This window comes from Priestia sp. P5 (assembly GCF_029522155.1).
Classification (GTDB): domain Bacteria; phylum Bacillota; class Bacilli; order Bacillales; family Bacillaceae_H; genus Priestia; species Priestia megaterium_E.
In genome coordinates, this window is record NZ_JAKWFJ010000004.1 from 57,672 (window position 1) to 115,342 (window position 57,671).

The following is a 57,671-nucleotide window of genomic DNA, read 5'->3' on the forward strand; positions in this document are numbered from 1 at the left end:
ATCTACATGTCCAGAGTAAGCATTTATCATTACTTTAGCTTCTCTTGTTTTAGACTGATCAATTTCGACTTCGTAGAAGGTTTGGCCTTCTTCCTCTTCTATTTCAACTGAAGAAAACGTTCCTTTTACTTTTTGTAAAGCAATATCTCTTGCTTGTTCCATTGAAATGAGAGGCTCGTCGGATGTAGGAGAAACTGGTGGCTGCTCGCTCTTTTTTTGTTCTTCTTCTGTATCATTTTTAGTTTGAGTAGACGTTTGTTTCTCTACTTTTTGTTTGATTAATGACTGGACTTCTCCATTTTTTCCATTTACTGTGATGTGGTATGGCATATCATCTTTAAGCAAAGTTATTTGATAAATCGGTTCATCATCTTTTTGAGAAAAGCTTGCATTTTCAATAGTGCCGCCATATTTTTGCTGGATGATACTGCTGACGTCCGATTCGGATAAAAGTGTATCAGGCCGATTCACTGCTTTTGCTATTCCGTAAAAGCAAGCTGAACCAACGGCAAGAAAAATAAGTATAAAAAGCACCGTTTTCTTCATACATTCACCTCCAGTATCTTAAAAAGTAGTATAGCAGGCAATTCTTAAAAATCTCTAAGAAAAGGCGAGAAATCAAAGAGGAAAGCAAACCGTCACGGATGTCCCTTTTCCTTCTTGGCTGCTAATCTCAATACGCCCGCTATGAGCTTCTACAATCTTTCGAGCAATGGATAATCCAAGTCCAGAACCACCGGTTTCTCGATTTCTTGCTTTATCTACGCGAAAAAAGCGTTCATACACGTTTGATAAGTCTTCTTTTGGGATACCAATTCCTTGATCCGTGACCGTAATCATAAAGCTTTCGCTTCTTGTTATAGTTACTTCCACTGCTTTTTCACTATATTTAATGGCATTATCTAAGAGGATGTACAGCAGCTGCTTTAAGCGTTTTTCATCGGCTGTTACGACGGGCTGATCGGTTTTTACGTTTAAATAAATGGTTCGTTCAAAGGCTTGTTCTAGATGTTTGATTGTTTGTCTGCAGACGGCCGCTGCATCTACGTGTTCCATGTGAAGCTTCCACTGCGACTCATCTTTCGCAAGCACCAGCATTTGAGACGTAAGCTGTTTCATGCGTAAAGACTCAGAGTGAATGGCTTCAATGGCTTCTTCTAAAATATCTGGACGCTTCATTCCCCATCGTTTTAGCATATTGGCATAGCTTTCTACAACGGTCAGGGGTGTTTTTAATTCATGAGAAGCATCGGATACGAACTGCTCTTGTTTTTTATAGTTTTCCTCTAATAAATCCATCATATTATTGAAGGTGTTGGCCATTTGATCTAACTCATCTTTAGAAGGAGAAGAGAGGTCAATTTTTTTGAATGTGCGAGACACTTGAATTTCTTCCATAGTATGAATAAGAGATTTGATAGGCCGCAAAATAATTTTACTTAAAAGCCGTCCAGCAAATATAGTTGGAATTAATATAACGAGAGAGGCAATGAGCAAGATAAATTTTAATGTCTGCAGAGATTGTTCCACATCTGCCAGCTGTTCTGTGACTTCCAAAGAAACAACTTCACCGTTCGTCCAAATGACAGGGGTGTGTGAAATCGCGTATAGATGGCCGTCATCTTCTTTGATGCTTGATTGTTCATTTGAATAATAGGAATAAGGTAAGTCCTGAAGCTCTTTCGTTTGATCCGTAACGGATACAACTAAAGGACTGCCGGATTTAGGTAAAATACGAATCATTCCGTTAGGAGGCAAATAGGCACGAAGCAAATTGGCTTGTTTAACCGTCGCACTCGTTTGCTTTAGCCCATTTGTTACATTGCTTGTTTCTGCTTGCAAACGTTCAATTGCGTTGTCTTCCATGGTCTTCTTGAAAATGAAGTAAATCGAACTGTTTGCAATTACTAGTAAAATAAAAAGCAGTGCAGTTGATGTAAGAATAATCTTTGTTTGCAGTTTCATAAGCTACTCCTTCAGCATGTAGCCAACGCCGCGCACTGTTTGAATGTAAGGAGTTGAAAATGAAGCATCAATCTTTTTACGTAAATAACGAATGTATACGTATACAATATTTGTGTCTCCGTAATAATCAAATCCCCAAACGTTTGTAAGAAGCTGTTCAAAGCTCAGCACTTGATTTTTGTTTTGAAGCATATAGACAAGCAAATCATATTCTTTAGGAGTCAGCTCAATAGCTTCATTTTCACGTGTAACTTCTCGCGTTTTTTCGTTAACGACTAAATTGCCTAGTTGAAGAGTGGCCGTTTCTTGTTCAGCAGACGATGTTGATGCAGGATGGCGAAGCCATACGCGAATGCGTGCAAAAAGCTCTTCAATTTGAAAAGGCTTTGTAATGTAGTCGTTCGCTCCTAAATCTAGTCCGCTTACCTTATCAGGAAGGGCGTCTCGAGCTGTTAATAAGATAACGGGCGTTTGGTCATCATTTGCTCGAATGCGACGAAGTACTTCGAGTCCGCTCAGTTCAGGAAGCATCACATCTAAAAGCAGCAAATCCCAATCGTGTTCTTGAAACTCTGCCAATCCTTCTGTTCCCGTGTAAGCCATGCCCGTTTCGTACCCTTCATGTTCAAGCTCGAGCTGAATTAAACGAGCAATTTTGCGCTCATCTTCTACTATTAAAATTCTGCCTTTACTCAACAAAAATTCCCCCTTGTGTCTATGTATAGTTGCGTACATTATAGCACGGAGAGATTGTAGGTGTATAAAAACAGCCGGAGGAGGTTAGTCCGGCTGTTGATTTGCTGAAAGAGGGAGGTGCAAGATAATGGCAGTGCCTTCGTGAAGAGTAGATCTTACCTCGATATGGCCTTTATGAAGTTCACAAATAGCTTTTGCGATGCTCATACCAAGTCCAGCGCCTTCTGTTTTTTCGGTTGTATTTGTGCCGCGGTAATAGCGGTCAAATAAATTTTTCTGCGTTTCTTCATCCATTCCAATTCCATCATCTTGAATCGTAATCAAGACGTGATCACTTTTTATTGCGGTCGAAATCGTAATGGTAGTGTTCTTAGGGTTATGTTTAATAGCATTAAAAATTAAATTATCAAGCATTCGTTCAAACCAGCGCGGATCAGCTTGAGTAAAAGGTTGAAGGTGAGCTGGCACATAAGAGAAGTGAACATTTTTAATGGTTCTATCGTTAACGAATTTTAAAACAATATGCTGAAGTAATTGATGAATATCCACTTTTTTTGTTTCTAAAACAACTACGTTATTTTTAAGCTTAAAGGCCAATGAAAAATCCTCTACAAGCTCCACCATGTATTCACTTTTATCACGCAGCGTTTGGCCAATTTCTTTTAACTCTTCTTCGTTCCAATTGTAATGGCCGCTTTCAAGCATATGGCCATATCCTTGAATTGTTGAAAGAGGTGTCCGCAAATCATGTGATATTCCCGTCATCCATTCTTCGCGAGTAGTTTCTAAATGCTTTCTTTCTTTTTCAGCTAAGCTAAGCTGCTCCGCCATCTCATAAAAAGCTGTGATTACTTCTGAATACAAACGATATTGTAAGCGTACCTTTCCATTCTTTCGAAAGACGCGCTTCCGCTCTTTTTCTGTTAGCACTTCTGAATAGTTTCCGCTTCCCATGCGCCCGAGCCAGCTGGTGAAGAGAAGTAAGGGGCCACCGTAGCGAAAAGCGTTCCAGATGGAGAAAGTGATAGTGGCTATAAGAACAGAAACAGCTACGATAATGGAGATCATCCAAGCTGTTCGAATAATAGATTCATCGGTTATACTGTGGTAATTATTGGGAGTGTAAAAAATCCATGAAATTTTCTTCTTCGAGTCATGAAATACAGTAGCTGTTGAATCATATTTATCTTGTTCAATTTTTCGGGAAATAATTTCTAAAGGATCGTAGCGTTTTTTTTCTTTAGGCATTCTAATGGAAGCTAAGATATCACCTTTATCATTTAAAATTTGAAGCGAAGCATTTTTTTCTTTTAACGCTTTTTTGATAAGAGGTATATCACTTTTTGGAGGCACGCCTTCTTTATTATAGTTAGCATACATAGCATATAGCTGGTTTTTTAAATCACTTTTATAGCCCAAAATATAATAAGTAGGTGTAGTCAAAAAGGTATCAAGTTCTGTTACTACACTATAGCCTCTAAATTTCTTGGTTTTATCCATTTCTAATAATTCGGAAAGACCGTATTGGTGGGGCAAGTCTTTTGGTGAGTTAATTTCTCCAATTACTTTTCCTTGTTTGTTCAGCACTTGATACCATAGTCCTTCTTGTTTAAGCTGTTTCGCTAAATCTTCTGAAACGTTCGCTTTCCCGTTTTTAACCGTTGTGTCCGTAGTTAATACGCTAAGTGACCCAGAGGGCAAGTCTCTTTTGATATCTTGTTTTGTAAGGTAATAGCCTAGAAATATTAAAGCGCAAAAAAGAATGCAGCAAACACATGCAATAACTGTAATAAACTGAAATGAAAAATGAAAGGTCAACCTTCTTTTAATTGATTTCATAGCGCTTTTCCGTTCACTAATTTATACCCAAGCCCTCGTACCGTAACTAAATGTTTTGGGTTGCTAGGATTATCTTCAATTCGTTCTCTAATTCTTCGAATATGCACGGTTACTGTATTATCGTCTACAAACTGATTATATCCCCAGACGGCTTCAAGAAGCTGTGATTTAGAAAGAACAATATTCATATTTTTACAAAAGTGAAGAAGCAATAAAAACACTTGTGCGGGGCAAGAAACCGTTTGACCGTCCACAATGAGTTCTCCTGCCGATTCATCTATAGTAAAACGATCAAACTCATAGCGATTTGACGATTGTGGTTCTGTTCTTATAGAAGTTCCTTCAGTCAGCGCTTGCTTTCTGCGCAGTCGTGCTTTAATTCGTGCCGCAATTTCTAAAGGATTAAACGGCTTAGTTACGTAGTCGTCTCCTCCCATGGCGAAACCCGTTAGTACGTCCAGATCGGATACTTTGGCTGTTATGAATAAAATATACGCGTTTGAGAGCTCACGAATTTTAGGACAGATATCAAATCCGCTTTGATCCGGAAGCATTACGTCCAACAAAATAATATCAATTGTTTGATTATGTAAAACATCCAGCGCTTCTTGAGCGGTGTGAGCTTTATAAATTTGGTTGAATCCTTCTTTTTTTAATACTGTCTCCAGCATTTTGACGATGGCAATTTCATCATCAACTAGCAATATAGACGCATCTTCCAACGTAAATCACCTCTGTTTCATTTCATACGTATTCGATTTTAGCATAAGAACATTACGAAAAGATTAACAAAAATGGAAAATGTTAAGGAAAAGATAATCTCCTGGTTATTTTCTTGAAAACTTCATTTCATATACTAAATGCACAGACACATAGTAAAGGAGTTAAAAGGATGAGTAATGATTTTAGGCGGGTTAAAGTAATTGATAGTATGAGAGGATTCAGCTTGTTTGGTATTTTACTAGCGAATATGCTGATTTTTCAATATGGCATTTACGGAAAGGATATGATTCATCTCTTCTCGCTATCACCAAGTGATTCAGCAGCCTATGTCTTTTTAAAAGTCGCGGTAGAGGAAAGTTTTATGCCGATTTTCACCTTTTTATTCGGCTATTCAATGGTGAAGATGAAAGAAAGCTTAGAAAAAAGGAAGCTAGGCGTAAAAAGGCATTTCTTTCGCCGTTTTCTTCTACTTCTAGGGTTTGGCTTACTGCATGGAGTGTTTTTATGGGAAGGAGATATTCTTACGTTTTACGGAATGATGGGAGTATTTTTACTACTTTTCTTTTTAAACCGTAAAGCCAAAACGCTATTGGTGTGGGCATCGATTTTGCTGGTCCTTACAGGAGCAGCTGGATACGGTTCATTAAACGATAATATGTACCTTCTTAGCGATAAACAAACGCTTACGACATATGTAAAAGATACGATTCATGTGTACGGAAGCGGAACTTATGAACAAATTAAAGACCACCGTAACAATGTTGATCCGATGAATATGGCAGGATATAAATTTGCTTTTGTCTTCTTGTTTACACCATTTATAATGGGCGCTTTGTTTTTATTTGGTATGTATGCAGGAAAGAAAAAGTGGTTTTACGACGTTTCAGCTAATCAAAAACAGTATGGCCGTTGGGCGGCTGCGCTGATTCCGCTTGGCTTGCTGTTAAAAGGAACTATGTACCTGTGGCCGGATGCTAATTGGGCTGGTTCTACACATATGTTAGGTGGGAGTCTTCTATCTCTTGGTTATATTGCAGGCTTTGCTTGGCTATATGCGAAATACGAGAAGTCATTTTTGATAAAGGCTTTTGAAAGTGTAGGCAGGATATCGCTTAGTAATTATTTAATGCAAACGGTCATATGCACGACGATTTTTTACGGTTATGGATTAGGTTATTTCGAAAAGCTCGGCATGATTGCAGGGATTTTTGTCTGCATAGGTATTTACGGAATTCAGCTTATCGGCAGCTATATGTACGTGCAAAAATTTCAAACTGGACCGGTGGAAAAGCTACTGCGTATATGGACAAATTTTTCTTGGAGTGGAAAGCCCAAAGAAAAAAAAGCTTTACCGGCGGAAGTAAATCATCCTTTTGTTGGATGATAGCAGTCAAACTTATTTAAAAGGAGATTTTGGAAATGTGGGCTATTAGTGTAAAAGAGTTTCAAAGCTTATTTAAAAGTATTAAATCAATTATCGTTATTTTAATCGTATGCGGTGCTTCCTATGGAATAGCCCATATAGTTAGTCAACTTGGAGGTCAACTGACGAGTGCACAGATTCAAGATGGAGCCAACGGGGGAATTTTGGTGATGCTTCTCGGGTTTGGACCTTTATTTATTTCAAGTCTTTCTCATAATGTTATTAATCAAGAAATTAAAACAAGAACAGCAAGGTTTTTAGTTACCAAAACATCAAGAGAGCGCATTGTACTAGGAAAATTCTTAGGTGTTTGCTGTTTCTGGCTTGTTTGTATCTCTATTTCATTTCTACTGATTGCGTTTATTTCGCATCATTTTTCTTTTTATATATTTTTAGAGTGCCTGCTATTCACCGTTTGTATCATTTCATTTGTTTTAATGCTTTCAGCTTTAATGCCAAGCCCAACTCATACTATGTTTTTATCAATTATGTTATCGCTTGTTCTACCGGTACTGAGCGTGTGGAGCATATTTTCATCAAAAGCGTACATTGCATGGTTTAAGTATGTGACACCTTACTACTATTTAAAGCTGGAGAAAGGGTATCTAACAGTTCTTCTTGTTTTTGCAGCACTTTGTTTATGCACGGCACTTTGGAGTTTTAAAAGGAGAGAAGTATAATATGTATGCCATTGAAACAAGTAAATTAACTAAAAAATATGGATCTAAAACAGTTGTTAACGGTATTAATTTACAGGTACCACAAGGAGAAATTTACGGGTTTTTAGGAAGAAACGGAGCAGGGGAGTCTACCTTTATTAATATGCTTACCGGCGTTTCATTTCCTTCAGCAGGAGAATTTACGCTGCTGGGACAGAGTGATATTGATTTAGAGCTTCAGCAGAAAATAGGCGTTCTTCCTGACTATGCTAACTTTTATGATGAGATGACAGCGCTCAATCATTTGCGCTATTTTTTAAAGATAAACGGCCATCGTTTTTCGAAAGAACACTGTAGTAATGTACTGAAGAAAGTAGGATTAGAAGGACATGAGCATCAGAAAGTTGGAAAGTTTTCATTTGGAATGAAAAAGAAGTTAGGAATTGCTCAAGCAATTGTGACAGACCCAGATCTTATCTTTTTAGATGAACCAACTTCTGGAGTAGATATTGAATCTGCTCTCCACATTCATGAACTAATAAGAGAACTCCAAAATCAAGGCAAGACAATTTTTATGACGTCTCATAATTTAAATGAAGTTGAGAAGATTTGTACACGTGTAGCGATTATGAAAAATGGGGTCATTTTAACAGAAGGTACAATGGAAGAGCTGCGCTTTCAATATCAAGCGAAAAAAACGGTGATGATCAAACATGATCCTTATCCAAACAGTCGCAAAGAATACATTCAACAGTTTTTCCGTACGTTGAGTCCCGAAGTTGAATACCATCACATGTACACAAAAGTGATGCTTCAAAAAGAAAGAAATATTCCTCTTATTATTCGTGAATTGATTCAATGCGGCATCGACATTTATCAAGTTCACGTCGAAGAACCTTCTTTAGAAGAAATCTTTTTGCAAAAAAATATTGTGGATCACTCACAGGTGAGTTAATGAGCGACAGTCTGTTGATTTACTACTCAGCCTGACTACATTATCTATAAATACCAGTTAGGAAGCTTCTGACAAAAACATGTTCATTTTCCCAAGAAACTGATAAGATAGCTAATGACATTTAAAAATAAGAAAGGATTTCGATTATGTTATCAGCTATTAATTCAGTAGACTATACCATTTTCCATGCGGTGAATCAGTACGCCTCGCATGTGAAGTTTGTAGATTCGCTGATGGTATTCTTTGCAGATTATGCCCAGTATGTACTTATTGTTTTACTCGGCTTGTTTTTACTTATTAATAAAAACGGCAGCCGTGTTGTAGCATTTCAAGCTTTATGTGCTTGTGCCACAGGAGTCATTATCAATAAAGTGATTAGTTTATTTGCTTATCGAGATCGTCCGTTTATCTCTCACCACGTGAATCAGCTTATTGATCACGCCGCAAATTCTTCATTTCCAAGCGATCATGCTACATCTGCATTAGTTATCACTTTTACCATTTGGCTGCATTTCAAACGTTCAGGGCGCATGTGGGTTGTCATGGGCGTACTCATTGCCTTTTCACGCGTATGGGTTGGCGTTCATTATCCATTTGATGTGTTAACAGGAGCCGTTTTAGGCTGCGTGCTGGCGCTGTTTATTCATTATGTTATTTTTAATACGAAACTGATGAGGGCTATTACCAACTTGTCTATTTTTCGAAAATCAGCTTATGACGAACAGTCTCAATATTATTAAGAAAAAGTCGCAAATACGCGGCTTTTTTTATTGGGAAATTTTTAATGTATTCAATACTTGTTTTTTAAAATTAAATTGTGTACAATTAAATTACAGAAACGATAAATAAAAATTTTTAATAAAGTTAATGAAAAAGAGGAGAGGTTTATACATGAAAGCTTTATATGAAACAACAGTCGTTAACACAGGTGGAAGAACAGGAGAAGTTCACTCTTTAGATAACATCTTTAACTTAGACGTTGCAACACCTCCAGCGCTTGGTGGAGAAGCAACAACAGCAACAAACCCAGAGCAGCTATTTGCAGCTGGATACAGTGCTTGTTTCAACAGCGCGTTAGAATTTATGTTGAAAAAACATAACGTAGAAATCAAAAGCAGTGAAGTAAAAGCTACTGTTCAGCTGCTTCCTGATAAAGCTGATCAAGGAGTGAAAATTGGAGTAGCGCTTGAAGCTCATATCGAAGGCTTAGATTTAGAAACAGCTAAAAAATATGTAGACCTAGCCCATTCATACTGCCCGTATTCAAAAGCAATCAGCGGCAACGTAGACGTAACGGTAGAAGTAGTTTAATTGCTTTAAAAAGCCCTGCTAAGCATGTAAAGCTTAGCAGGGCTTTTTTATTTGAATTTTCTCTATTCATTTGTAAGAAGTACTAGTATAATGAGGAAGAAAATGAATCATTCGCACAGTTTAGGTGCTCTTACATAGCGTAAGAGGTAACAGGGAATCGAGTGCAAATCTCGAGCGGTCCAGCCACTGTAAGCAGGGAGTTTTCTATCTTATCGTCACTCAAAACGGGGAAGGCGGTAGAAAATGATGATCTCAAGCCAGGAGACCTACCTATTCTGTACACTTGACTCTTCTAGGAAAGAGGCGGTGTATCAAGGTACGCAGTGAGCAATTGCTGTTTATTTTCATATGCCGACACATCCTCAATTTCTATAGAATTGAGGCTTTTTTACGTTTTATTTTAAAAAAAGGAGTGTAGGAAATGGAAGGTTTATCAGTTTTTTTACTTGTCTTTTTATTAGGAATCAGGCACGGATTGGATGCAGATCACTTAGCTTTTATTGACGGCCAGACTCGATATAATTGGCGAATGGGCAGCCGTTTTGCCCCTTGGGTCGGAACGCTGTTTTCACTAGGTCACGGAGGAATGGTGGCCGTCACGGCCGGAGTGCTGGGCGTGGTGATGAAAAATTTTACGTTTCCATCATATTTCGATCATTTTGCATCTTGGGTATCCATTATCTCTCTATTTCTGATTGGGACATTAAACACATATCATTTGCTTCGAACTAAAAATAAAGAAGAAGATTTTCAGCTGAGCGGATTAAAAGGGAAGTTTATTCCGAAAATCGCAAAAGGAACAACGAATCCTTTTTTAATTATTCTTGTAGGGGCATTGTTCGCTTTAGCAGCCGAAACGGTCAGTCAAACGGCGGTGTGGTCTCTAGCCGTAGGGAACGCAGGCAAGTATACGCCGCTTTTGTTGGGACTAGTATTTATGTTTGGTATGATGCTCACAGATACAATCGATTCGATGATTGTACATAAAATGGTGAATGAATCGAGCAAATTTGGACAATCTGCTTCCCGCTTGATGGGCTGGGTTATTGTTGTCCTCGCGTATGGTGTGTCGTTCTATTTAGCATTCACTTTCTTTAACCCATGGGCCGAAGTAAACTTTGAAATGGTTGGCGTTATTCTGTTTATTTTTTTAGTGTCTATGTTTGTTTTTGTGAGTGTGAAGTCAAAAGGGAAAAATATTAAAATAAATGTCAATTAGTCAAACGAAAGCTTTAATCTGTTGAAGATTGAAGCTTTTTTGTATGAATTTGTTGAAGTTTATGGCTATTTTCGGTCGGTTATGAATAAGTTAAAGTATTATCTGTATTTAAAGGATGGAAAATTGTCTGAAAACCATTATAATTAAGGATAATTTAAGGTCGTTATGTGAAACGTAGAACATAGTTATACGTACGATAAATGAAAGCATTTAATGCAAGCAGCAGGGGTTGTTTGGAGGAGGAATTGATTTGAGTCAGGTAATGGTAGAACAAAGCGTGTTTAGTTATTTAAAAGAACACGAACGAGATATGCTTGAAGATTTAGTTGGATTTGTGAAAAAAGAATCACCGTCCTACAGTAAAGAGTTAGTAGATCAGTGTGGAATGTATTTAACGCAGCTGTTTCAAAAGCGGTTAGGGGTAGGGTACGAAATCATAGAAGAAAAAGAAGTAGGAAACCACTTGAAATTTACGATTGGAGAAGGAGAAAAGCAGCTTTTAATTATCGGTCATTTTGACACGGTATGGGAAAAGGGAAGGCTGAGTCTAAGAACAGAGGGAAACAAGCTGTACGGTCCGGGAATTTTAGACATGAAAGGCGGCATTATACAATCTATATGGGCGATTAAAGCGATTCAAGAGCTTGGCTTATCGCTGGATAAAAAAATTGTGTTTTTTTGCAATTCTGATGAAGAGATTGGGTCAATTTCTTCTAAAAAATACATTGAAGAAGAAGCACAAAGAAGTGAAGCAGTGCTAGTAGCGGAACCGGCGGTGGCGGGTTCAGGTGCGTTAAAAACGTCCCGCAAAGGAGCGGGGATCTTCACCGTAAAAGTATGGGGACGAGCAGCACATGCGGGTAATCACCACAAAGAAGGAATCAATGCGATTGAAGAGCTGGCGCGTCAAGTGATTTTCTTGCAGGGCTTAACAGATTATGAAAAAGGTACAACGGTGAACGTTGGGACATTTACGGGAGGCAGCGGTACAAATGTGGTGCCGGAATATGCAGAAGCGCACGTGGATTTACGTGTTTCTACAGAAGAAGAAGCAAAACGCATGACGGATATTATTTTGAATTTAACACCCATTTTAAAAGGAATTAAGCTCGAAGTAACGGGAGGCATGAATCGTCCTCCGATGGTCAAGTCTAAACAAACGGAAGAGTTATTTGAATGCGCTCAGTCAATCGCGGCCAAACTGGGTATGAAATTAGAAGAAGCAGCTGTTGGAGGCGGAAGTGATGGCAATTTTACAGCGGCCATTGGCGTTCCCACGTTGGATGGATTAGGAGCATGCGGAAAAGGAATACATGCGGAATATGAACATATTCAAATTGATACGTTGTCCGAGCGCTCTTCTTTATTTGCGAATTTGCTGCTGCAAATATAAAAAAAGCCCGCCTCAAACGGCGGGGACTAATCTGAAAGCTTATATTAGGAGAGTATAAGCTTTCTTTTTTATTTACTGCTTTCTTCTTGAAGAGAAAAGGCAGTTTCTTTCTTTTTGAACACCACTCCATCCAGAGCAAGAAACTGGCTTCCTGCAAGAAATAAGTGAGCAGACATGGCAATTAAGGCGATATCAAACTCAAACCCGCCAACAAATCCGCTTTTAAGCTTGGCTGTAAAAATAGCGCCAAGCATAACTGCCACAAATAAAGCAGCTACGACTCTTGTTGCTAGGCCAAGGATAATAAGAACCCCACCTACAAGTTCAATGGTTGCAACAATATATGCCATGAAACCAGGGATTCCTAAGCTATCGAAGAACCCTACTGTATTTTCAATCCCGCCTTGCCATTTTTGAAAGCCGTGCACTAAAAATGTAAAACCTAATACTAAACGAATAATAAGTGAACCAATTTCGACGTTTTTATTCACTTTACTTCCTCCTTTAAGTGTATTTGAAAAACACTACATTATGTAGTGTGAAAGCCCGAAAAAAAGAAATGTAGTAATTAAATCAGAAAGTCTTTCTTATTTGGATAATTTTACAACATTATGAACATCACACTACACATTGTAGTGTGATGTTTGTCCCCAGTCAAGTAAAAATATAAAATTAGACCATTTGGCATACCAAAATTTTCTGAAGGACACTTGAAAAATCCTTTAATTATGTGCAATTTAGTCCCTTATTTTCAATCTTATTCTCCAACATGCTATACTGATGGCGGAGGTGTTACGATGCGTTTAGAAAATAAAAGGATTATTGCGCTTGTTAGTGCAGACTTTGAAGATCTAGAACTATGGTATCCAGTGATGCGTCTTCGAGAAGAAGGAGCAGAAGTACATTTAGTTGGAGAAAAAGCAAACGAAACGTACATGGGGAAATACGGTGTTCCAGCCGTATCGGACTACGCGTTTAAAGATGTTGATCCAGCTGAATATGACGCTATTCTAGTACCTGGGGGCTGGGCGCCGGATAAACTGCGCCGCTACCCTGAAGTAATTGAAATGGTTCGTCATATGGATGAACAGCAAAAGCCAATCGGCCAAATCTGCCATGCAGGATGGGTATTAATCTCTGCAAAAATCTTAGATGGCCGAAACGTAACAAGTACGCCAGGAATCAAAGATGATATGGAAAATGCGGGAGCTATTTGGCATGATGAAGCAGTCGTAATCGACGGCCACATCATTTCAAGCCGCCGTCCGCCAGACCTTCCTCCTTATGCAAAAGCATTTGCTGATGTACTAGCAGAGCAATAAGAAAAAGCCGAAACCAGTGTGGTTTCGGCTTTTTTGTCAGATCCGCTAAAAAAGAAATGATAAAGTAAATAAAAAACCATCATTAAAAAAGCGAGCAGATGCATCTGCTCGCTTTTGTTCGTGTTTCTTATCAGTAACTTGCTTTTGCAAGTGTAAAAACAAAATGATTACTTTCTTTATAAAATCCATGATTACGGTTTTTGTATGTTTCGTTGTTGTTAGGGCACAATTAGCATTGATTGTGCTTGCATGGATTTCATCCATTGCCGCGGTTTGTTTTTCCACATGATCGATTAACCTAAACGACGCAAGCCCTACCTCTCTTGCATCCTTACGGCTCCGAAGCCGATCCAGTGTGAATAAGTTTTGTTCAAAGACATGTGTCGAATGCCAGTATTTTTACCTTGCATTGTACGATACATCCTTTCAAGTTACTTTCACTATGTCCAGCTCTTAAAGAAAAGCCGGAAATCTAAATATAACACCTCAGTTGATCTATGTCAAATAGAAAATTAATGTTTTCACGTGAAACAATTTCAGTGAAAACATGGTTAAGTAAAGGGATATCTTTTTGATATGGAAGAGTTTTTTGATACGATAAGCTAGAGGAATCCTAGAGGAGGATTAAAGATGAACAAAAATGAACAGTTTCGACATGACGTATTGAGCAGTGTAGAAGCATTAACATATGAACAATTAAATCAGCAGCCAGCGTCTAATACATGGAGCATTATGCAAGTATTAGAACATTTATATTTAATGGAGCGCATGATTGTTTCACGTGTGAAAGATCACTTAGAAAACGGTGTAGATCAGCCGACTGAAGATAAGCCGTTTCATTTAGCGGTAGACCGTTCGAGAAAAGTAGATGCACCGGCTCAAGTTACGCCTTCTAATGAAAAGCAGACATTAGAAGAAATGAAAAGTAAGCTGGCAGAATCAAGAGCGGCTTTAATAGAGTTAGAAGAAACAGCTAGTGAAGACAATCTAAAGCAAAAATCGTTTCCACACCCTGTATTTGGTTTAATGGATTTAAAGCAATGGATTGACTTTATTGGCTATCACGAAAAGCGTCATCAAGAACAAATAGAAGAAATCAAAACGGCAATTGGTGCATAAAAAAACAGGCAGTCCGCCTGTTTTTTTATTTTTGGACCAAAATAGGATAGTCCGACATCATCCAAATACCAACACTGTACGTTTGGGGATTATGGTTCCCCACGGTAGAACCTGTTTGAATCGTAAACGAGAGTTGCAGAGGGTCTTGATCGTAATAAATCATTTGCTTGGTGGAAGGGGAATAAAGGCGCTTCGGAGGGATTTTAGGAACCGTATCCGTCGTGTTAACAAAACAGCGGCTATTTGAAACAAGATTTGTGTATGTTTGAACGAATTGAGGATCACCTACTCGAGGAGCTCCGTAGTTGTACATTGTAACTTCCGGAAAAGATGCGTTTGTGGCAACATCTAAGGCATGAAGAGCAGCGAGTGCACCACCTAGGCTATGCCCCGTTATATAAAGTGGCTTGGGGGTGAGGGATTGATACGTTTCAAAAATTTCATCACGGCATGATTCGTAAACGGCTAAAAAACCTTCGTGGACAAGACCCGCTTGTTGATTGTATGGATAAGGGCGCTGCTTAATGCGAGCATCAGCAATCCAGTCTGCCTCAGATTGAGTTCCTCGAAAGGCAATCACAATGGCTTCATCAGATTCTAAAATAAAACCAAACCATTCTTGCACCCCTACGGCAGAAGCTTTAAACGATTTAATAAGCCGGTAGCCTTCAGGTACATCAAATGTGCCTCCCTGTGCGTATTGCTTATAAGCTAAGACGCACGCATAAAGAAGGTCTAGAGCTAAAGGACGATCAAATAAAGGCTCTATTCTCATCATTGTTTTTCACACCTTCTAATAGAAAATAACTCCTATAGCCTATGTTCTCTTGAGAAGAAAGGTGCAGATATCTCTCTTTTGAAAGCGATAATCACGAAATGTAAACGTTTTATCATTGGATGTTTTTGAGGATTTTATAATTTTTTTGTGTATTTTAACTAAAAATTATTTTTAATTTATGGTTTTATTGTTAAAATTTATAATTTAACTTATAATTTAAAATAGTCTGAATGAAAAAAATAAGGGGGTTATCGTTTGGAGCAATTTGTAACGAGTTTGAATAATGTGCTATGGAGCACACCTGTTATTTATGGGTGTCTTGCGATTGGCCTGTTTTTCTCAATTTTAACGAGGTTTTTGCAGGTCAGACACTTAAAAGACATGGTCATGCTGATGTTTCAAGGTAAAAGCTCAGAAGCAGGAGTTTCTTCCTTCCAAGCATTGTCTTTAGCACTATCGGGACGAGTTGGAACAGGAAACATTGCTGGAGTTGCAACAGCCATCGCTTTTGGAGGTCCAGGAGCTGTATTTTGGATGTGGGCAGTTGCTTTTATTGGTGCTTCTAGTGCATTCATCGAATCAACACTTGCTCAAATTTATAAAGTTAAGCAAGATGGCCAATATCGAGGTGGTCCAGCGTACTACATTGAAAAAGGAACAGGGATGAAATGGTATGGCATTTTATTTGCTATTGCAGCACTTGTTGCGATGAGTATCTTAATGCCCGGTGTTCAATCTAACTCCATCGCGCTTGGCATCGACAATGCATTTGGTGTTAGTCCAACGGTTACAGCAGTGGGATTAGTTATTATTCTTGCTTTTATTATCTTTGGAGGCGTTAAGCGTATTGCAGGAGTGGCCCAATTCGTTGTCCCTTTTATGGCACTTGGGTATATTATTTTAGCTCTTATCATTATTGCCATGAATATTTCAGAGTTGCCGGGAGTTATTGCTCTTATTTTTAAAAGTGCTTTTGCATTAGATTCTGCTTTTGGAGGAATTGTTGGTTTAGCTGTTTCTTGGGGAGTTAAGCGCGGTATTTATTCAAACGAAGCAGGGCAAGGAACAGGTGCACACGCAGCAGCTGCAGCAGAAGTTTCACACCCAGCGAAACAAGGTCTTGTACAAGCTTTTTCGGTTTATATTGATACACTATTCGTTTGTTCAGCAACAGCGTTTATGATTTTATTCACAGGCATGTACAATACGGAAGGACCAGGCGGTTCATTTATTATTTCAAATTTACCTGGTGTAGAAGCAGGACCTGGATTTACACAAGCTGCTATTGAAACAGTGTTGCCGGGGTTCGGAGCTGGCTTTGTGGCAGTTGCCCTATTCTTTTTCGCGTTTACAACGATCATGGCTTATTATTACATTGCTGAAACAAATATTGCTTACCTAACTCGCGGAAAGAACGGAAAGTGGGCTATGTTTGCATTAAAGCTTGTCCTTCTAGGAGCTACGTTCTACGGCTCAGTTAAACAAGCATCACTAGCTTGGGCGTTAGGAGATGTCGGGCTTGGTATCATGGTATGGCTAAATTTAATTGCTATCTTAATTTTAGCTAAGCCTGCGTTAGTTGCATTAAAAGACTATGAAGCTCAGAAAAAACAAGGGGTAGACCCTGTGTTTGATCCTGTTAAGCTGGGAATTAAAAATGCAGACTACTGGGAGAAAGAATATAAGAAAGATGAGTCACAAGTTTCGTAAACAAGAAAATCCTCACATATGTGAGGATTTTTTTATGAAGAAAGTGAGACAGATGAGTTATTTAAGTTATATCGATCCTTCAAACAATGAATACGGTGTAGTTCTTCAAGCAGCTGATGAATTGCAAGCAGTTCGTACAGCATTGTTGTTTCTGTTGAAAAAGGGTGATCCCTTCTGTTTTCTTCCTGCTTATGTGCCCAAAACCTTTGTTTTAAAGTCAAAACAAGCGTTTGATGGTGCAAAGAGCTTTTATATTGTTCATTTTGTAAGACGTTATGAAAGGAAGTGAAAGTATCCCATATTACTTGATGTCTTGCACTTTGCAGCTGATGAGCAGGCAAATAAATTAAATTACCAATATGGTAGACAAGCTGCCTCATAAGGGAAAGTTTCTTATATTCATAGTGGAACTTTCTCATAGCTGTACGAGTGAAATGATGAAACTTCCATTCTTTTCGCTGATACTCACAAAGCGTCTCAATTTTTTCAATTTCAGCGGAAAGCTGCTGAAATTGAAGCCTTGTTTGTTTATGACAAGCATGTACTTGGGAAAGTTCGCTTCCTCTTTGCTGTAAAACGCTGCTCATTTGTTTTGAGAGATTTTGAATTTTCCTCGTAATAATCGGTGTATAATTAGGAGGAAGAACGATGATATTCACAAGTGAAGAAGTAAGCAGCCCAATACTGGTGGTCGCTAAGCGAATTAAAAACGAGATGAAATAATGATCGTGCACAATCGTCAGCATGGCCACTCCTGTTAGCGTGGCAACGAGTGTTCCTGCATGCAAACGCAATTTAGAACAGGATATAATAGTAGCAACAGCAACAAGCATATAGGTAAGCGGCGTAACTCCTAATAGAAATGTGTAAAGCATGGCAAAAGCAGCTCCGATTGCTGAAGCAGGAAAGCGTATAAACGCTTTTTTAATAGAATCGGCAGCGGTTGGTTCAATCGTAACAATAGCTGTAATAACAGCGAGCATATACGGCCAGCCAATGGACTGACAAATGAGCGCAGTTAAAAAAACGGCAATGCCTGTTTTAATAATACGACCGCCTAAAAAATTGAATTTTTTTATGTTAATCATTATGCATACCTTCTTTAAAACAGTTAGTAATTTAATTATAAGGCATATTAAGGTGATAGGAAAACCTGTCTTAAAAACTAGCTTTTAAAAAACGAATAAATATACTATAATTTGTTTAAATATTTAAAAGAGGAGTAGGACTAATGAAACAATTAATAAATGAAACAATTAATAAATTACAGGATACATTTTATGACGTAAGCAAATATATTGGGCAAAACCCTGAGCTTGGTCACGAAGAATTCAAAGCGTGCAAAGCATTAACCGATGTTTTAAAAGAACAAGGGTTCACAGTTGAAATTGGTACATGTGACTTACCAACGGCTTTTACTGCTGTTTATGACAGTCAAAAGCCAGGTCCATCGATTGGATTTATGGCTGAGTACGATGCTTTGCCGGATCTCGGACATGCATGCGGACATAACTTAATTGGAACCATGTCCATTGCCGCTGGTATTGGTCTTAGTAAAGCAGTTGCAGAAACAGGCGGTAAAGTATATGTATACGGCACGCCTGCAGAGGAAACACGAGGCGGCAAAGTAACGATGGCTGAGCAAGGCATTTTTAATCATTTAGACGTAGCTATGATGGTGCATCCTTATTACTGCCACCAAAAAAGCGGACGTTCTCTTGCGATGGATGCCATTCAGTTTGAGTTCTTCGGAAAATCCGCGCACGCAGCTGCTGCTCCCCATGAAGGAATCAACGCGTTAGACGGCGTATTACAAACGTTCAACAGCATTAATGCGCTTCGCCAGCATGTGAAGCCGGATGTACGTATCCATGGAGTCATTACAGAGGGTGGCAAGGCCGCCAACGTTGTACCGGATTATGCAGTAGCACAATTTTATGTCCGCGCTTCAACTCGTGCATATGTAGATGAAGTAACAGATAAGGTGAAGGCATGTGCCAACGGTGCAGCTTTAGCCACGGGCACAAAATTAAAAATCTCAAACTATGAGTTTTCTTATGATGATATGCAAACGAATCAAACATTATCCGATGTCTATACAAGTAATCTCATCTCATTAGGCGTGAGCGAACAAAGCATTACAGAAGACCAAGGCGATCATGGATCTTTAGATATGGGGAATGTAAGTCAGGTTGTTCCGGCTATTCATCCGTATATTCAAATTTGTGATGATTATTTTGTTTGTCATACGCACGAATTTAGAGAAGCAGCTTTAAGTGAGCAAGGAAGAGAAGCAATGATACTGGGGGCACAAACAATGGCATTAACAGGGTATAACGTATTAACAAATCAAGCGCTGCTCCAAAAAATCAAAGAAGAATTTAATGCTACAAAGTAAGAGATAATGATAAAACCATACTAAATAATACGCTTGCGACTGCAAGCGTATTATTTAGTATGAGAAGTGGGACTGAATGGTTCGGAAAATTTGACCGTGGCGCTGTTCATCGCTCGCAGCTCGAACAATGCGGCTTTGAATTCGAGCATTTGTGATTCTTCTAGCGATTGATTGATAAAATGGAACGGTTTCTACTTCATCTTTAATGGATTCAGAGACCCCTTCTTGAAAAGTATTTGGCAGTTTTATGTTTAATGAAATCTGCGGGTAGCTGCCTGATAAATCATAATAGGCTTTAGAAAACCAGTCAAAGTGTTTAATTTCATCCTGCCGAATACCTAGTATAGCTTGTTGAAATTGATTATTAGGAGCCAGCTCCGCTAAGCGTGTATAGTAGTGAATAGCGGAAAACTCATCGTTTACAGCTTTGTTTATATCTCTTAGAAGCTGTTCATCTAGTCTTGTATCATCTTCCCAATATTCTTCATGCCGGGAGTAAAATTCATACATATGGATATACCTCCTCACCGTTTTGTTCTCTTGTCGTCAACATCATCGTATGTATAGACAAGAAAAGACGTACATTAAAAGAAAAAAGTTTAACAAAATGGTAAAAAGGGTATGTGCAGAGAATAGTATCAAAAAAGACAGAGGTTATCTTATGATTAAAATTGTAGCTAAAACCAAAGAAGGAGCTATTAAAGAAATAGAAATGAATGAGATTCGTTCAAGCCATGACTTTCAATGGTATTGGGTTGATTTTTACAATCCCACCGAGGAAGAAAAAAAGCAGCTTGAACAATTTAATTTTCATCCTTTAGCAGTTGAGGACTGTTTAAATCAAGGTCAGCGGGCTAAATTTGAGTTGTATGATGAGCATTATTTTTTAGTCTATTATGCCCTTCATAAAGAAGAGCTTGAGCACTTAGAAGTATCTGCGTTTGTAGGAGATAACTTTTTAGTCACTTACCATATGGATAAGCTAACGAGCGTGGCTAGGGTGTGGGAGCTTATCAAAAAAGACCCTGAGGCTACCGAAGATGGAACATGGGATATCATGTATGAACTCTTAGATCATACCGTTGATGAATACTTCCCTGTGCTTTATAAATTTGAAGATCATATTGACGACATTGAAGACAATGCAAAAGACGAACCTATGGATGAATTAATGAGGCAGCTTTATGACATCCGAAGTGATTTGTCACGAATGCGCCGCATTTTAAACCCCATGAGAGATTTAATGTATCGTATTATGTCAACTAATGCGTTAAAAGCAAAAGAGCAGGTTCGCTATTTTAATGATATTTATGATCACTTATTAAATATGATTGAAATTATGCAAGCAAGCAGGGATTTGTCAAATGATATTCGAGAAAGTTTTATGTCCATTAACTCGGATCGTATGAATTCAATCATGTTTACGCTCACGCTTATGTCAGCTATTTTCTTACCGTTGACGTTTATTGCTGGCCTCTATGGCATGAACTTTTCATATATGCCGGAACTGACAGGGAAATATAATTATTTTATTGTACTGGGCATTATGATTGGGCTTGTAGGCGTAATGGTCTTTGCCTTTTATAAAATGGGATGGTTCAAATATCGAAAAGGACCTAAACTATAAAGTAGATTGTTAACCTTCCTGTATAAATGTTAATCAACTCAGTAAAAATGAAATTAAATAAGCGAAGATCTTATCTGACTCTAGATAAGATCTTTTTCTTGTGCTATAAACAAGAAAAGCAGGGAAGCGAGGGAAGAATGTGAAACACGGAAGAATGGGGCTGCGAAGCATCACGGTGCTGCTTGTATGCATGGTGGTGATTCTATCGCTATTGTTAACGGATTTATTAGTTAGCAGTTCAATTGGAAAAAATATTCGGGATCAACAGGCTGAAAAAGCGCGGACTATTGCTACGATTATTTCAGAATCAACGAACGTGAAAGAAGGACTAGAGACAAAAACCCCTCAGTCAATTCAAGAATTTACTAAACGAATTCGTGAAAAATCAAGCGTCTTGTTTATCGTTGTTATGGATATGAATGGAATTCGCCAATCTCACCCAGATCCTAAAAAGATAGGAAAGAGATTTGCCGGAGGCGATGAGCAAAAATCATTGCACGGGAAATCTTATGTATCTGTATCAAAAGGAACGCTTGATAAATCTCTGCGCGCTTTTGCACCTATTTATAATGAAAAAAATCAGCAAATTGGCGCAGTAGCTGTGGGGATTTCTTTGAATAATGTAAATGAAGCAATTAGAGATGGGCATCGTCGAATTGTTTTAGGTTCATTAATTGGTTTACTTGTAGGCGTTCTTGGTGCTATTTTATTAGCGAATTACATAAAGAAAATTTTATTTGGCTTGGAACCTTCTGAAATTGCTAAAATTCTAGAAGAGAGAAGCACCATGCTGCAGTCGGTTCGTGAAGGAGTGATAGCTGTTGATAAAGAAGGTAATATTACACTTGCTAATCGTTCTGCACGCCGCTTATTTGTCAAAGCAGGGTTAGCAGCAGAGCCAATCGGTTTGTCTATTCGAGAATATATGCCCACCTCCAGGTTGGACGACGTTTTGTCTACGGGGGAATCTCATTATGATGAAGAGCAAGTCATAAATGGAGTAGCCATTGTGGTTAATAGGGTTCCGCTAGTAGTAAACGAAGAGATTGTAGGGGCACTTTCTACGTTTCGGGATAAAACAGAAGTTAATATCTTAGCAGAACAGCTAACAGGTGTTAAAATGTATGTGGAAGCGCTTCGAGCACAATCGCATGAATTTATGAATAAACTTCATGTGATTTTAGGAATGGTGCAGATGAATTATTATGATGAGCTAAAAACGTATATTCATCAGCTTGTTAATCACCGTGTCGATGAATCTAGTTCAGTGACTAAATCTATTAAAGATCATGCGTTGGCAGGGTTCCTCATGGGCAAAATGAGTTATGCTAGAGAGGAAAGCGTAGAACTGACGTTTTCCGCTGATGAAGTTATTCCAGAACCTTCAGATCCACACGTTACTCATCATCTCATTACCATTATTGGAAATTTAATTGATAATGCAATTGATTCAGTTTGTCATCAAGCCTCTAAAAAAGTGTCCGTTATGCTTGTGTATAAAAACAATAAACTTACGATTCAAGTCACGGATACAGGCTGCGGCATTCCTTCCGATACAATGAATCAGATTTTCAAGAAAGGCTTTTCTACAAAAGGAACGAGCAGAGGGTTTGGGTTGCATTTAGTGAAGCAAACGATTGATGAACTAGGTGGCCAAATCGTTATTGACTCATTTATAAATAGCGGTACCACATTCTATATTGATATTCCGTACGAAACAAGGAGAGATCAAGTTGATTAAAGTATTAATTGTTGAAGATGACCCAATGGTTGCTCAGTTTAATCAAAAGTACATTGAAGAGATAGAGGGGTTTACAGTGGTCGCTGTTGCTCATTCGGGTCATGAAGCCTTGGTGAAGGTAAATGAATATCAAGTGGATTTAGTGCTGCTTGATATCTTTATGCCTGGGCAAAATGGTTTGAAAGTTTTACAAGAGATTCGAACAAAACAAGAGGAAATAGATGTCATTTTTATAACCGCTGCTTCGGATGCCCAAACGATTCAGCAAGCTTTACGCTACGGAGCGATTGATTATTTGATTAAGCCTTTTACATTTGAACGCTTTTATCAAGCACTTTCGGCTTACAAACAAACATTTCGTACGTTAAAACAGCAACCTCAGCTTAATCAACAGGAATTGGACGGGCTGTTGTCTAATAAAAAAATAAAAGAGGTTCCGGTAGAGCCGTTGCCTAAGGGTTTAACGACTGGAACATTAGAAGTTATCGTAGAAGCCATTGAGCATCTTAAAGATGACCCTTTTTCGACCGATGATGTAGCTGAAAAAACGGGAATTTCAAGAGTGTCTATTCGGAAATATTTAAAATTTCTAACAGATATAGGTCTTCTTGGAGAAAGAATGACTTACGGCACAATAGGACGTCCTGTGTATGCGTACTTATACAATGAACAAAACCGTCACTTGCTGCATCACTACCTCGTTGACTTTGAAAAATAAAGAGATTGACCTGTCAGAGACGTCCGTTGCTATTTTGTCAGTGTGAGAATATTTTACTGTAGAGTGCGGGTGAGTTAAGTGGTATGGTTGATAATAACAAAGGAAAAAAACAAGTCGTTTGACTGAAAAAGAGGTGGTTTCTTGATTGAAAGCATAGAAAGCTTGACTGAATTACTGTTATCAGGGAATCAAGATGAAGCTTGGAATATTGTGTGGAAAAAAAGACAGCAGGGTTTCGATACATTTTATATTTTTCAGCAATTCATTTCAGTGTCAATGGCTCAAATCGGTATGATGTGGGAAGAAGATGAAATTTCAGTGGCTGATGAACATTTAGCTACTACTACCTGTGACTATGTTTTGTCACGCTATCAATTGTGTATAAGACAAGAAGTTATTAAAAATGAAAAAAAAGGTCTGTTTTTGTGTATAGAAAATGAACAGCATTTTTTAGGTTTAAAAATGATTTCCATTCTCTTTGAAGAGCACGGATGGCAGACGAAACTTTTAGGAGCAGATTCTCCGCTTTTACATGCAACGCACGCTGTTGAACAATGGAAACCTGATTTAGTAGGAATCTCGTTCAGTTTAACTCATCATATAGAAAAAGCAAGCGAATATATAGAAGGATTACAAAAGACAAAACATCAGCCGCTTATTTTAGTTGGAGGCCGAGTAGTTTCAAACTATAAGTTTCCTCTTGTTCAAACAAATCAAGTTCGATTTATTGCACAGTTAGAGGAGTTGAAAGAGTTTTTTCATTATCAATCAATTAGGGGGATTAAGGTTGTCGACTATTAAATATGCTCCGCTTCCTGTTTTTATTATGGATGAGGAAATGAATATTCTAGCGCAATCTGATGAAGCAGCCGCTTTATTCGGAGAGGTTCAACATTTTTTAGAAATTGTTGACGAAGATAGTCAGAACAAAGCTAGAAAACGATTAGGACAGAAGAAAAAAATAAAAACAGAATTAGTCATGCATTCGCGCAAAGCTAAGATGTCTCTTTATACCGTGAATTGCAAATGGGAGCAAGATAAGGCGCATGTAATATGTGTAGAGGAAGATTCTCAAATTAGAATTCTTTCAGAAAAAATCGAACAACACACAGCGCGTTTATCTGAAACGGACTTAGAACTCCTGCTGCAAAAAGAACGATTGGAAAAGGCCATGAACCGAGTTATAGAACTTTCAGGACCATTTATTCATTTATCAAATAACATGGTACTTATCCCTCTGTTTGGAGATTTATTTGAAGAAGTCATCATGAAAAATGAACATCGGCTGCTCAAACAGATAGATGAAGAAACCGTTGATCGAGTTATTATTGACTTTAATGGAATCGGTCAAATTGATGAACGAGGTGTTGCCGCGCTAGAACATTTAATATGGGAATTTCAGCTAATGGGCGTACAGATTTATCTAACAGGTGTGACACCCGATCATAGCCAATGGCTTCACCAGTATCATTTTCAAGCAAATGTAAAATCTATTAGTAACTTAGGTCAGGCCATTCATCAATTTTTTACAACGGCATGAAATGGCTACGAAAAGTCAACAATTCATATAACGGCAATAAGACAGGGAATCAATACGGATAAACAGGTGATTAAAATTTGGTGAAACACGCGCGTAAAGTAGCTTTAAGAATTTCGATTGTATATATCATTATTGGCGCTGTATGGATCTTGATATCTGACAATATATCTAGAACATTAGCGCAAGGTCGTTTTGAAGTATATATTTTTTTTCAACAGTACAAAGGTTGGTTTTTTATTTTAGCTACGGGGATTATTTTATATGGTCTGGTATATAGGAGAGCTTATAAACTAGTGAAGTCCCAGCAAGAGCTCATAGCGAAAGAACACGAACTTCAAACGAGCAATCAGCACTATCAGTCTTTATTCAAACATAACCCCGATGGCGTTTTTGAAATAAGCAAAACAGGGGAAGTTCTTCTTGCTAACCCAGAAGGTGAAGCAATCGTTGGATACTCCAGTGAAGAATTGCAAAAGATGAAACCTTCAGCACTTATTGCAGCTGAAGAATTTGATATGTGTAAAGAGTATTTTAAAGAAGTACTGAATGGAAAAGGTGCTAAGTTCGAAATGAATGTTATCAATAAAAAACAAGAAAGACGGTTGCTTAGGTGTTCTTTGCTTCCCATCGTCGTTCATAAGCAGGTGGTAGGCGTATTTATGATTGCACGTGATATCACTACATACCGCCAAGATGAAGAGCTTATGATAACCTCGGAAAAAATGTCGGTTATTGGACAAATGGCAGGTGCCGTAGCACATGAAATTAGGAACCCGCTCACTTCTTTAAAAGGCTTTGTACAAGTTATGCAAGCCTCTAAGGAAACAAATGACACTTATTTAGACATTATGATGTCTGAAATCGACCGCATCAACTTAATCTCCAGTGAAATGCTTATTCTTGGAAAAAAGCAGCATGTATCTTTTGAAAAGACCAATTTATGCGAGATTTTAAAACAAGTTATTACACTAATGGAAGCGCAGGCCAATTTAAATAATGTTTCTATTTTGTTGAAGGAAACAACAAAAAGGCCTATTTATGTTTCGGCTGATGCAAATCAGTTGAAACAAGTGTTCATCAATGTGATTAAAAACGGTGTAGAAGCTATTATTGAGAAAGGTCATATTACAATAACAGTTGAAGAAAAAGATACACGAGCATTAATCCACTTTGAAGACAATGGAGTCGGAATGAGTCAAGAGAGGGTTGAACAAGTAGGGACGCCGTTTTATTCTACGAAAGAAGCTGGCACTGGCTTAGGACTGGCCGTATGTTACAAAATCATGGAGCGTCATCAAGGTACCATGCATTTTAAAAGCGGTAAAGGAAAAGGAACAACGGTTACTATTGATATGCCGATTATAGAACGAAACAGCCGCCTCTCGTAGTTCAGAGAGCGGCTGTTTTCTTGAAAAAGAGAAAGTAAGCGGTTGAGCCCTTTACGTGGGGATCCATATAGGACATAAAACCTCCTTCTTATACAAGTTTTCGTCCATAATAAAGAGGATCATATTGTTTTCTATAGAAGCAATAGTGTATCATAGTTGAAGCTATGTATATTGATGTAGAAAAGTTAAGGCAAGAACCGATTTTTCTACTGACGGATTGACAGGGTCCTTTGGGATAAGAAAGGCTTATTTATAAATAGAAATTAAGGTCAGTATAGATTTAACGCACATGCCCACTGATACATTCGTTTAATTGAAATGAAAAAACGTTTATAATATCGAGAAAAGCATGGAAAAGGAGATAGATATGAGTCAGGTTATAGAGACTTTACAGCCTTTTTTACAAGAGGCTTGGAAAAAAGCAGGGTTCAATGAGCCTACTGCCATTCAAACAAAAGCTATTTCAGAAATTTTAGCTAATAAAGATGTAATAGGAGAATCTCCAACGGGAACAGGGAAGACGCTGGCATATTTGTTGCCTGTCTTACATCGCATTCAGCCGGGCCCCTCTCATATTCAAGCGGTTATTTTAGCATCTTCCCATGAATTGGTTATGCAAATTCATGGTGAAATTCAAACTTGGTCACAGGGAAGCGGCATTTCAAGCGCAGCGTTTATCGGCGGAGCGAATATGAAACGTCAATTGGAAAAACTAAAAAAACGTCCTAATATCATTGTTGGTACTCCAGGACGCTTGAACGAATTAATTAAAATGAAGAAATTAAAAATGCACGAAGTCAAAACAATTGTGATTGATGAAGCGGATCAATTATTTGTGCCTGAACATGTTCAAACGGTTCAACAGATTGTGAAAATGGCGTTAAGTGATCGTCAAATTCTAGTCTTCTCAGCTACCGTATCAGAACGTACCAAATCGTTAGCAAAAGACATGATGAACCATCCCCTTGAAATAGAGGTAGGAAGAGATGAACTTCCAGCTTCTAAGGTAGAGCATGTATACATTAAAAGTGAAGCCAGAGATAAAGTGGACGTACTTAGAAAACTAGTTCGCCAAGAACAAATGAAAGCTTTAGCCTTTTTTAAAGGCATTGATACTCTTATCGAGTTTGAAGAAAAATTAACATTTAAGCATGTAGAAGCCGGCTCTTTACACAGTGAAACGAAAAAAGAAGATCGTGCTACGACGATTAAAGGGTTTCGAAAAGGAGATTTCCCTATCTTATTAGCAACGGATGTCGCAGCTAGAGGATTAGACATCAAGGGACTGACGCATGTGATTCACATCGATGTTCCTCAAGATGCGGATCAATACGTGCATCGCTCAGGTAGAACAGGCAGATCGGGAGCAGAAGGTACAGTTATTTCTCTTGTGACTGAACGAGAAGAACGAAATTTAAAACAAATCGCACGTGAACTTCAACTTTCATTAGCGAAAAAAGAGCTTTATATGGGCGAAATCGTTGATGAAGGAACAAAAGAGCAGTCTCGTACAGCTAAAAAACCTTCGAAAAAGCCATTTAACAAGAAAAAGAAACAAAAAGGTCGAATGTAAACTAGGTATTCTGCCTTTTTACAACAGCAGTGTCACAACCTAAAAAGCAACGTCTACTGCTTTATTACAGCAGCTTGGCGTTGTTTATTTTCTCTATTTTTCCTGTATAAATAAGTAAAAAAAGAGAAATGTAGATATTTTTTCCTAGGTATGAAAATAGTTTGAATGATGGATTTTGTTTTTTGTAACCTTATTTTAACATTACTTTAAGAGACTTCTAATAAAAGAGGAAGAAGGACGTGGGGACATTTTATGGATGCAATTGATGATCTCTTTGACGACATAGAGCGAAGAAGAAAAAGCAAAGAATATAGTCGAGATGCAGATCAATTAGAATCATATTTACATGAAGTTCAACGTATTATGGAATTTCTTGAAGAAGGTATCTATCTGTTTCAAAATTCGCACCAACAATATGCGTCAGATTGGTCAGGGCGTTCTAAGAGCTCATATGAGGATATTTATAATGATATTACGCAATCTACTTTTCATCTGTACGACGTAAGGGATGAATTGTTTCAAACTTTACGCTTAGAAATTTCACGATTAAGAGAGTTAGCATCGGCGTAATAAATAACATTATCGACTCACTCCTTTAGAAAGTGAGTCTTTCCGTATAGGCTTAAAAAATGTTTGGATGACTGAAGGCTTACAAGAGATAGGGGGACGGACATACATGGAGATAAAGGTAAATCCAGAGGTGCTGCAGACATTTGCAGAGCGAATTCAGCAGTCTCATTCACAAACGGCTGATGCACTTCAAAAACTAAGCTGGGAAGCTACAAATCTACATTTCTTGTCTGTTGCAGATATTGATAAAGTGCTGGACTTGCAGGAAGAGTTACAGCATATGATTCGCAAACTTGATTCGCTAACGGAAAACGCACATTTATTAGTAAAAGACACTGCAGAACAAATGAGAAAAGCAGATGGAGAGCTAGAAGGCTCTTCAGGCTGGACGGAGTTTTGGTCGAGCGTATGGAGCGATGGGAGCACCCATTCACAAGATACATGGAATGACATAAAGAATTTAAAAGGATGGAATACGTATGACAATATGCACAGAACGATTGAAAAGCCTCTAGGTACTCTTAATGTTATGTGGAATTCGCTTTCTATGTCTTGGGAAGAAAAAGTAGTGAATGGTTCTACATGCAGTCGAACGGAATTTTTTACTTATGGCGTTATTCAAATGGGGTTGGGCATTTTAAGTCAGGAAATGAATCCTTCAAACATTATGTTTAGTGACAGCATAGAGGAAGTGAAGAGAGAATGAATGAAGTATATGATGGCGCTGGAAGTGAAATAGTACAGTTCCTTACAGGGTTGTCTCGGCAATGAAATATACATTTAACTTATTAGAAAAATCGTTAATTGAAGCAATGAAAGACAATAAGAAAATTGCTCAATTTTATAAAACTTTAATGAATAGCAATTTATGGCTAGTTGTTAGTTCAGAGCATGGAGCATCAGATATATTAATTGGAGAGCACTACGTTCAGACGATGAAAAGCGCAGCGTACCGATATCTACCTGTTTTTTCGTCAAAATATCCGATTGAACAGATGCTGAAAGATGAAAAGACCGTATGCGTATCATTTAAGGATATGCTGCCTGTATTAAATGAAGAAATAGCGATATTACTTAATCCTGACACGCCTCTCTCAAAATTATTCATCCCCGAAGAAATAAGGATGTTAAAAGAAGATCAAAATTATTTTAAGCAGTAGCCAAAGCGATAACAAGCGCATGTGCTTTGTCCAAGCATGTCTGAATCTTAAATAAATAGAAGATATGTATAAAGAGGCAGGGCCTTAAATAGGTTTCTGCTTTTTTATTACTAGTAAATAGTTCTATAGATAATGAACAAAAATGTAATTTAATAGTCTTATAGTTTTTATTTTCCTTTAAATAGGTACCTATAGATCAGATGGAAAAGGTTTAAATGAGAACAAAATCTTGGTTGTTCAGGTTTTATTTGCATTTTTAGGGGTATTTGTAGATACATATTCTCATTTTTGGAGGCTTTTACAAGTAACCTTTGACCTTATCACTAGAGTTTCTTACAATAATAGTAAATATATAAACCGAAGGAGAGATATGTATGTCAGGAATTATTCGCGTAACACCAGCAGAGCTTCGCGACATGGCAGGTCGATATACTAACGAAAGCGGTCAAGTTCAAGAATTAGTAAGCCGTCTTGATACAATGAAAAATCAACTTCAAGACATGTGGGAAGGTGCTTCAAGCGAAGCGTTTGCTGCTCAATACGAAGAACTAAAGCCTTCTTTCGTTGAAATGTCTAATCTACTTACAAAGATTGCTAAGCAATTAGACGACTCTGCAAATGTTCTTGAAGATACAGATAACCAAATCGCTAGCCAAATCCGCGGTTAACTTCATCTAATAATCTAAGTGAAGTAATAAAAGGAGCGCCCTATTCTCAAAAGATGAAGGCGCTTTTTCTATGTTTTGAGGTGATGAAACCCTATGTATATAGAAGTAACAGTAGACTTAAAGCACTATACAGGTGATCGGTTCGATTTGCGACTATCAAACTATCATTCACTCAAAAAAGTAGTCGAGATCGTTTGGCAAGCTAAAAAGATTACTCAATCACCAAAGGACGGTGCGTGGATACGTGTTTCAAATAAAAATCTTATTTTCTCGGGAAATGAGACGATGATTAACTGCGGAATTACCACAGGTGATTGTATCGAAATTCTCTAAAGGAGTCTATTAGAATGTCAGAGAAGAAACCGACTTACTTAGAAGAACAGCTCGAAGCTGTAATGACGCGTCATAATAATGAATATACATTTATTTTTCAAAAAGAAAAAATTCGACTTAATCGTTCTGTTGAGATTGAAATGTTAAAGGATGTAAACACGGCTTTTCAAAAAGAAATCATGATGAGCGATGATGAACTTAAAATAACAATTAAGCCTACCTCTGAATTTCAACCTTTTACAGCATTAAGGGGAAAAGAAGAACAGCAAAAGTGGCTATTTGCAGATCAGCTTATCAAAAAGGTAAAGCAGCATTCTTTTTCAAGGCTGCATTTGTTGATTTGTCCAGAAAATATCATTTTTGATAAAAGTTTAAGTCCGGCTTTTTTACATTATGGAGTGAAAGAAAGTTTACCTCCTTATGAGTCTAACGAGGAACAAAGCTTTCAAGAGCTAAAAGCTACAATAGCAGCGGCCGTTGACTCATCGCATACATTTGAACAGTATTTTAAGTTATATGAGACCTTGCAATTAAAAGAAGACGCTAAAAAAATAATGCATATCAGCAATGAGGAAGAGTTGAGTCAATTTGTTCAGCATAAGTTAACCCAAATTGAAAAACATCAAAAGACACTCGTTCAACTTCCTCAAAAACGCTGGACCATTTTTAAGTTTTCATCTGTGGGTATACTTGTCTTATTAATTCCAGCTCTTATTTATACTTTTTACTCTTACTTTTTTGCTCAGCCGAAACAAGAAGCATTTGTAGAAAGCAACGAATACTTTCTTGAAAAAAACTACAGCAAAGTAGTCGACAAACTTGAAGATTATGACATTGAAAGCATGCCTAAAATTGTGCAATACGAAATAGCAACTTCCTATCTTGTTAATGAAAAGTTAGGGGAGGAGCAAAAAGCAAATGCTTTAAAGACTATTACGCTTCAGTCAGATCCTCAGTACTTTGCCTATTGGTTTTACATTGGCCGAGGAGACAACAAAAAAGCGCTAGAAGTCAGCAGGTTGTTAGAAGAACGTTCATTAATTATCTATGCACTAATGAAATACGAAGGTCAGCTAAAGACAGACAACGATTTAGCGGCTGATAAAAAGCAAGAAGAGCTTGATAAAGTAGCAAACGAACTTGAAGAATTTAAGAAAGAAAATGATCAACAAGAAGCGGAAGCAGCCAAGCAGCAAGAAGAGAAACAAGCTGAGGAGGCACAGGCGGCCAAGCAGCAGGAAGAAGAACAGAAAGCTGCAGAAGCCGAGAAAAAGAAACAAGAAGAGCAGAAAAAACAGCAGGAAGATCAATCGAAGTAGGGAGGTAGTTGTATGAATATGCTTTGGGTAGTTAGTGGGCAAACGTATCAGCAGCTGCCTGTAGATTTTAAAACTTTTCGCCAAGCAACGGTAGGAAACACTCAGCATCAAACTTTTACGTTTTCCTATCCCTTTGAGAAGGGGCAAATGACGCTGTCATCTGAAAAGAACGGCCGGCTCTTGATTTCCTACGGAGAAGAAAGGATAGCAGAGCTATCTGTTTCTGAGTCGTTTGTATGGCGAGAACAAGGACATGCTTTAACCTTTGTTCTTACAGAGACGGCTGTTAAAGAAGCTGTCTATTATATTGATTATGGATCAGAAGTTTCGTTTTCCACAAGTGATGAAGCAGCTGATGTGTATCAGCAAAAAGAAAAGTGTATAGCAGAGCCAAAAGAAGGATTTTACTTATCAAAGATAAACGGGAAGTGGAAGGTCTTTTATAACCAAGAACCGCTTTATCTTAACGGACACCGACTAGAAGAGAATACGAACCTTCAGCCCGGTGATCTTATTTTATGGTCTTCTATGACCATTCAATTGATCGAAAAAGATTTGCTGAAGATTCAAAGCTACTATAATTATGCATCTAAGCTTCCAGCTACGGCACAGCCTATTTCTGAAATGAAAAAGAAGTACCCGGTTTATAGACGAACACCGCGCATGATATATGATTTGCCTAATGATAAGGTGAGCTTATCCTTTCCGTCTCAAGACAATGACGAAAATAACCGAAGCTTATGGCTTACTATTTTACCGCCATTAGTCATGCTTTTAGTCATGGGTACGGTCTCGATTATTCAGCCTAGGGGAATTTTTATTATTATATCTGTCATGATGTTTACGACCACGCTGATTGTATCTACCGTTCAATACTTCAAAGATAAAAAACAGCGCAAGAAGCGGCAGGAGCGTCGTCGTCGAATCTATACAAAGTATCTAGAAAACAAGCGTGAGGAATTACAAGAACTAGTATCAGTTCAACGAGATGTATTATCTTATCATTTTCCGACGTTTGAACGAATGAAATATTTAACAGAACAGATTTCTGATCGAATTTGGGAACGAACTGTAGAAAGCAGTGATTTTTTACAGGTGCGTCTTGGAACAGGAACAGTTCCTGGAAGCTACCAAATTTCTTTAAATAGCGGGGATATGGCTAATCGAGAAATTGATGATTTGCTTGAGCAGTCTCAGCACATGGAAAAGGTCTATCGAGAAGTCAAAAATGCCCCTGTTACCGCTCATTTAGGTTTAGGCTCTATCGGTCTGGTAGGAAAGATGAAAACGGTGAAGAATGAACTGCATCAGCTTGTAGGACAGCTGGCATTTTCCCACAGTTATCATGACGTAAGATTCGTATTCATTTTTGATGAAGAAGAATATAAAGAGTGGGAATGGATGAAATGGCTTCCTCATTTTCAGCTTCCGCATTCTTTTGCGAAAGGTTTCATCTATAATGAACAAACGAGAGATCAGCTTTTATCTTCTATTTATGAAATGCTGAGAGAACGCGATTTAGATGAAGCAAAAGGAGAAGGGGTTTTCCTGCCTCACTTTGTTTTTATTATTACGAATCAGCAGTTAATTGCAGATCACGTTATCTTAGAGTATTTAGAAGGATATCACCCTCACCTTGGGTTCTCTGCGATATTTGCGGCAGAGACAAAGGAAAGCTTAACGGAGCACGTTCACACACTCGTTCGTTATATTAACGAATCCGAGGGGGATATATTAATTCAAAAGCAAAAAGCTGTGAATATTCCATTTCAGCTTGATAAACACACGCTTGATTATAATGAAAGATTTGCAAGGATGCTGCGGACATTGGATCACCAAGTTGGCATGACCAACTCAATTCCAAATAGCGTTTCATTCTTAGAATTATTTAAAGCAAGAGAAATTGGTGAGTTGGATATCGTGCAAAGGTGGCAGAGCAATGAATCAGCTAAGTCACTAGCAGTTCCTATTGGGTTAAAAGGAAAAGAAGATATTGTTGAACTAAATCTTCATGAAAAGGCTCACGGCCCTCATGGATTACTTGCAGGTACGACGGGGTCAGGGAAAAGTGAATTCCTACAAACGTACATTCTTTCGTTAGCGGTGAATTTCCACCCCCATGAAGTCGCGTTTTTATTAATTGACTATAAGGGCGGAGGAATGGCTCAGCCGTTTAAAAACATGCCTCATCTGCTTGGAACCATTACAAATATTGAAGGAAGTAAGAATTTTAGTACAAGAGCCTTAGCTTCTATTAAAAGTGAATTAAAGCGACGCCAACGCTTGTTTGATAGATATGAAGTCAATCACATTAATGATTACACAGATTTATATAAGCAAGGTATGGCAGAAGAACCCCTTCCTCATTTATTCTTAATCTCGGATGAATTTGCTGAGTTAAAAAGTGAAGAACCAGAGTTCATTCGCGAATTAGTCAGCGCGGCGCGCATTGGACGTAGTCTGGGCGTTCATTTAATTTTAGCCACGCAAAAGCCAGGCGGTGTTATTGACGATCAAATTTGGAGTAATGCGCGCTTTAAAGTAGCTTTAAAAGTCCAAGATGCCGCTGACAGTAAAGAAATCTTAAAAAATGCGGACGCTGCTTCTATTACGGTGACGGGGCGAGGCTATCTGCAGGTTGGAAATAATGAAGTGTATGAACTGTTTCAGTCAGCTTGGAGCGGCGCGCCGTACATGGAAGATACGTATGGGGCTGAAGATGAAGTCGCCATTGTTACAGATCTCGGGTTGATTCCTTTATCTGATGTATCTACTCAGCAGACGTCATCTAAACAAGCGGAAGCAGAAATTGATGTTGTGGTGCAAAAAATTGAAAAAACGCAGCAGGAACTAGCTATCAAAAAATTAAATAGTCCATGGCTGCCGCCTCTTAAAGAGAGATTGCTTCGCAGTGAGTACACAGAGAAGCGAGACGGTGTATTCCCAATTGGCTTGATTGATGAACCGGAAAAGCAAAGTCAAACGGTATATAACTACCAGCTGATGGATGATGGAAACATTGGTATATTTGGTTCGTCAGGATACGGTAAATCGTTTACAGTCATGATGTTGCTTCTTAGTCTAGCTGAAAGACAAAGCCCGGAGCAGCTTCATTATTACATTTTTGACTTTGGAAACGGCACGCTGCTGCCGCTTCGTCAGCTGCCTCATACGGCGGATTATTTTTTAATGGATCAAATGCGTAAAATTGAAAAATTTATGACGATTATCAAACAAGAAATCGCAAGGCGAAAGCAGTTATTTCAACAGCAGGAAGTTAGCAATATCAAAATGTATAATGCTCTAAGTTCAGAAGAGCTGCCTCTAATTTTTATCACGATTGATAATTTTGATCTTGTCAAAGAAGAAATGCAAGATCTAGAAATGCAGTTCACACAGCTCGTGCGTGATGGCCAGTCTTTAGGAGTTTATATGATCTTTACCGCGACGCGTGTGAATTCTATTCGTCAGTCACTTATGAATAACTTGAAAACGAAAGTTGTTCATTATTTAATGGATCATTCAGAAGCGTATTCTATTTTAGGACGTACGCCGTATGCGCTAGAGTCTATTCCAGGCCGGGCTATTATCAAAACGGATCAGCCTTATTTTGCGCAGCTGTTTTTACCTGCGGAAGGAAAAGATGATTTTGAAATCTTTGATGCAGTTAAGCTGCACATTCAACGATTAAAGAATCAATACGCTGATGCTACTGTTCCGGAGCCTGTACCAATGCTGTCACCGAAGCTGGTGCTTGCCGAGTTTATGATGGACAGAAGGGTTATTCGGGAAAAAGGAGTCATTCCTCTTGGTTTAGATGAAGAGTTTGTTCGACCGGTGTATATGAACTTTACGAAAAATAAGCATTGCATCGTCATGGGGCAGACGCAAAAAGGAAAGACAAATGTAGTGAAGGTCATACTGCAAACAGCGCTTGAACAAGGCGTGAAGCAAATCGGATTATTTGATTCGGTTGACCGCGGTTTATCAAGCTATGCAGCTGAAGATGAAGTTGTTTACATGGAAACAAAAGAACAGATTATCGACTGGCTTGATTTAACTGAAGAACGGTTGCAGCGACGTGAAAATAAGTATTTGGAAGCAGTGCAGGAAGGAACGGTACACAGTCTTTCATTTGTCCCGATCATGCTTGTAGTAGATGGATTTGTACGATTCCAGCAAAACTTAGACAGCGTCCTGCAGGATCGTATTACAAAATTGATGAAAAATTATAGTCACCTGGGCTTTAACTTGATTGTTGCAGGGAACAACAATGAGTTTTCAAAAGGATTTGACGCGTTAACAACAGAAGTGAAGCAAATTAGCCAAGCCGTGTTGCTCATGAAGAAAACGGAGCAAAGCTTATTTACACTTTCTTATGACCGAAAAGAAGCAGACGTTAACCCTGGCTTCGGTTATTATATTAAAAGTGGAAAAGAAACGAGAATTCAAATCCCGCTATGTGTAAGTGAAAGGAAGATCTTAACATGACCGAACAGCGTAAGTATACACTTAAAGTCATATTAGCTGTTGTTTTAATCTTGGCTCTTCCTTCTTTCTTTTTTCAGTATATTGGAGACAACCCGCTGCAAGTCACAGAAAACTCAACAAGAACGATTGCGGTTGTTAACGAAGATAATGGAGTAAAAGAAAATAGTGAAAAAGCGATAGAATTTGGTGAAAAAGTGACTCCTCTTTTACAGGAGGGGTCGGATTATCAATGGACCGTGCTTGGACGAAGCGCAGCTACAAGCGGTTTACAGAATGGGAAATATGACGCGGTTATCTATATTCCCTCGACTTTCTCACAAAATATTTTATCGTATCAGGAAAAAAAGCCAGAAAAAGCTACTTTGGAATACAAAGTTCAAAGTCAGCTTAACGCAGTTAATAAGGAAAAAGTAGTAGGGGAATTAGAAGATGCTACTACAAAGGTTAATAATGAAATGTCCTCTTTGTACTGGAGTTATGTATCACAGGAAGTGGACAAAGTACGCGGACAGTTCGATAAAATTCTAAATAAAGAAATCGCCTTTCAAAAAACAATGGTCGCTTTTTATAAACCGAATTCAAAAGATTTAGCAGGTGAATTAAATGATCAAAAGAAAATTCTTCAGCAAATCCAAGATAATGTAAATAAAGCAGAAAAAGGTTCGAGCGACAGACAAGGCGACGTAGAACAGGTTGAAAAGAATTTAAACAGCTTCATTGAATATGTAAATCAATATCAAACATATCAAGAAACACAGAAACAAATGCTTGAAAAAACGCAGGCTCAAAGCGTTGCTGCAATTCAAGAAGGGTTGTCTTCCCTTGAATCTAATCAGCCAAGCTCTAAGCAAAATTTTAATGAGCAGGCCAATCAAGTGTTTAGTGGCTTATCTTCGATTCAACAGCAGCTGGATCAAAATCAAAAAGCCGTTGGAGAACTTGGAGACCAACAAGCGGATAACGTCAGTGAACAAGAAAAAGCTCTGCAAGATTTGAACGGCCAAATAGTCAGTTCATATAAACAGCAGTCTGAGCAAACAACTCTAAATCAAATTGAAAGTAAGCTAAAGCCGCTTCGTGCGCAGCTAGAGACAGCTTCATCAAATGATAGTGGTGGAGGCTCAACGGATCCAGGGGAAAGTGATGGAACTCAGCCAGACCCTAATCAAGGAGGAGAAACGCCAACGGACCCTGGGGAAGGTGACGGAACTCAGCCAGATCCTAATCAAGGAGGAGAGACGCCAACGGATCCTGGAGAAGAAGATGGAACTCAGCCAGATGCCGGTCAAGGCGAAGGAACTTCAGAACCAATTAAAGTGGATTTATCTCAGCAAACAGCAAAGCTTGATGATATATCAAAAGGGCTTGAAGACTTAGAACAGCAGCTCCAAGGAATGGTGAACGAAACACCTGAAGCGACTGAAGCACCTAAGACATCTGAGGGAACGGAAACGCCTGAAACGCCTGAAACACCGGACACACCGGACACATCAGGTACATCCAATGCTGTGAAAAGTGCGCTTGAAAAAGTGGCTAATCTGAAAACACAGGTACAAGCAGTCAAAGATGAGCTGCAAAATGTAACTGTTCAGCCTGAAACTTCAGGAGAAAATACGGATGCGCTGAAGCAGAAAATTGCAAGCTTGGAGGCAGACGTTACGTCTTTGACAGCACAGAAAAACAAAGCAGAAAAAGACTTAGAAGAAGCAACCAAGTCGTCGAGCAGTCAAATTGCTAAGCTTCAAGAAGAAAATGAACGATTAAAAAAAGAGAATGAAAAGTTGAAAGAAGACGGCAAAAAGCCTTCTAAAGGTAGTATGGATGTAGACAATCTCATTACGATGATTAAAAACAAAGAAGATAAAATCTTATCTTCTCCAAACCTTTCAGCTTCTCGCAAGGAAAAGCTGAGCAATACATTCTCAGGTAAGATTCAAAGCAGCAGTGCAGAAGATATGCTAAAGTACTACGGTGATTTATCGCAGTATGATTTGATTTTAGCTCAAGTAGGAAATACAGACGTACAGAACAGCGTCCTTAACAACGACTCTATTAAAGGAAGTTTGCAGCAGGCGTTAGCTGGCACCGTCTCTTCTCAAGATGCACGTAAGCAAATCCAACAAAATCTGTCTCTAACAAAAGAAGAGTTAGCACAGTTCCAAAGTTCAGTGCAAGATTTTGCTGACCAATATGGACAAACAGTTGATGCTGAACAAGCATCTATTATGGAAGAGCTATCAGCTATTCAAGAAAAAGCAAATGCAATGAATCAAGAGCTTCAATCTAGCGCAGGTGAAGATCAAGCATTAGAAAAGAAAGAAGCTCCAGACGTAACGGGCTTAATGACGCTGCAGCAAAGCATGGGTCAAGAGTTGAAAGGAATGAACCAACTCATTTCATCTTTAGGTGAAAGACAAGCTAATGTTGTCACATACACAGATGAATTGCAGAAGCGTGTAAATGAAGTCCAGGATAAAGCTGACACGCTTAATAGCAAGTGGGCCCAAAATGTGGATTCAACGAAGTTGGTTCGCGGCCAGGTATACCGTTTATTAAATAATACATTAGTAGATGGACAGAATAATGATTACGTTTATCATTATTTAGCGAATCCTCTTCAAGTAAGCGGTGAAGTGCCGGCTGAAAAAGTAAAAGAGGTTCCACCGGTTGTCATTTTGGTTATTATCTTAATCAGCAGCTTACTAATTGGCTATTTCAGTCAATACTACCGACATGCACCTATGCTTGTAAAAGGTACGCTGTTTGGGTTATTAAATTTGATTGTAGGGTTAATGGTAAGTATCTTTAGCCTTAATATTTATTCGTTATCGGGAGACCGGGCAATGGAATGGTCAATCTTTACGATCGTCTTATTGCTTGCCTCATCTACACTCGTACGTATTGCTTTCTTATTAGGAAGCTTCGCTGGATGGGTGACGACAGTAGGGTTGATTTTATTTTATATTACCCCACTTCTTAACTTATCTATGCCAAACTTTAATTACGAAGATCCAGTATCTAAAGTATATATGTCAATTCAATATGATACGCAGTCTCTGTTTGGACAGGCGCTTATTGTATTACTGGGGATGACTGCCGTTTTAAGTGTTCTGCCATCTATTATTCGTGCTTTAAAGACGACTAAAGAGGTTGAAAATGATGAAACCTATAGTGCTTAATAAGAAGATTGGAAGTATTGTTCTTATTTTTTCACTCCTTTGTTTCCCTATAGCAGCAGCGGCTGAAGCTGATGACGGAAACGTTGAAGAGATTAAACCAAATGTATATAAAGATGATCCGATTAACTTGGACCCCGAATCTTTGCTGGAAAATAAAAAAGAAGTAGGAAATATTCCGGAGGAAATAAAGGATCTTACATTTGAAAAAGAGGAAGATGCAGAGAAAGAGAGCTTAAAAGAAAGTCTTTTTGCGAACGCATCAGCTGAAGATAATACGATTTCTGCGAAAGCAAAAGAATATAACTTGTTTTCTTCTAAAAACACTTCCTACAAGAAAGATCGAACAGAACAAATTGCTTCTGAAAAGTCATCAGACCTACAATGGTTTTATTTACTATTGATTGGTGTGGGGGTTGTTGTATTATTTGCGGTTTTAATACCGCGCATTAGTCCTCAGCCTTCTGTAAAAAAATGAAAAAACCTCGCTGTTAATCAACAGCGAGGTTTTTTCGTATAGACGCAAGCTTATAGGCGGCGGAAGCCTTCTTCAAACAAATAATCTTCTGCTTCTTCGTAAGATAGAAATGCTGCCTCTAAATTCAAGCCAGAATAAACATTCCACAGGTCATCTTCATGAACAAGTAAAAGCGTTGCATTGTCTGGGCCGTTCCAGCGCTGTTCATTTCCATTCCCTACAATAGCTTCTTCTCTAGCTGTATCAGGAAGGGTAGACAAAGATTCAATAGAAGCTTCAATAATTGAGCGAAGCTCTTCTTCTGTATAATCACGGATATTTACAAGACCTTTGTCATTTGTTTCATATCCTTTTAAAAACCCTGCATATACAAATCCATTTCCGTTAGGGTGCAGATGATGCACAACAACCGTTTTATCGTACACGCTTTCTTCATAATGAAAATTCACGCGTCCTAAAGATACATTTTTTCGATGCAGCTCTGGAAACGATGAAATAATAGCTAATTTTTCGTCAAAACTAAGCATAGACAATCCTCATTTCTATTTAAATCATTTCATTTTCTGAAATGGTATAAGCTCTTTTACGATTCGGTTGATTATACCATATATAAAGAAAGACACATAATGCTTTTTCCAATGTGGACTTTTGAAAATATAACCCTTTGCATAAAGTGGCTGTCACTGTAAAGAAGAATACATCTTTTTCACTATAAAACTTAACAAAAAATAGGCAGGGAATTCACAGTGAAAAAATAATATAAAGAGGTGGAAGAAAACTAGTTTTCAAACCTATCATAAGGAGGAATAAAAAAGTGAAATTATACGCTCTGTGTAAAAAAACATGGGCAATGTCCCTGCTTATTTTTGCTCTTTTAGTAAGCTTAACTCCTGTTAGTCAAGCAGCCGAATTTTTATCTGTTGCACAAGCTCTTGAGAATCAAAACAACACTGTACAAACGGTTAAAGGATATGTAGTAGGTCAACCTATAGCCACATCTACAGTTATTACGAGCAATTACCCAAACGATTATGCACTTGCTCTTGCTGACAGTGCAAATGAAACCAATACAGACAAGATGGTGTACGTTCAAATTCCTTCAAATTTGCGAAGTACATTTGGACTTCAAAGTCACTCGGAGTTAAAAGGGAAAAGTCTTACTGTTAAGGGCACACTCACTCCTTATTTTTCACACCCAGGAATAAAATCAGTTACTTCTATCAGTACAGAAACAGGAGGAACTGATCCGACTCCAGATCCCACAGAGCCAACCGTTCCAGTAGAAGACTATTATCGTACCGCAGCTGGAAAAACAGGAAATACCTTGAAGACAGAGCTTCATAACATTATTGATCATCACACAGAACTGTCGTATTCAGCCGTATGGGAAGCTTTAAAGAAGACGGATGAAGATCCAGCTAACGCAAATAACGTTATTTTGCTCTATACGGGGCGTTCACAGGCTAAGAGTACAAATGGAGGCGGAGTGGACGATTGGAATCGTGAGCACGTCTGGGCAAAGTCTCACGGGGATTTTGGAACAGCTATGGGGCCTGGAACAGATCTTCATCACTTACGTCCAACCGATGTGTCTGTAAACAGTACGAGAGGAAACTTAGATTTTGATAACGGAGGGACGGAACATAGCGAAGCACTCGGAAATTATTTTGACAGTGATTCTTGGGAACCTCGAGATGAAGTAAAAGGCGACGTGGCTCGTATGTTGTTTTATATGGCCGTGCGCTATGAAGGCGATGTAAGTGATGAACCTGACTTAGAACTTAATAACACAGTAAATAATGGCACTGCTCCTTATCACGGGAAATTATCTGTGCTTCTTCAATGGAACGCCCAAGATCCAGTAGATGATCGAGAACGACGTAGAAATGACATTATTTATTCAGACTATCAGCATAATCGCAACCCGTTTATTGACCATCCTGAATGGGTGAATGAGATTTGGAACTAATGAAGGAGGCGTCCTGACAGGGCGTCTTTTTTTATAAAAGAAAAAGGAAAAAACTAAAATCCGCCGAATACCTATAGGTGATTTTGAAAAAATGGAGGGAAGCTATGAAACAGCTATGTAAAAAAGGATTGGCTTTTATTTTAGTACTTATTTTTGTTAACGCTTTCATTTTGAATCCACTTAACGGAGCGGCTGCCGTAGATGGAAAATCAATGAATCCAGGTTACAAAACCTATTTAATGGCGCCTTTAAAAAAGGTAACAGACTATACAACATGGGAAGCGTTTGAGAACGATTTACGCAAAGCGAAACAAAATGGATTTTATGCAGTGACAGTAGACTTCTGGTGGGGAGATATGGAGAAAAACGGCGATCAGCAGTTCGATTTTTCCTATGCGCAGCGCTTTGCTCAAGCTGCTCGTAATGCAGGTATAAAGATCGTTCCCATTATTTCTACTCATCAGTGCGGAGGCAATGTAGGAGATGATTGTAACGTGCCGCTCCCATCTTGGGTATGGAACTTAAAAAGTGATGATAGCCTTTACTTTAAATCTGAAACGGGAACGATAAATAAAGAAACGCTAAGCCCTCTTGCAACAGACGTTATTTCTAAGCAATATGGGGAGCTCTACATGGCATTTGCGCAAGCGTTAGCACCTTATAAAGACGTGATTGCTAAAATCTATTTATCAGGAGGCCCTGCAGGTGAAATTCGTTATCCGTCCTATACAGCAGCAGACGGAACCGGCTATCCGTCTAGAGGGAAATTTCAAGTGTATACGAACTTTGCCAAAAGCAAGTTTCAATCATATGCTTTGACTAAATACGGTTCACTCACCGGCGTTAATCAAGCGTGGGGAACCAATTTAACGTCTGCATCGCAAATTTTACCGCCATCAGATGGCTATCAGTTCTTAAAAGATGGTTATTCAACAGCTTATGGAAAAGATTTCCTTTAATGGTATCAAGGAGCTTTGGAAGATCACACAAAACGTATTGGACAGTTAGCTCATCAGGCTTTTGATTCCACCTTTAACGTACCAATCGGTGCAAAAGTGGCAGGAATCCATTGGCAGTACAATAATCCGACGATCCCTCATGCTGCAGAAAAACCAGCTGGATACAATGATTATAACGGGCTTTTGGACGCGTTTAAAACAGCTAAATTAGATATCACCTTTACATGCTTAGAAATGACGGACAGCGGGAATTATCCGGAATATTCTATGCCAAAGACGCTTGTACGCCAAGTAGCAGGTATTGCGAATGCAAAAGGAGTTGTTTTAAACGGAGAAAATGCTTTAACTATAGGCAGTGAAGATCAATATAAGAAAGCAGCCGAAATGGCCTTTAACTATAATTTTGCAGGATTTACTTTGATTCGTTTCTACGATGTTATTAACAATGATACGCTGCTGGGGCAATTTAAAAATACGTTGGGCGTTACACCACTTGCGCAAACGGTTGTAGTAAAAAATGCGCCAACTGCATTAGGAGAAACGGTTTATATTGTTGGAGACAGAGCTGAGCTAGGTCAGTGGGATACGTCCATTTATCCAATTAAATTAACATACAATTCATCGACAGCTGATTGGAGAGGCACCGTCTATTTTCCTGCCAGTCAAAATGTTCAATTTAAAGCAATTGTGAAGAGAGCTGATGGATCGTTAAAAGCATGGCAGCCTTCGCAGCAATATTGGAGCGTGCCGTCAACAACAACGACTTATACAGATAATTGGTAAAACAAAGCCGCATAGCACTTGCTATGCGGCTTTGTTTGGAACACAAGAATTATTTCCAGTTCGCTTGAATAAATTCATCTCGACCGGACTTAGCGCGGTCTTCTTTATAATGCTTTGGATTTTTCTTATGGAAATCTTGGTGATACTCTTCGGCTTCATAAAACGTAGAGGCAGGAAGAATGCTTGTTACGATTGGTTTTTTAAAACGTCCGCTTTCTGCGACCTCTAGCTTCGTCTCTTCAGCTGCTTGTTTTTGGCTGTCGTTATGGTAAAAAATTGCTGTTCGATACTGCGAGCCGCGATCTTGGAATTGACCTCCATCATCTGTTGGATCAATTTGCGGCCAATAAAGATCTAACAAACGTTTATACGGAAACACTTCAGGGTCAAATGTGATTTGAACCACTTCGTAATAACCGCTTGTGCCAGATTTTACTTGCTCATAGGTAGGGTTATCCACAGTTCCCCCCATATATCCTGATACAATGCCGTGAATACCTTCTAGCTCTTCAAATGGTGTAACCATACACCAGAAACATCCACCTGCAAATGTAGCTTTTTCCATACGTAATCCCTCACTTAATCCGTTGTTATGAAGGGTATTATAACAAATTTATATTGAAACAGCTAGAAAAGGGTTTGTAGTCTGTGTAAAAGCTGTGGATAAAGATAAATATCCACAGCTTTTACACAATAAACTCGACTGTTTTGAAGATTGAAAAATGAAGGAGAGAATAAAGAAAAAATGATAGAATAGATAGGATGTATATATCGATTTAGAAGAAATTGCACAACAGAAGTACAATCGACGGATTGGACTTTGGTGTGCTGATGGCATCTAGATAAATAAAGTTAATACGCAGTAACAAGAGGTAAGAAACAGCATATTCACGCTGTTAAATAAATATACAAAGATAATAGGAGAGTTGAATATGTTACAAGATAATCTCATCCTAGAGCACTATGGATTAAACGAATTAAATTTTGATACGATCAAAAGCTACCGGGATCGGTTTGCTGAAGTAAAACCAGCTCATCCTTGGAATGCGCTTGAAACAAAAGAGTTTTTATACAAAGTAGGAGCTTGGGGAAAGGTTAGAGATACCCATAAAGAAGGAGTCACACTCGCAGGCCTGCTTTTATTCAGTGAAGAACGGATTATCACAGAAGTTTTACCACAATACTTTTTAGAATACCGGGAAAATAAAGGAAACGAAGAATGGACAGAGCGCTTTACCTCTCAAGACGGGACGTGGTCAGGAAATATTTTTGATTTTTATTTTCATATTCATGAAATTGTTCGTAATAGCGAACCTCAGCCGTCAATCGCTTCCTCTTTAACAGAAGTTTTGATTAATATGCTTATTCATGCAGATTATAATGGCGAGGGCGGCGTTATTTTAGAAAAGCAACCTTCTCATTACGTTTTTTCTAATCCAGGTCTTTTGTTAGTACCTACAGATTCAGTTTTTAGCAATACCGTTAGTCAGCTTCGAAATCCAAATATCGTTAAGCTATTCAGTTTACTAGGGCTATGTGAACGTTCGGGCTCTGGTTTGAAAAAAGTAAAGCAAAATTGGAGCCTGCATCATTATAAAACGCCAGTTATTGATCAAGATGTTTCTATGCATCGCACAGTGGTCACGTTATCTCTGTCCACTCAAGAAAGACAGGTAAGTTCTTCTGAAAAAGACACTTATAACACTTCTATAGCCGATTTGGGAAATAATTTTAAAGGTGTCGAAAAATATCAAAATACACCTGAAAACAATGTCGAAATCGACTCCTATAATAAAAATAAACACTCCTATAATAAAGAATTAATAGAGGAGTTGAAGTCATACAATAACGGTTTTAACTCCTTCAATAGGGATGATAACTACTATAATAGTGAGAAAAACTTATATAATAACGGTGTTGACTCCTATAATAATAATCATAACTCCTATAATAATGAGCAAGAAGAGGATTCTTCTAATTTGGTAAATGTAGAGAATATTGATGCGAAGCTATGGGATATTGCAGCGCTGGCTCGTGAAAAAAAACGGCTTTCGCCGAATCAGATGGAACATATTATTCTTGAGTTATGTAAAGAAAAACCGCTCATGCTTAAAGAGTTTGCTTATTTACTAGAAAGAACGCCGGATGGAGTACGTAATAATTATTTAACAAAGCTATTACGAAAAGGACAATTACAATTGAAATATCCAAATCAGCCAAACCATCCAAAACAGGCATATTTATTTAATAAGAAAGATATAGAGAAATAAATCAAGCAACCGATAGAACATATAGAGATTAAACTGCAAAAAATTGATAAGGAGGAGTTTGCTAAAAGCTACAGATTTAAGGGGAAAATTCCCCATAAAGTTGTGCCAAGCTGTCAGACTCTCTTTATATGAGTTCTGGCTCGTATAAAGGAGGAAAAAGAGTGTGAAAAGCAAGTGCGTTCTTATTTTTCTGGTGGTTGTATGGCTGTTTAATATAGGGAAAGGAATAGGATGTGGATCAAAGGTGAATGCAGAGATGAATATATCGCTGTCAACGTGGGTGTGGGATACAAAGAAATGGATGCTGAACCAAGAAGCTATCCTCGAAAAGCTTCAAGAAAAAAAGGTGACAAACGTTTATTTACAAATTGATACTCACCTTTCACCTTCCGTATATAGGCATTTTATCCAACAAGCACAAGCCAAGGGCATAAGTGTTTACGCACTTGACGGCGCTCCTTATTGGATAGGGCCTTCTGGTATAGAAGAGCAGGAAGCATTTTTTAATTGGATAACAGCTTACCAAGCAGAAGCAGACGAGCAACAGCAATTTTCAGGGATTCATTTGGATGTAGAGCCTTATTTGTATAAAAGTTGGGAAGATAATCGAGCCAAAAGTATTCTGCAGTATCAATATGTTATTTCTCAAGCCGCTGTACAGTCTCATGAGTTACACTTGCCTCTTGCTGTAGATATACCGTTTTGGTTTGACGAAGTTCCATTCAAAAATAGCAACGGTTCCGGTTCACTGGGGCAGTGGGTTATTCAGTACGCTGATAAAGTTACAATTATGGCGTACCGAAACCACGCAGATAAAGAAAACGGTATTGCTGAAATAACAGAAAATGAACGCAAGTGGGGACGTGTACTATCCACTCCGATTGAAATAGGGGTAGAAACGATGGCTTCAGATGAAGGAGAATACATTTCTTTTTCTGCTAAAGGAGAAGAAAAGATGATGCAAGAGCTGGGTATGTTGCTTACGGAGTGTCAAGCTGAAAATCCTCCAAGCAGTATAGCTGTTCATCATTTTGATAGCTGGCTACAGATGAAGCCATGACAATGAAAAGGCCGCTGCATCGCTGCGCTGCAGCGGCCTTTTTGGGTTTAGGGAGTATAGATACAATATAGCCATTTTATTAAAGGACTATACATAAAAAAAGTAACCATTTAAAAAATGGCTACTCACACAAAGGGGGGGAACTTAATCTTATCATTCCCACTTTTTCTAAAAGATATGCCTCTTTTAACCCGTTTTTTTAAAATAATTTAGTCGTCCAAGATTCGCAGTTCCACACGTCTGTGACAACATCTTGATAAAATTCAGGTTCGTGGCAAATAATTAAGATACTTCCTTTGTATTCTTTTAAGGCTCGTTTTAATTCATCTTTTGCATCTACATCTAAGTGATTTGTAGGCTCATCCAGTACAAGAATGTTGGTTTCGTTGTTAATCAGCTTACATAGACGAACTTTTGCTTTTTCTCCACCGCTTAGAACTTCTACTTTACTTTCAATATGTTTTGTTGTTAAGCCGCATTTAGCTAGAGCTGCACGAATCTCGTATTGGGTAAAGTGAGGAAACTCATTCCATACTTCTTCAATACACGTATTGTAATTAGCCGTTTTGATTTCTTGTTCAAAATAGCCAATATGCTGGTAATCTCCTTTTTCTACAGAGCCTGAAATCGGTTTAATTTCTCCTAAAATACTTTTTAAAAGAGTTGTTTTCCCGATTCCATTTGCTCCTACAAGGGCAATCTTTTGACCTCGCTCCATTTTTAAATTCAGTGGCTTAGAAAGCGGCTCTTCGTATCCAATGACTAAATCAGATGTTTTAAAAATTAATTTGCTTGAAGTACGAGCACCCTTAAAGTTAAACTCTGGTTTTGGACGCTCCTGAGCTAGTTCAATTACTTCCATTTTATCGAGCTTTTTTTGACGGGACATGGCCATATTTCGTGTCGACACACGGGCTTTGTTTCTCGCTACGAAATCTTTTAAATCTGCCATTTCTTGCTGTTGTTTTTTATAAGCTGCTTCAAGCTGCTGTTTTTTCATCTCATATACTTTCATAAAATCGTCGTAGTCTCCTACATAGCGATTTAACTCTTGGTTTTCCATATGATAAATTAAATTGATCACGCTATTTAAAAATGGAAGATCGTGAGAAATTAAAATAAAGGCATTTTCATATTCTTGCAAATAGCGTCGCAGCCACTCAATATGCTGTTCATCCAAATAGTTTGTAGGCTCATCAAGTAAAAGAATTTCTGGTTTTTCAAGCAGCAGTTTGGCTAATAATACTTTCGTACGCTGTCCGCCGCTTAAATCCTGTACATCGCGATCTAAGCCGATATCTTCTAACCCTAATCCGCGTGCAATTTCTTCGACTTTTGCATCGATAACGTAAAAGTCATTGTTTGTTAAGAGGTCTTGAAGCGTCCCGACTTCTTCTAATAGTTTTTCTAGTTCTTCTGGTGATACATCTGCCATTTTCTCATAGAGGCCATTCATTTGAGCTTCTAAATCAAATAGATATTGAAAAGCACTTTTTAGTACATCACGAATAGAAAGGCCGCGCTCTAATACTGTGTGCTGATCTAAATAGCCAACGCGCACTTTTTTAGACCATTCTACTTTTCCAGCATCCGGTTCTAGCTTGCCTGTAATGATGTTCATAAATGTTGATTTACCTTCGCCGTTTGCTCCAATTAAGCCGACGTGTTCACCTTTTAACAATCGAAATGATACATCGTTAAAAATCGCACGGTCACCAAAACCATGGCTTAGATTTTTTACGTTTAATACACTCATGCTGACACACCTTTTCTTTTAAAATATCTATCGTACGTTTCGTTATAAACAAATTGATTCATAACGATTATAGCGAACTTATATACATAAATCCATATGAGTTTTCCAGCCTTGAAAGTCATATAAAATTCACTCGCGTCTTCCTTTCACTTCATTCATACTATATATATCAATGTAGAAAATCCTTCATGACGAAGGGACGGTTATGTCGAATCATTCAAATAGAGTATATAAAAGAATAAAAAGGCAGGGGGAAAAGAAATGAACATTTATACGATACTAGTGGCAGGAAGAATGCATAAAGAGCTGGAGGAGATAATCAAACAAAAGCAGCTGTCTCAGACGTTTCGATTTATGGAAGAGCAAGACGTTACAGTTGAAGATTTAAACTGGGCTGACGCGCTTTTATCCTTCGGTCCAACGAATTGCTTTGAAGATCATAGCTTTAAATGGATTCATTCTCTCGGCGCAGGAGTCGATCGGTTCTTGGAAAGTGGGAATTGGAAAAAGAATGTGATGTTAACGCGTACGGTTTGTTCATTCGGTCAGCGAATCAGTGAATATTGTCTTAGCTATATGCTAGCTGAACTTCAGCACCACGGACAGTTTCAGCATCAGCAAAAACAAAGGCAGTGGAAAGTGGTAGAGCCTAAGCAGCTTTCTACTCAAACGGTCATAATTTACGGAACAGGTGAAATCGGCGGGCGTCTTGCAGCCGTTTTAAAATCTTTTGGTGTACGAGTAATAGGTGTATCTAAAAGTGGAAATGAAAAGCCGTCATTTGATCAAGCGGTCTCGATTTCGAAGGAAAAAGAATTGCTAAAAGAAGCCGATTGGATTATTAGTACAATGCCGCTAACACATGAAACAAAAAGCTACTTTGATCCAAAATGGATGAATGTAGTTGAAGATGCATACTTTATAAATGTTGGACGAGGAGCAACTGTAGATGAAAATGCGTTAGTAGAGGCTATTGAGCAAAAACGTATTCGAAAAGCATACATAGACGTGTTTGAGCATGAGCCGTTAAAGCAAGAATCTTCTTGGTGGGATCATTCAAACATCATCATAACACCTCATATTTCAGCGGTGACTACGCCTGAAGAAGCCGTCGAGTGCTTTGTTGAAACGCTGCAAAAAGTTGAGCAAGGCCAATTGCCTTCTAACTTGGTTAATATTGAAAGAGGCTATTAAAGCATTATGATGCGCGTTTCCGCTACGAGAATGGTATACTGAAACTTGCTTTTCTTGAACGAAAAGAATGAAATCTGTTCTTCTAGGGGGGAACAAACGTTGAAGCAAGAAGAATTATTTGAACAAGCACGTGTATTTATAGAGACGTGTTACGCTGAACTTGAAAAAAGCGAAGCGGATAAAAACAAGCGGTTAAAAGAAATCCATCAACAAATTATGTCACTCGGACATTATGATCATACATTTGAAGAGTTAGAGCACGGAGCTCGTATGGCTTGGAGAAACAGCAATAAATGTATCGGACGACTATTTTGGCAATCGCTCAATGTATTTGATAAGCGAGATGCGAACACAGTTGAAGAGGTAAGAGACGCCCTTTTTCACCATATTGAATATGCAACAAATGACGGGAAAATCCGCCCTACTATTACGGTGTTTAAACCGAAAATGAAAGCAAAAGAGCCGGTTAGAATATGGAATCATCAGCTAATCCGCTATGCTGGGTATGAGACGGAATACGGTACGGTAGGAGATCCTGATTCTGTTGCGTTCACGGAGGTTTGCCGAAATTTGGGGTGGGAAGGTGAGAAAACGCATTTTGATATCCTTCCTTTGGTACTGCAAGTGAATGAAGAGTCGCCTCGATATTTTGAGATTCCAAAACATTTAGTGAAAGAAGTAGCTATTACCCATCCAGAACTTCCTGAATTTGAAGACTTACAGTTAAAATGGTACGCTGTCCCGATGATTTCAGATATGAAGCTAGAAATTGGAGGGATTGATTACGTCGCGGCACCGTTTAATGGATGGTACATGGGGACTGAGATTGGGGCGCGAAATTTAGCGGATACGTATCGCTATAATCAACTTCCAAAAATAGCCTCTATGATGGGATTGAACATGGATTACAACGCGACGCTTTGGAAGGACAAAGCTCTTGTTGAATTAAACGTTGCAGTGCTTTCTTCTTTTAAACGAGAAGGCGTTAGCATTGTAGACCATCACACTGCTGCTCAGCAATTTCACTTGTTTGAAGAAAGAGAGCAAAAAAATGGCCGCGAAGTGACTGGGAACTGGACGTGGTTAATTCCACCGGTTTCGCCAGCTACCACGCATATTTTTCATAAGCCTTATAAAAATAAAGTATTATCACCAAATTATTTTTATCAAGACGCTGCTTATTAAATGAACAAAAAAGAGAGTACACATGTGTACTCTCTTATTACACGTTAATTAATTTTTGTGTTTATCAAGCAAGTTAGCAAGTACATATGTTTTGTACTTTTCTACTTTGCGGCCTTCGTGGTTGCGAACTCCTCGTTTTTTAAGTTCCTCAACATACCAACCTTTGCTTCCTACGTGCATACTCAAACACCCTTTCGTCATTTTTTTAGGATGAACAGAATGAGGTTCATTGTCTGCTCGAATGGAGACATCTTGTCTTTCCAATACGTGCCTCATTGTAACATCTTTTATTTTATGATGAAAGGGAAAAAGGTTAAAAAAACGAGAATGATTTCAAGTGAATTCTAGTTTACTCATTCCTCGTTTTTTGAGATAGAAGGAGGAGGTTTAATTCATCTTTATTTTGAATTAGATCTTCTAGCGTATATTGATCTAACACCTTAATGAAGGCTTGCATGGCTTCATGTAAAACACTTTTTAACTTACAGACGGGGCTAATAATGCAGAAGTTTCCTTCACGATCAAAACATTCAACGATATGAAAATCTTCTTCTGTTTGACGTACCACTTTTCCAATATTAATGTCTTTTGGAAGCTGAGCTAAACGAATACCGCCGTTTCGTCCTCGGATCGTTTCAATTAAGCCAAGTTTTCCAAGTTCGTGAATGATTTTCATAAGATGGTTTTTTGAAATATTATACGCTTCAGCAATTTCTTTTATATTGCTTAGTTTATTATTATCGCGAACGCCTAAATATAATAAAACTCGCAGTGAGTAATCTGTATATTGTGTGAGCCTCATCTTTTTACCTCTTCTCTTATCAGCAGCTGATATATCTATAATAGCATGTCTATATCTAAGAAATACAGAAAGAATGCTCACATTTTTGACGAGGTGAATTTGTGAACATTTCTTTAAATATGTATATAAAATATATCTTTTTAAGTAGGATATGAGTATTATAAAGATGTATTAAAAATATATCTTTTAAAAATGAATCTTTCGGAGGCGAAAGTTATGAAACAAACAACTATTTCTATTGTAAAAAGTACAGTTCCGGTTTTAGAACAGCATGGTCAAGCAATTACAACTCGTTTTTATGAGATGCTTTTTGAACAGTATCCTTCTTTAAAAAATGTATTCAACCAAACAAATCAAAAAACAGGCCGTCAGCAAATGGCGTTAGCTAATACAGTTTATGCCGCTGCGCAGTACATCGATCGGCTTGAAACGCTGCTTCCAGTTGTAAAGCAAATCGCTCATAAACACCGCAGTATCGGCGTAAAAGCAGAGCACTATCCAATTGTCGGAGAGTTCTTATTAAAAGCAATTAAGGATGTTTTAAAAGAAGCTGCGACCGATGAGATTATGGAAGCTTGGAAAGAAGCATACGGTGCCATTGCGGACGTATTCATAAGTGTGGAGCAAGAGTTATATGAAGAAGCCGAAGAAAAAGGATGGAAAGATTATAAAAAACTAATGGTTCATAAAAAAGTAAAGGAAGCAGAAGACGTGTACTCGTTTTATTTAGTATCACCTGATCAAAAAGTATTGCCTGCTTTTCTGCCAGGTCAGTATGTGAGTGTACGAATTCCTGGTCAAGAGTATTTATCCATTCGTCAGTACAGCTTATCTGGATATCCAAACCAACCATACTATAAAATTACGGTGAAAAAAGAAAAGCAAATGGAAGACGGGGTCGTGTCAACTTATTTACATGACCAATTGAAAGAAGGAGATTTGCTTGAAGTCAGCGTTCCAGCAGGAGATTTTGTCTTAAAAGAAAATAGTAAATCAGTATTTATCAGCGGAGGTGTAGGAATTACTCCAATGATGTCAATGCTTCATCAAGCACTGGAAAACAATCAAGAAGTAACATTTATTCACAGTGCTAAAAATGAGCAGTTTCATGCAATGAAACAAGAGCTTCAATCGTTGTCAGAGAAATATACGTTTGAACAACACGTTTTCTATAGTCAAGCGCAAACAGCTCAGCATGATGAACATATAACATATGGTCGCTTAACTAAAAAAGAGCTAGCTAAATATGCCGGCGATAAACATGCATATTATTATGTTTGTGGATCTTCTTCATTTACGCAAATGGTGTTAGAAGGCCTAGCTGAAATGGGTATTTCCCAAGAAAATATCATGTATGAATCGTTTGGCCCGAAAATGAGTATGACTCCTTCCGCATAAATGTATGGAAAAAGGGTAAAAAGCTAACAGTAGACAATACTGTTAGCTTTTTTTATGAAAGGGAGTTTAAAGATGACAAATAAGCAGTATGACATGGTGGGAATAGGAATAGGACCTTTTAATTTAGGCTTAGCGGCCCTTGCTGAGCCTCTTGATGAAATTGATGCCGTCTTCTTTGATAAAGAAGAGAAATTTGAATGGCATCCGGGCATGTTAATTGACGGCACGGACTTGCAGATTCCGTTTCTGGCAGACTTAGTTACATTTGCGGATCCAACAAGCCCCTATTCTTTTCTAAATTATATTCACAAGCAAAAACGCTTGTATCCGTTCTTTTTCTTTAATCGTTTTGATATTCCGCGTCAAGAATACAACGAGTACGCAAAATGGGTAGCGGAGCAGCTATCTTCCTGCCACTTTTCTTCAAAAGTTGTGGACGTGATACCGAAAAATGAAGAAGAGTATTATGAAGTAAAGGTAGAAACACCTGAGGGAATTCAAACGGTAAATGCTAAACACGTTGTAATGGGAACAGGAAGCATTCCACTTGTGCCTCCGGCTTTTGAAGAAAAGCTGAATGAGCATATTTTACACAGCAGCGGCTATTTACATAAAAAAGAAGAGGTTCAAAAAGGAAAACATGTAACGATAGTTGGTTCAGGGCAAAGTGCTGCCGAGATTTTTCTGGATTTACTAGAAGAACAGACTGAACATCATTACCACCTTACATGGTTTACAAGATCCTCTAATTTTTTTCAGCTTGATCAATCCAAGCTTGCTCAAGAGTTATTTTCGCCAGACTATGTAGATTACTTTCATTCGCTGCCTTTTGAGGAACGTACAAGTACGGTAGAAGATTTAAATCCTTTACGTCACGGAATTGAATCTTCTACCTTAACGAAAATCTATGATTTACTTTATCATCGTTCACTTAAAGGAAAAGTACCCGTTACGATTCAATCTTCGACTGAAGTAAGTGATATTCATAAAAAAGGAAATGGATATGAGCTCGAGTGCAAACAATTAAAGGCTGAACGCTCTTTTCAATACGAAGCGGATCGTTTAATATTGTCCACGGGCTATAAGCCGAAGATTTCACCGTTCATCGAACGAATAAAAGAAGATATCGAATGGGAAGATGACAAGCGTTTCAAAGTCACAAAAGATTACCGGCTTGTCTTTAAACAACCCCGTAGCCACCACTTCTTTACGTTAACCAATATCGAACATTCACATGGATCTGGCGCAACAAATCTTGGTTTATCCGTTCAGCGCAATCAGCGTATTCTGAACGTGATTGCAGGAAGAGATGTGTACCCAGTTCCAGAAGAGACTACGTTTCAGACATTTAATTTGTTTTGAATTTCTGCTTTATAAAAATCTTCAATGTGGTTTTTTGGTTATTGTAGAAAAGCTTTTTACTCATAAACTATGTTTAAAAGAATAGTGTACGGGTATTTTATTTATAGAACATTAGTACACAAATCAATTAAGGAGTTGCTTAGAATGAGTAAGAAAATTGCAGTATTAGTAACAGATTTATTTGAAGATGTGGAATATACAGATCCAGCCAAAGCCTTTGAAGAAGCAGGCCATACGCTAACAAAAATCGACGTTAAAACAGGTGAAGTAACAGGTAAACAAGGCGAAGCAACATTAACAATTGATAAAGCAATTGCGGATGTAAAACCAGAAGATTTTGACGCATTGTTTTTACCGGGAGGTTTCTCACCAGATATCTTGCGTGCGGACGATCAAGTCGTAGCTTTCACAAAATCATTTATGGATGAAGGCAAACCGGTTATGGCTATTTGTCACGGACCACAGCTGCTAATCAATGCTGAAACATTAAAAGGACGTGACGTAACTGGTTTCAAATCAATTGCTATTGATTTGAAAAATGCAGGTGCAAACTTCCATGACAAAGAAGTGGTGGTATGCGGTAATCAACTAGTTACAAGCCGTACACCAGACGATATGGAAGCATTCGTACGTGAATCAGTAAATGTCTTAAAATAAGTAAATAATATTAGTAAAACTTTCTGTAAAAGGCGATAACAGGGTGGTTTACCACTCTGCTGTCGCCTTTTTTATATGTAACGATTTTGACGAGGAATTTACAGTTATATTACTGCATTGGATCAAGCGGTTTCTAAAAGAATATGAAAACCTTTTACTATCAATAGATAGAAGCCACGTAACAAAATCGAAATATTTTTTACATAAATGAAAGTATAATTTTGGTAGCTTAAAAGACGTTGCGAGTTTCATAGTTTTCATGCAACAATGAGGGTGCATCACGAGATTGGCTTGCTACAAGCTTAGATGCGTTGCGGTTTTACAAAAAAACTTTATTATCACATAGGAGGATTTCAAACATGAAGAAAAGGTTTCGTATTGCCACTGTCGCAGGTGCCGTATCATTAGGATTACTAACAGCAGGACAAGCAAATGCAGCAGCTCCTGATTGCAACACTCCAAAACAAATTACTATTAAAGATGCTCAAGCAGCACAAAATATAAATGTAGACGAGCTATTAAAGAAATTTAACGCTCAAGGACAATCTGCTCAAGCAGCAGCTCCACAGCAAGAAACACAAGCACCAGATCAAGCTGAAGCAGCTCCACAGGAACAAGCACAAGCACCAGAGCAAAGTGAAGAAGCAAAAGCTCCGGAGCAAACACAGCAAAACACAAAAGCTCAACAATCAGAAAATACTGATAAAGCAGAACAAACAAAAGATGCTAGTCAATTTGAACAAAAAGTAGTAGATTTAGTAAACCAAGAACGTCAAAAACAAGGTTTAAAGCCTTTAACACTTAACAAAAAATTAAGTGACGTTGCACGCACTAAATCAAAAGATATGATGGACAAAGGGTACTTTGACCACAATTCACCAACATATGGTTCACCCTTTGATATGATGAAACAATTCGGCATTGAATATACAACTGCAGGTGAAAACATTGCAAAAGGTCAGCAATCTCCTGAAGATGTAATGAATGCTTGGATGAATAGTGACGGTCACCGCAAAAACATTCTAAACCCTGATTTCACTGAAATTGGTGTTGGATACGTAAAAGGTGATACTACGTACTGGACTCAACAATTTATCGGTAAGTAATACAAAAAGAGCAGGATATACCTGCTCTTTTTTGCGTTTTTAGCTGTCCAATTTGGGTATAGTAAAGTAAGAACACGTAAAGGAGTGCCTTACATTGGGACGTATATTAAAAAAAATTCTAGTCGCTGTTTTTCCCATCCTTTTAAAAGAAGGATATCGTCATTATAAAAATCGTAAAACTCGAACTACGCCGTCTAAAGGGTATAAATAAAAAGGACTCAAAAGAGTCCTTTTTGTTTTATGCTTGAACGGGGATATGCTTGAATTCTTTTACGTTAAATAATCCTTTGTCGGTTAATTTTAGACATGGGATAACAGGCAAGCTTAAGAAAGATAACGTCAGCAACGGGTTGAATTTCTGTGAAATATCAAGCTCATGAAGAGCCCCGTGAAGCTGCTTAAGTAAGCTATTTACTTCATTGTAAGGGTGAGGTGACATTAACCCTCCGATGGAAAGAGGGAGGGAACCAATCACTTCATTATCTTTTACAATAACAATACCTCCGCCGATTTCTTCAATTGCCGCAATTGCTTTTGCTAAATCCTTATCATTTGTTCCTACGGCTACGATATTATGTGAATCGTGAGCAATCGTAGTAGCGATCGCTCCGTCTTTTAACTGAAAGCCTTTTACGATCCCAAGACCAATATTTCCTGTTAGATGATGGCGCTCAACAACAGCCATTTTCAGCTGATCGTTTTCTACAGAAGGCTGAAATTCGTTTTGCTTTACTTGAACTTCTTCTACAATATGATTTGTAAGCAGGCTGTTTGGATTAATTTCAATAATATTAGCCCGATTGTGCTGAAGTGGTATCGTAAGTTTGTTAATAGAAAACTCTTTCAAATGAACAGAATTCATTAGTTCTGTTGGAAGA

52 protein-coding genes, 1 pseudogene and 1 riboswitch (2 of these 54 cut by a window edge) are annotated in these 57,671 nt (G+C 38.2%); of the genes and pseudogenes, 37 read left to right on the forward strand and 16 right to left on the reverse strand.

Annotated features, from left to right (window positions below):
* The 5 genes from MMB69_RS23655 to MMB69_RS23675 all read right to left on the reverse strand — a co-directional run.
* Positions 1-546, reverse strand: the 5' portion of a protein-coding gene (locus MMB69_RS23655; RefSeq protein ID WP_155016977.1) for a PepSY domain-containing protein. Its footprint begins 30 nt before the window's first position; 546 of the gene's 576 nt are visible here — the first part of the coding sequence; its start codon is at positions 544-546; the stop codon falls past the left edge of the window.
* A gap of 72 nt (positions 547-618) precedes the next feature.
* Complete coding sequence (locus tag MMB69_RS23660; protein WP_221785256.1) at positions 619-1,965, reverse strand: HAMP domain-containing sensor histidine kinase; 1,347 nt, start codon at positions 1,963-1,965, stop codon at positions 619-621.
* A 3-nt stretch (positions 1,966-1,968) separates the two neighbouring features.
* Complete coding sequence (locus tag MMB69_RS23665) at positions 1,969-2,700, reverse strand: response regulator transcription factor (RefSeq protein WP_269871725.1); 732 nt, start codon at positions 2,698-2,700, stop codon at positions 1,969-1,971.
* 45 nt (positions 2,701-2,745) lie between these two features.
* Complete coding sequence (locus MMB69_RS23670; protein ID WP_221785258.1) at positions 2,746-4,500, reverse strand: sensor histidine kinase; 1,755 nt, start codon at positions 4,498-4,500, stop codon at positions 2,746-2,748.
* Positions 4,497-5,222, reverse strand: coding sequence for a response regulator transcription factor (locus MMB69_RS23675; protein ID WP_221785259.1), 726 nt, complete (start codon positions 5,220-5,222; stop codon positions 4,497-4,499). The genes MMB69_RS23670 and MMB69_RS23675 overlap by 4 nt, the downstream gene beginning before the upstream one ends.
* A 170-nt stretch (positions 5,223-5,392) precedes the next feature.
* Here MMB69_RS23675 and MMB69_RS23680 point away from each other — a divergent pair, with 170 nt between their 5' ends.
* The 7 genes from MMB69_RS23680 (at position 5,393) to MMB69_RS23710 (ending at position 12,183) form a co-directional block, all read left to right on the forward strand.
* Positions 5,393-6,607: a DUF418 domain-containing protein gene (locus MMB69_RS23680; RefSeq protein WP_221785260.1), complete on the forward strand. Its 1,215-nt coding sequence runs from the start codon at positions 5,393-5,395 to the stop codon at positions 6,605-6,607.
* A gap of 35 nt (positions 6,608-6,642) precedes the next feature.
* The gene (locus MMB69_RS23685; protein WP_221785261.1) at positions 6,643-7,326 is read left to right on the forward strand and encodes an ABC transporter permease; all 684 of its coding nucleotides are present in this window, start codon (positions 6,643-6,645) and stop codon (positions 7,324-7,326) included.
* A 1-nt stretch (position 7,327) separates the two neighbouring features.
* Positions 7,328-8,260 (forward strand): ABC transporter ATP-binding protein, encoded by a 933-nt coding sequence (locus MMB69_RS23690; protein ID WP_277448509.1) that lies wholly within the window; start codon positions 7,328-7,330, stop codon positions 8,258-8,260.
* A gap of 146 nt (positions 8,261-8,406) precedes the next feature.
* Complete coding sequence (locus MMB69_RS23695; RefSeq protein ID WP_025752866.1) at positions 8,407-9,000, forward strand: undecaprenyl-diphosphatase; 594 nt, start codon at positions 8,407-8,409, stop codon at positions 8,998-9,000.
* A gap of 151 nt (positions 9,001-9,151) precedes the next feature.
* On the forward strand, positions 9,152-9,571 hold the full coding sequence (locus MMB69_RS23700; RefSeq protein ID WP_013055083.1) for an organic hydroperoxide resistance protein: 420 nt from the start codon (positions 9,152-9,154) through the stop codon (positions 9,569-9,571).
* Between the two features lie 105 nt (positions 9,572-9,676).
* Positions 9,677-9,859: riboswitch (cobalamin riboswitch) on the forward strand.
* A 133-nt stretch (positions 9,860-9,992) separates the two neighbouring features.
* Positions 9,993-10,790: a HoxN/HupN/NixA family nickel/cobalt transporter gene (locus tag MMB69_RS23705; RefSeq protein ID WP_264408789.1), complete on the forward strand. Its 798-nt coding sequence runs from the start codon at positions 9,993-9,995 to the stop codon at positions 10,788-10,790.
* 229 nt (positions 10,791-11,019) lie between these two features.
* On the forward strand, positions 11,020-12,183 hold the full coding sequence (locus MMB69_RS23710) for a M20 family metallopeptidase (RefSeq protein ID WP_264408790.1): 1,164 nt from the start codon (positions 11,020-11,022) through the stop codon (positions 12,181-12,183).
* A gap of 68 nt (positions 12,184-12,251) precedes the next feature.
* Here MMB69_RS23710 and MMB69_RS23715 read toward each other — a convergent pair whose 3' ends face one another.
* Positions 12,252-12,674: a DoxX family protein gene (locus MMB69_RS23715; protein ID WP_045292014.1), complete on the reverse strand. Its 423-nt coding sequence runs from the start codon at positions 12,672-12,674 to the stop codon at positions 12,252-12,254.
* Positions 12,675-12,980: 306 nt separating this feature from the next.
* Between MMB69_RS23715 and MMB69_RS23720 the strand changes: the two genes are divergently transcribed.
* Positions 12,981-13,505 carry a type 1 glutamine amidotransferase domain-containing protein gene (locus MMB69_RS23720; RefSeq protein WP_264408791.1) on the forward strand — a complete coding sequence of 175 codons (525 nt, stop codon included), beginning with the start codon at positions 12,981-12,983 and terminating at the stop codon, positions 13,503-13,505.
* Between the two features lie 45 nt (positions 13,506-13,550).
* Here MMB69_RS23720 and MMB69_RS23725 read toward each other — a convergent pair whose 3' ends face one another.
* Positions 13,551-13,790, reverse strand: coding sequence for a hypothetical protein (locus MMB69_RS23725; protein WP_013055088.1), 240 nt, complete (start codon positions 13,788-13,790; stop codon positions 13,551-13,553).
* Between the two features lie 345 nt (positions 13,791-14,135).
* Here MMB69_RS23725 and MMB69_RS23730 point away from each other — a divergent pair, with 345 nt between their 5' ends.
* Positions 14,136-14,624 carry a DinB family protein gene (locus MMB69_RS23730; protein ID WP_221785265.1) on the forward strand — a complete coding sequence of 163 codons (489 nt, stop codon included), beginning with the start codon at positions 14,136-14,138 and terminating at the stop codon, positions 14,622-14,624.
* A 25-nt stretch (positions 14,625-14,649) separates the two neighbouring features.
* Here the strand turns inward: MMB69_RS23730 and MMB69_RS23735 are convergent, their stop codons facing one another.
* Positions 14,650-15,402: a lipase family protein gene (locus tag MMB69_RS23735; RefSeq protein WP_221785266.1), complete on the reverse strand. Its 753-nt coding sequence runs from the start codon at positions 15,400-15,402 to the stop codon at positions 14,650-14,652.
* A 255-nt stretch (positions 15,403-15,657) separates the two neighbouring features.
* Between MMB69_RS23735 and MMB69_RS23740 the strand changes: the two genes are divergently transcribed.
* Complete coding sequence (locus tag MMB69_RS23740) at positions 15,658-17,112, forward strand: alanine/glycine:cation symporter family protein (protein ID WP_063248473.1); 1,455 nt, start codon at positions 15,658-15,660, stop codon at positions 17,110-17,112.
* 32 nt (positions 17,113-17,144) lie between these two features.
* Here the strand turns inward: MMB69_RS23740 and MMB69_RS23745 are convergent, their stop codons facing one another.
* The gene (locus tag MMB69_RS23745) at positions 17,145-18,200 is read right to left on the reverse strand and encodes an aromatic acid exporter family protein (RefSeq protein WP_277448511.1); all 1,056 of its coding nucleotides are present in this window, start codon (positions 18,198-18,200) and stop codon (positions 17,145-17,147) included.
* A gap of 143 nt (positions 18,201-18,343) precedes the next feature.
* Between MMB69_RS23745 and MMB69_RS23750 the strand changes: the two genes are divergently transcribed.
* A complete protein-coding gene (locus MMB69_RS23750) occupies positions 18,344-19,510 on the forward strand; it encodes a M20 family metallopeptidase (protein WP_269871731.1) in 1,167 nt (388 codons plus the stop codon).
* 54 nt (positions 19,511-19,564) lie between these two features.
* On the opposite strand, the gene MMB69_RS23755 is transcribed toward MMB69_RS23750, so the two are convergent.
* Positions 19,565-20,020 carry a ferritin-like domain-containing protein gene (locus MMB69_RS23755; RefSeq protein ID WP_025752836.1) on the reverse strand — a complete coding sequence of 152 codons (456 nt, stop codon included), beginning with the start codon at positions 20,018-20,020 and terminating at the stop codon, positions 19,565-19,567.
* Between the two features lie 151 nt (positions 20,021-20,171).
* Here MMB69_RS23755 and corA point away from each other — a divergent pair, with 151 nt between their 5' ends.
* From corA to essA, 16 genes are all read left to right on the forward strand, one after another.
* Positions 20,172-21,137, forward strand: a complete 966-nt coding sequence (gene corA, locus MMB69_RS23760) for a magnesium/cobalt transporter CorA (protein ID WP_013055095.1) — start codon at positions 20,172-20,174, stop codon at positions 21,135-21,137.
* 154 nt (positions 21,138-21,291) lie between these two features.
* A complete protein-coding gene (gene dcuS, locus MMB69_RS23765; RefSeq protein WP_221785276.1) occupies positions 21,292-22,878 on the forward strand; it encodes a DcuS/MalK family sensor histidine kinase in 1,587 nt (528 codons plus the stop codon).
* The gene (locus MMB69_RS23770; protein ID WP_221785269.1) at positions 22,871-23,596 is read left to right on the forward strand and encodes a response regulator; all 726 of its coding nucleotides are present in this window, start codon (positions 22,871-22,873) and stop codon (positions 23,594-23,596) included. The genes dcuS and MMB69_RS23770 overlap by 8 nt, the downstream gene beginning before the upstream one ends.
* 141 nt (positions 23,597-23,737) lie before the next feature.
* Positions 23,738-24,397, forward strand: a complete 660-nt coding sequence (locus MMB69_RS23775) for a cobalamin B12-binding domain-containing protein (protein WP_221785270.1) — start codon at positions 23,738-23,740, stop codon at positions 24,395-24,397.
* Positions 24,384-25,136: an STAS domain-containing protein gene (locus MMB69_RS23780; RefSeq protein ID WP_221785271.1), complete on the forward strand. Its 753-nt coding sequence runs from the start codon at positions 24,384-24,386 to the stop codon at positions 25,134-25,136. Before MMB69_RS23775 ends, MMB69_RS23780 begins: the two co-directional genes overlap by 14 nt.
* Positions 25,137-25,216: 80 nt before the next feature.
* Positions 25,217-26,524, forward strand: coding sequence for an ATP-binding protein (locus tag MMB69_RS23785; protein WP_264409221.1), 1,308 nt, complete (start codon positions 25,217-25,219; stop codon positions 26,522-26,524).
* A gap of 367 nt (positions 26,525-26,891) precedes the next feature.
* Positions 26,892-28,097, forward strand: a complete 1,206-nt coding sequence (locus MMB69_RS23790; RefSeq protein ID WP_221785273.1) for a DEAD/DEAH box helicase — start codon at positions 26,892-26,894, stop codon at positions 28,095-28,097.
* A gap of 252 nt (positions 28,098-28,349) precedes the next feature.
* On the forward strand, positions 28,350-28,667 hold the full coding sequence (locus MMB69_RS23795; protein WP_013055102.1) for a hypothetical protein: 318 nt from the start codon (positions 28,350-28,352) through the stop codon (positions 28,665-28,667).
* A 106-nt stretch (positions 28,668-28,773) separates the two neighbouring features.
* Positions 28,774-29,373, forward strand: a complete 600-nt coding sequence (locus tag MMB69_RS23800) for a WXG100 family type VII secretion target (protein ID WP_277448512.1) — start codon at positions 28,774-28,776, stop codon at positions 29,371-29,373.
* A 61-nt stretch (positions 29,374-29,434) separates the two neighbouring features.
* Entirely contained in the window at positions 29,435-29,827 is a 393-nt protein-coding gene (locus MMB69_RS23805) for an SseB family protein (protein ID WP_221785275.1), read from the forward strand.
* Between the two features lie 374 nt (positions 29,828-30,201).
* Positions 30,202-30,495: a WXG100 family type VII secretion target gene (locus MMB69_RS23810; protein ID WP_013055105.1), complete on the forward strand. Its 294-nt coding sequence runs from the start codon at positions 30,202-30,204 to the stop codon at positions 30,493-30,495.
* Between the two features lie 93 nt (positions 30,496-30,588).
* The gene (yukD, locus tag MMB69_RS23815) at positions 30,589-30,828 is read left to right on the forward strand and encodes an ESX secretion system protein YukD (RefSeq protein WP_013055106.1); all 240 of its coding nucleotides are present in this window, start codon (positions 30,589-30,591) and stop codon (positions 30,826-30,828) included.
* Positions 30,829-30,842: 14 nt separating this feature from the next.
* Positions 30,843-32,147 (forward strand): type VII secretion protein EssB, encoded by a 1,305-nt coding sequence (gene essB / locus MMB69_RS23820; RefSeq protein WP_221785745.1) that lies wholly within the window; start codon positions 30,843-30,845, stop codon positions 32,145-32,147.
* Positions 32,148-32,159: 12 nt separating this feature from the next.
* Complete coding sequence (gene essC, locus MMB69_RS23825; RefSeq protein ID WP_277448514.1) at positions 32,160-36,638, forward strand: type VII secretion protein EssC; 4,479 nt, start codon at positions 32,160-32,162, stop codon at positions 36,636-36,638.
* Positions 36,635-39,817, forward strand: coding sequence for a type VII secretion protein EsaA (gene esaA / locus MMB69_RS23830; RefSeq protein ID WP_277448515.1), 3,183 nt, complete (start codon positions 36,635-36,637; stop codon positions 39,815-39,817). Before essC ends, esaA begins: the two co-directional genes overlap by 4 nt.
* Positions 39,795-40,292, forward strand: coding sequence for a type VII secretion protein EssA (gene essA / locus MMB69_RS23835; protein ID WP_221785748.1), 498 nt, complete (start codon positions 39,795-39,797; stop codon positions 40,290-40,292). The genes esaA and essA overlap by 23 nt, the downstream gene beginning before the upstream one ends.
* Before the next feature lie 50 nt (positions 40,293-40,342).
* On the opposite strand, the gene MMB69_RS23840 is transcribed toward essA, so the two are convergent.
* Entirely contained in the window at positions 40,343-40,819 is a 477-nt protein-coding gene (locus MMB69_RS23840) for a hypothetical protein (protein ID WP_277448516.1), read from the reverse strand.
* A 287-nt stretch (positions 40,820-41,106) separates the two neighbouring features.
* Between MMB69_RS23840 and MMB69_RS23845 the strand changes: the two genes are divergently transcribed.
* On the forward strand, positions 41,107-42,261 hold the full coding sequence (locus MMB69_RS23845; RefSeq protein WP_221785749.1) for an endonuclease: 1,155 nt from the start codon (positions 41,107-41,109) through the stop codon (positions 42,259-42,261).
* A 104-nt stretch (positions 42,262-42,365) separates the two neighbouring features.
* Positions 42,366-44,003: pseudogene (locus MMB69_RS23850) on the forward strand (family 14 glycosylhydrolase).
* Positions 44,004-44,052: 49 nt separating this feature from the next.
* Here MMB69_RS23850 and msrA read toward each other — a convergent pair.
* A complete protein-coding gene (gene msrA / locus MMB69_RS23855; protein WP_057245265.1) occupies positions 44,053-44,568 on the reverse strand; it encodes a peptide-methionine (S)-S-oxide reductase MsrA in 516 nt (171 codons plus the stop codon).
* Between the two features lie 367 nt (positions 44,569-44,935).
* Here msrA and MMB69_RS23860 point away from each other — a divergent pair, with 367 nt between their 5' ends.
* Positions 44,936-46,273, forward strand: a complete 1,338-nt coding sequence (locus MMB69_RS23860) for an ATP-binding protein (RefSeq protein ID WP_264408800.1) — start codon at positions 44,936-44,938, stop codon at positions 46,271-46,273.
* A 163-nt stretch (positions 46,274-46,436) separates the two neighbouring features.
* Complete coding sequence (locus MMB69_RS23865; RefSeq protein WP_277448517.1) at positions 46,437-47,333, forward strand: amidase; 897 nt, start codon at positions 46,437-46,439, stop codon at positions 47,331-47,333.
* A 199-nt stretch (positions 47,334-47,532) separates the two neighbouring features.
* On the opposite strand, the gene MMB69_RS23870 is transcribed toward MMB69_RS23865, so the two are convergent.
* Entirely contained in the window at positions 47,533-49,089 is a 1,557-nt protein-coding gene (locus tag MMB69_RS23870; protein WP_277448518.1) for an ABC-F family ATP-binding cassette domain-containing protein, read from the reverse strand.
* A gap of 261 nt (positions 49,090-49,350) precedes the next feature.
* Between MMB69_RS23870 and MMB69_RS23875 the strand changes: the two genes are divergently transcribed.
* Together MMB69_RS23875 and MMB69_RS23880 are read left to right on the forward strand one after the other, a co-directional pair.
* Positions 49,351-50,283 carry a D-2-hydroxyacid dehydrogenase gene (locus MMB69_RS23875; RefSeq protein WP_277448519.1) on the forward strand — a complete coding sequence of 311 codons (933 nt, stop codon included), beginning with the start codon at positions 49,351-49,353 and terminating at the stop codon, positions 50,281-50,283.
* A 99-nt stretch (positions 50,284-50,382) separates the two neighbouring features.
* Entirely contained in the window at positions 50,383-51,468 is a 1,086-nt protein-coding gene (locus MMB69_RS23880; protein ID WP_277448520.1) for a nitric oxide synthase oxygenase, read from the forward strand.
* A 48-nt stretch (positions 51,469-51,516) separates the two neighbouring features.
* Here MMB69_RS23880 and MMB69_RS23885 read toward each other — a convergent pair whose 3' ends face one another.
* On the reverse strand, positions 51,517-51,648 hold the full coding sequence (locus tag MMB69_RS23885; RefSeq protein ID WP_016762840.1) for a YflJ family protein: 132 nt from the start codon (positions 51,646-51,648) through the stop codon (positions 51,517-51,519).
* A 169-nt stretch (positions 51,649-51,817) separates the two neighbouring features.
* A complete protein-coding gene (locus tag MMB69_RS23890) occupies positions 51,818-52,270 on the reverse strand; it encodes an Rrf2 family transcriptional regulator (RefSeq protein ID WP_277448521.1) in 453 nt (150 codons plus the stop codon).
* Between the two features lie 216 nt (positions 52,271-52,486).
* Between MMB69_RS23890 and hmpA the strand changes: the two genes are divergently transcribed.
* The 4 genes from hmpA (at position 52,487) to MMB69_RS23910 (ending at position 56,793) form a co-directional block, all read left to right on the forward strand.
* Entirely contained in the window at positions 52,487-53,668 is a 1,182-nt protein-coding gene (gene hmpA, locus MMB69_RS23895) for an NO-inducible flavohemoprotein (RefSeq protein ID WP_277448522.1), read from the forward strand.
* Between the two features lie 72 nt (positions 53,669-53,740).
* On the forward strand, positions 53,741-55,030 hold the full coding sequence (locus MMB69_RS23900) for a lysine N(6)-hydroxylase/L-ornithine N(5)-oxygenase family protein (protein WP_221785757.1): 1,290 nt from the start codon (positions 53,741-53,743) through the stop codon (positions 55,028-55,030).
* A 144-nt stretch (positions 55,031-55,174) separates the two neighbouring features.
* Complete coding sequence (locus tag MMB69_RS23905) at positions 55,175-55,687, forward strand: type 1 glutamine amidotransferase domain-containing protein (RefSeq protein WP_221785758.1); 513 nt, start codon at positions 55,175-55,177, stop codon at positions 55,685-55,687.
* A gap of 359 nt (positions 55,688-56,046) precedes the next feature.
* Positions 56,047-56,793: a CAP domain-containing protein gene (locus MMB69_RS23910; RefSeq protein WP_033580739.1), complete on the forward strand. Its 747-nt coding sequence runs from the start codon at positions 56,047-56,049 to the stop codon at positions 56,791-56,793.
* 238 nt (positions 56,794-57,031) lie between these two features.
* Here the strand turns inward: MMB69_RS23910 and ade are convergent, their stop codons facing one another.
* Positions 57,032-57,671 carry the end of an adenine deaminase gene (ade, locus tag MMB69_RS23915; RefSeq protein ID WP_277448524.1) on the reverse strand. It continues 1,097 nt past the right edge of the window, so only the last 640 of its 1,737 coding nucleotides appear in the window; its start codon lies beyond the right edge, outside the window; its stop codon occupies positions 57,032-57,034.

Bases quoted from the DNA above. Each gene is read 5' to 3' on its own strand.
- MMB69_RS23875 (WP_277448519.1), top strand. From the start codon at position 49,351: ATGAACATTTATACGATACTAGTGGCAGGAAGAATGCATAAAGAGCTG.
- MMB69_RS23900 (WP_221785757.1), top strand. From the start codon at position 53,741: ATGACAAATAAGCAGTATGACATGGTGGGAATAGGAATAGGACCTTTT.
- MMB69_RS23730 (WP_221785265.1), top strand. From the start codon at position 14,136: ATGAACAAAAATGAACAGTTTCGACATGACGTATTGAGCAGTGTAGAA.
- MMB69_RS23750 (WP_269871731.1), top strand. From the start codon at position 18,344: ATGAAACAATTAATAAATGAAACAATTAATAAATTACAGGATACATTT.
- MMB69_RS23745 (WP_277448511.1), bottom strand. From the start codon at position 18,200: ATGATTAACATAAAAAAATTCAATTTTTTAGGCGGTCGTATTATTAAA.
- MMB69_RS23790 (WP_221785273.1), top strand. From the start codon at position 26,892: ATGAGTCAGGTTATAGAGACTTTACAGCCTTTTTTACAAGAGGCTTGG.
- essC (WP_277448514.1), top strand. From the start codon at position 32,160: ATGAATATGCTTTGGGTAGTTAGTGGGCAAACGTATCAGCAGCTGCCT.
- MMB69_RS23735 (WP_221785266.1), bottom strand. From the start codon at position 15,402: ATGATGAGAATAGAGCCTTTATTTGATCGTCCTTTAGCTCTAGACCTT.
- essA (WP_221785748.1), top strand. From the start codon at position 39,795: ATGATGAAACCTATAGTGCTTAATAAGAAGATTGGAAGTATTGTTCTT.
- MMB69_RS23805 (WP_221785275.1), top strand. From the start codon at position 29,435: ATGAAATATACATTTAACTTATTAGAAAAATCGTTAATTGAAGCAATG.
- MMB69_RS23840 (WP_277448516.1), bottom strand. From the start codon at position 40,819: ATGCTTAGTTTTGACGAAAAATTAGCTATTATTTCATCGTTTCCAGAG.
- MMB69_RS23720 (WP_264408791.1), top strand. From the start codon at position 12,981: ATGCGTTTAGAAAATAAAAGGATTATTGCGCTTGTTAGTGCAGACTTT.
- MMB69_RS23755 (WP_025752836.1), bottom strand. From the start codon at position 20,020: ATGTATGAATTTTACTCCCGGCATGAAGAATATTGGGAAGATGATACA.
- MMB69_RS23670 (WP_221785258.1), bottom strand. From the start codon at position 4,500: ATGAAATCAATTAAAAGAAGGTTGACCTTTCATTTTTCATTTCAGTTT.
- MMB69_RS23685 (WP_221785261.1), top strand. From the start codon at position 6,643: ATGTGGGCTATTAGTGTAAAAGAGTTTCAAAGCTTATTTAAAAGTATT.
- MMB69_RS23870 (WP_277448518.1), bottom strand. From the start codon at position 49,089: ATGAGTGTATTAAACGTAAAAAATCTAAGCCATGGTTTTGGTGACCGT.
- MMB69_RS23910 (WP_033580739.1), top strand. From the start codon at position 56,047: ATGAAGAAAAGGTTTCGTATTGCCACTGTCGCAGGTGCCGTATCATTA.
- MMB69_RS23890 (WP_277448521.1), bottom strand. From the start codon at position 52,270: ATGAGGCTCACACAATATACAGATTACTCACTGCGAGTTTTATTATAT.
- MMB69_RS23885 (WP_016762840.1), bottom strand. From the start codon at position 51,648: ATGCACGTAGGAAGCAAAGGTTGGTATGTTGAGGAACTTAAAAAACGA.
- MMB69_RS23700 (WP_013055083.1), top strand. From the start codon at position 9,152: ATGAAAGCTTTATATGAAACAACAGTCGTTAACACAGGTGGAAGAACA.
- hmpA (WP_277448522.1), top strand. From the start codon at position 52,487: ATGAAACAAACAACTATTTCTATTGTAAAAAGTACAGTTCCGGTTTTA.
- essB (WP_221785745.1), top strand. From the start codon at position 30,843: ATGTCAGAGAAGAAACCGACTTACTTAGAAGAACAGCTCGAAGCTGTA.
- MMB69_RS23665 (WP_269871725.1), bottom strand. From the start codon at position 2,700: ATGTACGCAACTATACATAGACACAAGGGGGAATTTTTGTTGAGTAAA.
- MMB69_RS23810 (WP_013055105.1), top strand. From the start codon at position 30,202: ATGTCAGGAATTATTCGCGTAACACCAGCAGAGCTTCGCGACATGGCA.
- corA (WP_013055095.1), top strand. From the start codon at position 20,172: ATGATTAAAATTGTAGCTAAAACCAAAGAAGGAGCTATTAAAGAAATA.
- dcuS (WP_221785276.1), top strand. From the start codon at position 21,292: ATGGGGCTGCGAAGCATCACGGTGCTGCTTGTATGCATGGTGGTGATT.
- MMB69_RS23795 (WP_013055102.1), top strand. From the start codon at position 28,350: ATGGATGCAATTGATGATCTCTTTGACGACATAGAGCGAAGAAGAAAA.
- esaA (WP_277448515.1), top strand. From the start codon at position 36,635: ATGACCGAACAGCGTAAGTATACACTTAAAGTCATATTAGCTGTTGTT.
- MMB69_RS23695 (WP_025752866.1), top strand. From the start codon at position 8,407: ATGTTATCAGCTATTAATTCAGTAGACTATACCATTTTCCATGCGGTG.
- MMB69_RS23905 (WP_221785758.1), top strand. From the start codon at position 55,175: ATGAGTAAGAAAATTGCAGTATTAGTAACAGATTTATTTGAAGATGTG.
- MMB69_RS23690 (WP_277448509.1), top strand. From the start codon at position 7,328: ATGTATGCCATTGAAACAAGTAAATTAACTAAAAAATATGGATCTAAA.
- MMB69_RS23660 (WP_221785256.1), bottom strand. From the start codon at position 1,965: ATGAAACTGCAAACAAAGATTATTCTTACATCAACTGCACTGCTTTTT.
- MMB69_RS23680 (WP_221785260.1), top strand. From the start codon at position 5,393: ATGAGTAATGATTTTAGGCGGGTTAAAGTAATTGATAGTATGAGAGGA.
- MMB69_RS23800 (WP_277448512.1), top strand. From the start codon at position 28,774: ATGGAGATAAAGGTAAATCCAGAGGTGCTGCAGACATTTGCAGAGCGA.
- yukD (WP_013055106.1), top strand. From the start codon at position 30,589: ATGTATATAGAAGTAACAGTAGACTTAAAGCACTATACAGGTGATCGG.
- msrA (WP_057245265.1), bottom strand. From the start codon at position 44,568: ATGGAAAAAGCTACATTTGCAGGTGGATGTTTCTGGTGTATGGTTACA.
- MMB69_RS23860 (WP_264408800.1), top strand. From the start codon at position 44,936: ATGTTACAAGATAATCTCATCCTAGAGCACTATGGATTAAACGAATTA.
- MMB69_RS23705 (WP_264408789.1), top strand. From the start codon at position 9,993: ATGGAAGGTTTATCAGTTTTTTTACTTGTCTTTTTATTAGGAATCAGG.